Annotated in this window: 48 protein-coding genes (1 of these 48 only partly in view); 20 read left to right on the top strand and 28 right to left on the bottom strand. The window is 63.4% G+C overall.

The window, feature by feature from the left end:
* The first annotated feature begins 14 nt into the window (after positions 1–14).
* The 3 genes from IB266_RS03955 to IB266_RS03945 all read left to right on the top strand — a co-directional run bounded on the left by IB266_RS03955 (position 15) and on the right by IB266_RS03945 (position 3,118).
* Positions 15–722, top strand: coding sequence for an HPP family protein (locus IB266_RS03955; protein WP_192260240.1), 708 nt, complete (start codon positions 15–17; stop codon positions 720–722).
* Positions 723–856: 134 nt separating this feature from the next.
* A complete protein-coding gene (locus IB266_RS03950) occupies positions 857–1,963 on the top strand; it encodes an enoyl-CoA hydratase/isomerase family protein (protein ID WP_192260239.1) in 1,107 nt (368 codons plus the stop codon).
* A gap of 3 nt (positions 1,964–1,966) precedes the next feature.
* The gene (locus tag IB266_RS03945) at positions 1,967–3,118 is read left to right on the top strand and encodes an acyl-CoA dehydrogenase family protein (RefSeq protein ID WP_092326671.1); all 1,152 of its coding nucleotides are present in this window, start codon (positions 1,967–1,969) and stop codon (positions 3,116–3,118) included.
* A 392-nt stretch (positions 3,119–3,510) separates the two neighbouring features.
* Here IB266_RS03945 and IB266_RS03940 read toward each other — a convergent pair whose 3' ends face one another.
* The 11 genes from IB266_RS03940 to pssA all read right to left on the bottom strand — a co-directional run bounded on the left by IB266_RS03940 (position 3,511) and on the right by pssA (position 15,610).
* A complete protein-coding gene (locus IB266_RS03940) occupies positions 3,511–4,284 on the bottom strand; it encodes an enoyl-CoA hydratase (RefSeq protein WP_024617255.1) in 774 nt (257 codons plus the stop codon).
* Positions 4,285–4,297: 13 nt separating this feature from the next.
* Positions 4,298–5,425 carry an acyl-CoA dehydrogenase gene (locus IB266_RS03935; protein ID WP_192260238.1) on the bottom strand — a complete coding sequence of 376 codons (1,128 nt, stop codon included), beginning with the start codon at positions 5,423–5,425 and terminating at the stop codon, positions 4,298–4,300.
* Positions 5,426–5,434: 9 nt separating this feature from the next.
* Complete coding sequence (locus IB266_RS03930) at positions 5,435–6,622, bottom strand: acetyl-CoA C-acyltransferase (RefSeq protein ID WP_192260237.1); 1,188 nt, start codon at positions 6,620–6,622, stop codon at positions 5,435–5,437.
* A 16-nt stretch (positions 6,623–6,638) separates the two neighbouring features.
* The gene (locus IB266_RS03925; protein ID WP_192260236.1) at positions 6,639–7,400 is read right to left on the bottom strand and encodes an SDR family NAD(P)-dependent oxidoreductase; all 762 of its coding nucleotides are present in this window, start codon (positions 7,398–7,400) and stop codon (positions 6,639–6,641) included.
* A gap of 16 nt (positions 7,401–7,416) precedes the next feature.
* On the bottom strand, positions 7,417–9,081 hold the full coding sequence (locus IB266_RS03920; RefSeq protein WP_192260235.1) for an AMP-binding protein: 1,665 nt from the start codon (positions 9,079–9,081) through the stop codon (positions 7,417–7,419).
* Between the two features lie 345 nt (positions 9,082–9,426).
* Positions 9,427–10,884 carry an ArnT family glycosyltransferase gene (locus IB266_RS03915; RefSeq protein ID WP_192260515.1) on the bottom strand — a complete coding sequence of 486 codons (1,458 nt, stop codon included), beginning with the start codon at positions 10,882–10,884 and terminating at the stop codon, positions 9,427–9,429.
* A 67-nt stretch (positions 10,885–10,951) separates the two neighbouring features.
* Positions 10,952–11,245 carry a lipid-A-disaccharide synthase N-terminal domain-containing protein gene (locus tag IB266_RS03910; protein ID WP_092199589.1) on the bottom strand — a complete coding sequence of 98 codons (294 nt, stop codon included), beginning with the start codon at positions 11,243–11,245 and terminating at the stop codon, positions 10,952–10,954.
* A 1-nt stretch (position 11,246) separates the two neighbouring features.
* Positions 11,247–11,990: a glycosyltransferase family 2 protein gene (locus tag IB266_RS03905; RefSeq protein WP_092164465.1), complete on the bottom strand. Its 744-nt coding sequence runs from the start codon at positions 11,988–11,990 to the stop codon at positions 11,247–11,249.
* 26 nt (positions 11,991–12,016) lie between these two features.
* On the bottom strand, positions 12,017–12,988 hold the full coding sequence (locus IB266_RS03900) for an NAD-dependent epimerase (protein ID WP_192260234.1): 972 nt from the start codon (positions 12,986–12,988) through the stop codon (positions 12,017–12,019).
* Positions 12,989–13,238: 250 nt separating this feature from the next.
* A complete protein-coding gene (locus IB266_RS03895; RefSeq protein ID WP_192260514.1) occupies positions 13,239–14,255 on the bottom strand; it encodes an AraC family transcriptional regulator in 1,017 nt (338 codons plus the stop codon).
* 11 nt (positions 14,256–14,266) lie between these two features.
* Positions 14,267–15,610 (bottom strand): CDP-diacylglycerol--serine O-phosphatidyltransferase, encoded by a 1,344-nt coding sequence (pssA, locus tag IB266_RS03890; RefSeq protein ID WP_060742287.1) that lies wholly within the window; start codon positions 15,608–15,610, stop codon positions 14,267–14,269.
* 123 nt (positions 15,611–15,733) lie between these two features.
* Here pssA and IB266_RS03885 point away from each other — a divergent pair, with 123 nt between their 5' ends.
* The 3 genes from IB266_RS03885 to IB266_RS03875 all read left to right on the top strand — a co-directional run bounded on the left by IB266_RS03885 (position 15,734) and on the right by IB266_RS03875 (position 17,522).
* A complete protein-coding gene (locus IB266_RS03885; protein WP_192260233.1) occupies positions 15,734–16,297 on the top strand; it encodes a TetR/AcrR family transcriptional regulator in 564 nt (187 codons plus the stop codon).
* Between the two features lie 43 nt (positions 16,298–16,340).
* Positions 16,341–16,820, top strand: a complete 480-nt coding sequence (locus IB266_RS03880; RefSeq protein WP_060742285.1) for a DUF1348 family protein — start codon at positions 16,341–16,343, stop codon at positions 16,818–16,820.
* Positions 16,821–17,120: 300 nt separating this feature from the next.
* A complete protein-coding gene (locus IB266_RS03875; RefSeq protein WP_192260232.1) occupies positions 17,121–17,522 on the top strand; it encodes a hypothetical protein in 402 nt (133 codons plus the stop codon).
* Positions 17,523–17,557: 35 nt separating this feature from the next.
* On the opposite strand, the gene IB266_RS03870 is transcribed toward IB266_RS03875, so the two are convergent.
* From IB266_RS03870 to IB266_RS03855, 4 genes are all read right to left on the bottom strand, one after another.
* A complete protein-coding gene (locus tag IB266_RS03870) occupies positions 17,558–19,981 on the bottom strand; it encodes a TonB-dependent receptor (RefSeq protein WP_192260231.1) in 2,424 nt (807 codons plus the stop codon).
* 234 nt (positions 19,982–20,215) lie between these two features.
* Positions 20,216–21,160, bottom strand: a complete 945-nt coding sequence (locus IB266_RS03865) for a FecR domain-containing protein (protein ID WP_192260230.1) — start codon at positions 21,158–21,160, stop codon at positions 20,216–20,218.
* Positions 21,160–21,669 (bottom strand): sigma-70 family RNA polymerase sigma factor, encoded by a 510-nt coding sequence (locus tag IB266_RS03860; RefSeq protein ID WP_192260229.1) that lies wholly within the window; start codon positions 21,667–21,669, stop codon positions 21,160–21,162. The genes IB266_RS03865 and IB266_RS03860 overlap by 1 nt, the downstream gene beginning before the upstream one ends.
* A 241-nt stretch (positions 21,670–21,910) precedes the next feature.
* Positions 21,911–22,432 (bottom strand): SgcJ/EcaC family oxidoreductase, encoded by a 522-nt coding sequence (locus tag IB266_RS03855; RefSeq protein ID WP_060742280.1) that lies wholly within the window; start codon positions 22,430–22,432, stop codon positions 21,911–21,913.
* Positions 22,433–22,604: 172 nt separating this feature from the next.
* Between IB266_RS03855 and IB266_RS03850 the strand changes: the two genes are divergently transcribed.
* From IB266_RS03850 to IB266_RS03830, 5 genes are read left to right on the top strand one after another with little or no spacing between them, the layout of a single operon-like run.
* The gene (locus IB266_RS03850; RefSeq protein ID WP_192260228.1) at positions 22,605–23,789 is read left to right on the top strand and encodes a sensor histidine kinase; all 1,185 of its coding nucleotides are present in this window, start codon (positions 22,605–22,607) and stop codon (positions 23,787–23,789) included.
* Positions 23,786–24,454, top strand: a complete 669-nt coding sequence (locus tag IB266_RS03845) for a response regulator (RefSeq protein ID WP_192260227.1) — start codon at positions 23,786–23,788, stop codon at positions 24,452–24,454. Before IB266_RS03850 ends, IB266_RS03845 begins: the two co-directional genes overlap by 4 nt.
* Positions 24,451–26,763, top strand: a complete 2,313-nt coding sequence (locus tag IB266_RS03840; RefSeq protein WP_192260226.1) for an ATP-binding protein — start codon at positions 24,451–24,453, stop codon at positions 26,761–26,763. The genes IB266_RS03845 and IB266_RS03840 overlap by 4 nt, the downstream gene beginning before the upstream one ends.
* Positions 26,760–27,227: a response regulator gene (locus IB266_RS03835; protein ID WP_092164443.1), complete on the top strand. Its 468-nt coding sequence runs from the start codon at positions 26,760–26,762 to the stop codon at positions 27,225–27,227. Before IB266_RS03840 ends, IB266_RS03835 begins: the two co-directional genes overlap by 4 nt.
* Positions 27,228–27,259: 32 nt before the next feature.
* Positions 27,260–28,153, top strand: a complete 894-nt coding sequence (locus IB266_RS03830) for a helix-turn-helix domain-containing protein (RefSeq protein ID WP_192260225.1) — start codon at positions 27,260–27,262, stop codon at positions 28,151–28,153.
* Between the two features lie 151 nt (positions 28,154–28,304).
* Here the strand turns inward: IB266_RS03830 and IB266_RS03825 are convergent, their stop codons facing one another.
* The 5 genes from IB266_RS03825 to IB266_RS03805 all read right to left on the bottom strand — a co-directional run bounded on the left by IB266_RS03825 (position 28,305) and on the right by IB266_RS03805 (position 35,002).
* Complete coding sequence (locus tag IB266_RS03825) at positions 28,305–29,126, bottom strand: energy transducer TonB (protein WP_192260224.1); 822 nt, start codon at positions 29,124–29,126, stop codon at positions 28,305–28,307.
* On the bottom strand, positions 29,123–29,569 hold the full coding sequence (gene tolR / locus IB266_RS03820) for a protein TolR (protein WP_060742274.1): 447 nt from the start codon (positions 29,567–29,569) through the stop codon (positions 29,123–29,125). The genes IB266_RS03825 and tolR overlap by 4 nt, the downstream gene beginning before the upstream one ends.
* 13 nt (positions 29,570–29,582) lie before the next feature.
* Complete coding sequence (gene tolQ, locus IB266_RS03815) at positions 29,583–30,287, bottom strand: protein TolQ (RefSeq protein ID WP_192260223.1); 705 nt, start codon at positions 30,285–30,287, stop codon at positions 29,583–29,585.
* Positions 30,288–30,351: 64 nt separating this feature from the next.
* Positions 30,352–32,268 carry a phytase gene (locus IB266_RS03810; RefSeq protein WP_192260513.1) on the bottom strand — a complete coding sequence of 639 codons (1,917 nt, stop codon included), beginning with the start codon at positions 32,266–32,268 and terminating at the stop codon, positions 30,352–30,354.
* A 205-nt stretch (positions 32,269–32,473) separates the two neighbouring features.
* Positions 32,474–35,002 (bottom strand): TonB-dependent receptor, encoded by a 2,529-nt coding sequence (locus tag IB266_RS03805; protein WP_192260222.1) that lies wholly within the window; start codon positions 35,000–35,002, stop codon positions 32,474–32,476.
* A gap of 472 nt (positions 35,003–35,474) precedes the next feature.
* Here IB266_RS03805 and IB266_RS03800 point away from each other — a divergent pair, with 472 nt between their 5' ends.
* Both IB266_RS03800 and IB266_RS03795 read left to right on the top strand, forming a co-directional pair.
* Positions 35,475–36,389, top strand: coding sequence for a GGDEF domain-containing protein (locus IB266_RS03800; protein ID WP_192260221.1), 915 nt, complete (start codon positions 35,475–35,477; stop codon positions 36,387–36,389).
* Positions 36,386–37,423 (top strand): AraC family transcriptional regulator, encoded by a 1,038-nt coding sequence (locus tag IB266_RS03795; protein WP_192260220.1) that lies wholly within the window; start codon positions 36,386–36,388, stop codon positions 37,421–37,423. The genes IB266_RS03800 and IB266_RS03795 overlap by 4 nt, the downstream gene beginning before the upstream one ends.
* A 9-nt stretch (positions 37,424–37,432) precedes the next feature.
* Here IB266_RS03795 and IB266_RS03790 read toward each other — a convergent pair whose 3' ends face one another.
* The 4 genes from IB266_RS03790 to IB266_RS03775 form a co-directional block, all read right to left on the bottom strand.
* Positions 37,433–37,873 (bottom strand): CBS domain-containing protein, encoded by a 441-nt coding sequence (locus IB266_RS03790; protein ID WP_003202071.1) that lies wholly within the window; start codon positions 37,871–37,873, stop codon positions 37,433–37,435.
* A 119-nt stretch (positions 37,874–37,992) separates the two neighbouring features.
* Positions 37,993–38,379 carry a nitrite reductase small subunit NirD gene (gene nirD, locus IB266_RS03785; protein WP_060742269.1) on the bottom strand — a complete coding sequence of 129 codons (387 nt, stop codon included), beginning with the start codon at positions 38,377–38,379 and terminating at the stop codon, positions 37,993–37,995.
* Positions 38,379–40,940: a nitrite reductase large subunit NirB gene (gene nirB, locus IB266_RS03780; protein WP_192260219.1), complete on the bottom strand. Its 2,562-nt coding sequence runs from the start codon at positions 40,938–40,940 to the stop codon at positions 38,379–38,381. The genes nirD and nirB overlap by 1 nt, the downstream gene beginning before the upstream one ends.
* Positions 40,941–41,489: 549 nt before the next feature.
* Positions 41,490–42,113 carry a TetR/AcrR family transcriptional regulator gene (locus IB266_RS03775; RefSeq protein WP_192260218.1) on the bottom strand — a complete coding sequence of 208 codons (624 nt, stop codon included), beginning with the start codon at positions 42,111–42,113 and terminating at the stop codon, positions 41,490–41,492.
* 82 nt (positions 42,114–42,195) lie between these two features.
* Here IB266_RS03775 and IB266_RS03770 point away from each other — a divergent pair, with 82 nt between their 5' ends.
* Entirely contained in the window at positions 42,196–42,825 is a 630-nt protein-coding gene (locus IB266_RS03770) for an NAD(P)H-dependent oxidoreductase (RefSeq protein ID WP_192260217.1), read from the top strand.
* Positions 42,826–42,827: 2 nt separating this feature from the next.
* Here IB266_RS03770 and IB266_RS03765 read toward each other — a convergent pair whose 3' ends face one another.
* Complete coding sequence (locus IB266_RS03765) at positions 42,828–44,390, bottom strand: L,D-transpeptidase family protein (protein ID WP_192260216.1); 1,563 nt, start codon at positions 44,388–44,390, stop codon at positions 42,828–42,830.
* Between the two features lie 162 nt (positions 44,391–44,552).
* Between IB266_RS03765 and IB266_RS03760 the strand changes: the two genes are divergently transcribed.
* Both IB266_RS03760 and IB266_RS03755 read left to right on the top strand, forming a co-directional pair.
* On the top strand, positions 44,553–45,236 hold the full coding sequence (locus tag IB266_RS03760) for a murein L,D-transpeptidase catalytic domain family protein (RefSeq protein WP_060743207.1): 684 nt from the start codon (positions 44,553–44,555) through the stop codon (positions 45,234–45,236).
* Between the two features lie 86 nt (positions 45,237–45,322).
* Entirely contained in the window at positions 45,323–46,279 is a 957-nt protein-coding gene (locus IB266_RS03755; RefSeq protein ID WP_192260215.1) for a class I SAM-dependent methyltransferase, read from the top strand.
* On the opposite strand, the gene IB266_RS03750 is transcribed toward IB266_RS03755, so the two are convergent.
* Together IB266_RS03750 and IB266_RS03745 are read right to left on the bottom strand one after the other, a co-directional pair.
* Entirely contained in the window at positions 46,248–51,371 is a 5,124-nt protein-coding gene (locus IB266_RS03750) for a dermonecrotic toxin domain-containing protein (protein ID WP_192260214.1), read from the bottom strand. The genes IB266_RS03755 and IB266_RS03750 overlap by 32 nt on opposite strands.
* Before the next feature lie 128 nt (positions 51,372–51,499).
* Positions 51,500–52,444 carry a LysR family transcriptional regulator gene (locus IB266_RS03745; protein ID WP_060742262.1) on the bottom strand — a complete coding sequence of 315 codons (945 nt, stop codon included), beginning with the start codon at positions 52,442–52,444 and terminating at the stop codon, positions 51,500–51,502.
* Positions 52,445–52,570: 126 nt separating this feature from the next.
* Between IB266_RS03745 and IB266_RS03740 the strand changes: the two genes are divergently transcribed.
* The 4 genes from IB266_RS03740 to aldA are packed head-to-tail and all read left to right on the top strand — an operon-like array spanning position 52,571 to position 57,324.
* Positions 52,571–53,866: an MFS transporter gene (locus tag IB266_RS03740; RefSeq protein WP_060742261.1), complete on the top strand. Its 1,296-nt coding sequence runs from the start codon at positions 52,571–52,573 to the stop codon at positions 53,864–53,866.
* Between the two features lie 16 nt (positions 53,867–53,882).
* A complete protein-coding gene (gene rhmD, locus IB266_RS03735) occupies positions 53,883–55,067 on the top strand; it encodes an L-rhamnonate dehydratase (protein ID WP_060742260.1) in 1,185 nt (394 codons plus the stop codon).
* 11 nt (positions 55,068–55,078) lie between these two features.
* Entirely contained in the window at positions 55,079–55,879 is an 801-nt protein-coding gene (locus tag IB266_RS03730) for an aldolase/citrate lyase family protein (RefSeq protein ID WP_192260213.1), read from the top strand.
* Positions 55,880–55,890: 11 nt separating this feature from the next.
* The gene (gene aldA / locus IB266_RS03725; RefSeq protein WP_192260212.1) at positions 55,891–57,324 is read left to right on the top strand and encodes an aldehyde dehydrogenase; all 1,434 of its coding nucleotides are present in this window, start codon (positions 55,891–55,893) and stop codon (positions 57,322–57,324) included.
* 107 nt (positions 57,325–57,431) lie between these two features.
* Here the strand turns inward: aldA and IB266_RS03720 are convergent, their stop codons facing one another.
* Positions 57,432–57,671: the 3' end of a LysE family translocator gene (locus IB266_RS03720; RefSeq protein WP_192260211.1), read on the bottom strand. It continues 363 nt past the right edge of the window; the window shows 240 of its 603 coding nt (coding positions 364–603); the start codon falls outside the window, past its right edge; its stop codon occupies positions 57,432–57,434.

Raw genomic sequence — 57,671 nt, 5'->3', positions numbered from 1 at the left:
TGGATTCTCGCTAAATGCTTTCTCGCTGGTTTCCCGCCGCTATCAATACCCGCCCCACCGAATGGAGTCGCGCCGCCCTCGGCATGGCGCTGGGGACGATGTTCAGTGTCTGGCTATGTGGCCAGGTCTTTGGCCTTGAGGTGGCGCAACACCTGATCGGCCCCCTCGGCGCTTCGGCCGTGTTGTTGTTTGCCGTGTCCTCGGGCGCCCTCGCCCAGCCCTGGTCGATTGTCGGCGGTTACCTGTGTGCGTCGGTCGTGGCGCTGCTGGTGGCCCACGTATTGGGGCGGGCGCTGGGCAGCGCCTGCCTGGCGGCCGGCATGGCGCTGGTGTTGATGTGCTGGCTGCGTTGCCTGCACCCACCGGCAGGCGCCCTGGCGGCGACCTTGGTGCTGGCGGATCCGTCCATCGTTGCCCTGGACTGGCAGGCGGTCGGCGCGGCCATGTTGGCCGGCTCCGGGTTGCTCGCCTTTGCGCTGGCCTACAACAACCTGACGCGGGTGCGCTATCCCAAGCGCGCCAGCGAACCGGCGGCCGTCATACCGGCTGACCATCCTCCCGTCGACCGCCAGGCCATCACCGCCGAAGACCTGAAATTGGCCCTGGCGGAAATGGAGGCCTTCTTCGACGTCACCCCGCAAGATCTCGAACAATTGATCCAGGCCAGCGAGCGAAATGCCAAGCGCCGCAGCATCGCGGAGGTTCTTTCCGGTCGCGGTTGAGGCTGTGGCTGCTATAAATATGCAGACAGGACCTGCACGTATCCCGGTTGTGCAAGGCAAATTTGCACTGGTACGATCCTGAACGGGTACGCGCGACACCATTCGTAAAAAACAATAAAAGCAGGGAGTTAGCGATGACAGCTCAGGTTTCATCCCAAGCTGCGGAAACCATGGCAACCGTGGCCAATGAGGTGCTGGTCGACGTTCGCAATCACATTGGCCACTTGACCCTGAACCGCCCCGCCGGCCTCAATGCCCTCACCCTGGGCATGGTGCGCAGCTTGCAGCAACAACTCGATACTTGGGCACTCGACCCACACATTCGCGCCGTGGTGCTGCGTGGCGCGGGCGACAAAGCCTTCTGCGCCGGCGGTGATATCCGCTCGCTGTACGACAGCCACAAGCAGGGCGACACCCTGCATGAAGATTTCTTCGTCGAGGAATACGCCCTCGACCTGACGATCCACCATTACCGCAAACCGATCCTCGCCTTGATGGACGGCTTCGTGCTGGGCGGTGGCATGGGCCTGGTGCAAGGCGCCGACCTGCGGATCGTGACCGAACGCAGTCGCCTGGGCATGCCGGAAGTCGCCATCGGTTATTTCCCGGACGTGGGTGGCAGTTATTTCCTGCCGCGCATCCCTGGTGAGCTGGGGATCTACCTGGGGGTCAGCGGCGTACAGATCCGTGCCGCCGACGCGTTGTACTGTGGGTTGGCCGACTGGTATCTCGACAGCCGCAAACTCAAGCAGCTCGATGAGCGCCTCGATAGGCTGGAATGGCACGACACGCCGCTCAAAGACCTGCAAAGCCTGCTCGCCAAACTCGGCCAGCAACAACTCCCTGCGCCCCCCCTGGCCGATTTGCGGCCGGCCATTGACCATTTCTTTGCCCTGCCCGATGTGCCAAGCATGGTCGAGCAGTTGCGCCAGGTCACCGTCGTCAACAGCCACGAATGGGCGCTGAAGACCGCCGACGTGCTGGATAGCCGCTCGCCCCTGGCCATGGCCGTGACCCTGGAAATGCTGCGGCGCGGTCGGCATTTGAGCCTGGAAGACTGTTTTGCCCTGGAACTGCACCTGGACCGGCAATGGTTCGAACGCGGTGACCTGATCGAAGGCGTGCGCGCCTTGCTGATCGACAAAGACAAGAACCCGCGCTGGAACCCGCCGACCCTGGAGGCGCTGGACGCCGACCATGTGGCGAGTTTCTTCGACGGCTTCGACGACCACGGGAACTGAGCCATGCACGACCTCGAACTGACCGAAGAACAAGTGATGATCCGCGACATGGCCCGGGACTTCGCCCGTGGTGAAATCGCTCCCCATGCCCAGGCGTGGGAAAAGGCCGGCTGGATTGACGACGGCCTGGTGGCAAAGATGGGTGAACTGGGCCTGTTGGGGATGGTGGTACCGGAAGAATGGGGCGGCACCTACGTCGATTACGTGGCCTATGCCCTGGCGGTGGAGGAAATCTCCGCGGGTGACGGTGCCACCGGGGCGCTGATGAGCATCCACAACTCGGTGGGTTGCGGGCCGGTCCTGAATTTTGGCACCGATGAACAGAAACAGACCTGGCTGGCCGAGCTCGCCAGCGGCCAGGCCATTGGCTGTTTCTGCCTGACCGAGCCCCAGGCCGGTTCCGAAGCCCACAATCTGCGCACCCGGGCCGAACTGCGCGATGGCCAATGGGTCATCAACGGCGCCAAGCAGTTCGTCAGCAACGGCAAGCGGGCGAAACTGGCCATCGTGTTTGCAGTGACGGATCCGGAGCTGGGCAAAAAAGGCATTTCGGCGTTCCTGGTGCCCACGGATACGCCCGGGTTCATCGTCGATCGCACCGAACACAAGATGGGCATCCGCGCCTCGGACACCTGCGCGGTCACCTTGAGCAATTGCACCATCCCCGAGGCCAACCTGCTGGGCGCGCGTGGCAAAGGCTTGGCCATCGCTTTGTCCAACCTGGAAGGCGGTCGCATCGGCATCGCGGCGCAGGCCTTGGGTATTGCCCGCGCGGCGTTTGAAGCGGCGCTGGCCTACGCGCGCGATCGCGTCCAGTTCGACAAGCCAATCATCGAGCACCAGAGCATCGCCAACCTGCTGGCCGACATGCACACCCGCATCAACGCCACCCGCCTGCTCATCCTCCACGCCGCCCGCCTGCGCAGCGCCGGCAAGCCATGCCTGTCGGAAGCCTCCCAGGCCAAGCTGTTTGCCTCGGAAATGGCCGAGAAAGTCTGCTCCTCGGCCATACAGATCCACGGTGGGTACGGATACCTCGAGGATTACCCGGTAGAACGCTATTACCGCGATGCGCGGATCACCCAGATCTACGAAGGATCGAGCGAGATACAGCGGATGGTCATCGCCCGGGAACTCAAGCACTACCTGGTGTAACGACAGGCAAAGCATCGCGAGCAAGCCCGCTCCCACAGGGGCTGGTGGCGTATGCGAATGCTGCGTACACCTGAGATCCAGTGTGGGAGCGGGCTTGCTCGCGAAAGCGGTGGGTCAGTTACTTCTATGCTGGATGTGCCGACGCCTTCGCGGGCAAGCCCGCTCCCACAGGGGCTGGTGGCGTATGCAAATGCTGCGTACACCTGAGATCCAGTGTGGGAGCGGGCTTGCTCGCGAAAGCGGTGGGTCAGTTACTTCCATGCTGGATGTGCCGACGCCTTCGCGGGCAAGCCCGCTCCCACAGGGTTTGATGGCGGACACAGATGACGCGTACACCCCAAATCCACTGTGGGAGCGAGCTTGCTCGCGATGGCGTCAGTCGGAACGCTGCCTTACTTGTCCTGAAACTCCGCCGCGCGCTTGGCCACGAATGCCGCCATGCCTTCTTTCTGATCCTGCGTCGCGAATGCCGCGTGGAATACCCGGCGCTCGAAACGTACGCCTTCGGACAGGCTGACTTCAAACGCACGGTTGACGCTTTCCTTGACCATCATGCTGATGGGCACCGACTTGGAGGCGATCAACGCTGCGGTTTTCAGCGCATCGTCCAGCAGTTCATCGGCCGGCACGATCCGCGCAACGATGCCGCAGCGCTCGGCTTCTACCGCGTCGATGAAGCGCCCGGTCAGGCACATTTCCATGGCCTTGGCCTTGCCCACCGCCCGGGTCAGGCGCTGGGTGCCGCCCATGCCCGGCAGCACGCCGAGGTTGATTTCCGGCTGGCCGAACTTGGCATTGTCGCCGGCCAGGATGAAGTCGCACATCAACGCCAGCTCGCAGCCACCGCCCAAGGCAAAACCGTTCACCGCCGCGATGATCGGCTTGCGACGGTTGGCCACGCGGTCGCTGTCGCTGAACAGGTCGTCCAGGTAGATCTGCGGGTAGGTCAGCTCGGCCATTTCCTTGATGTCGGCACCGGCGGCAAAGGCTTTTTTCGAGCCTGTCAGCACGATGCAGCCGATCTTCGGATCCGCCTCCAGACTATCCAGCGCCTGGTTCAGCTCGCTGACGATCTGCGCATTCAAGGCGTTCAAGGCCTGGGGACGGTTGAGGGTGATCAGGCCGACGCGGTCCTTGATCTCCAATAAAATCGTTTCATAGCTCATGCAGGACTCCTGTTCAAAGATTGCGCGAAATGACCATGCGCTGAATGTCGCTGGTGCCTTCGTAGATCTGGCAGACCCGCACGTCGCGGTAGATGCGCTCCAGCGGGAAGTCGTTGAGGTAACCGTAACCGCCCAGGGTTTGCAACGCCATGGAGCAGACTTTTTCAGCCATTTCCGAAGCGAACAGCTTGGCCATGGACGCCTCCACCAGCGCCGGCTGGCCGCTGTCCCGCAGGGCGGCGGCGTAGTGCACCATTTGCCGGGCCACGGCGATCTGGGTCGCCATGTCGGCCAGGCGGAACGCCACGGCCTGGTGCTCGATGATCGGCTTGCCGAAACTGGAGCGCTCCCGGGCATAGTCCCGGGCCGCTTCGAACGCGGCCCGGGCCATGCCCACCGCTTGCGCCGCGATGCCCACCCGTCCGCCTTCCAGGTTCGCCAGGGCGATCTTGTAGCCCTCACCCTCCTCGCCCAGGCGATTGCCCACCGGCACCTTCACCTCTTCAAAAAGGATCTGGCAGGTGTCGGACGCATGCTGGCCGAGTTTGTCTTCGACCCGCGCCACACTGTAACCCGGCGAATCGGTCGGCACGATGAACGCACTGATGCCACGCTTGCCGGCGCTCGGATCGGTCACCGCAAACACAATGACCACCCCGGCGTTCTGCCCGGAGGTGATGAACTGCTTGCAACCGTTGAGTACGTAATGATCGCCCTCCAAACGCGCCCGCGTCTTCAGGCTGCTGGCGTCCGAACCGGCCTGGGGCTCGGTCAGGGCAAACGCACCGAGCATTGCGCCGCTGGCCAGGGGCGTGAGGAATTTCGCCTTCTGCTCATCGTTGCCGAACTTGAGGATCGGCACGCAGCCCACCGAGTTGTGCACACTCATGATGGTCGAGCAGGCGCCATCGCCAGCGGCGATTTCCTCCAGGGTCATCGCATAAGCCAGGTAACCGGTGTCACAGCCGCCCCACTGTTCCGGCACCAGCATGCCGAAAAAGCCCAGCTCGGCCATTTCAGCGATGGCTTCCCGGGGGAAACGGTGCTCGCGGTCCCATTCGGCGGCGAACGGTTTCAGGCGGTCCTGGGCGAACTGCCGGGCCATGTCGCGGATCTGGGTCTGTTCTTCAGTCGGGAGCATGGTGATTCCTTAATACAGGCATTCAACGGCCATGGCCGTGGCTTCGCCGCCGCCGATGCAAATAGCCGCGACGCCGCGCTTCAAGCCTTTCTGGCGCAGGGCCGACAGCAGGGTCACCAGGATCCGCGCGCCAGACGCGCCAATCGGGTGGCCCAGCGCACAGGCGCCGCCGTGAACGTTGACCTTGTCATGGGCGATTTCCAGCTTGTCCATGGTCACCAGCCCTACCACGGCAAAGGCTTCGTTGACTTCGAACAGGTCGACTTGGTCCAGCGACCAACCGGTCTTTTGCATCAGTTTCTTCACGGCACCAATCGGCGCGGTGGGAAACAGGCTCGGGGTATCGGCAAACGCGGCATGACCGTGGATCACCGCCAAAGGCTTGAGCCCGCGCTGCACCGCTTGGCTCTGGCGCATCAGCACCAGGGCAGCGGCGCCATCGGAAATGGAGCTGGAGTTGGCCGCCGTCACCGTGCCGCCCTCGCGGAACGCCGGCTTGAGCGAGGCGATCTTGTCGATCCGCGCTTTGGGTGGCTGCTCGTCGTGGCGAATGGTCACTTGTTCCTTGCCGACCATGACCTGCAACGGCACGATCTCGGCGTCGAAACTGCCGTCCTCGATCGCCTGCTGGGCGCGGGTGGTGGACGCAATGGCGAAGGCGTCCTGGGCCTCGCGACCCAGGCCATTGGCCTCGGCGCAATCTTCGGCGAAGGTGCCCATCAGCCGACCTTTGTCGTAGGCGTCTTCCAGGCCATCGAGAAACATGTGGTCAAGCACCCGGCCATGGCCCATGCGGTAACCGCCGCGGGCGCGGTCCAGCAGGTACGGGGCGTTGGACATGCTCTCCATGCCGCCGGCCACCACCACCTCGGCACTGCCGGCGATGAGCATGTCATGGGCCAGGATCGCCGCTTCCATGCCCGAACCGCACATCTTGTTGAGTGTGGTGCAGCGGGTCGACTTGTCGAGCCCGGCGCCCAGCGCGGCCTGACGTGCCGGTGCCTGGCCCAGGCCAGCGGCGAGCACGCAACCGAACAGCACCTCTTCAACCGCACCCGGCGCGATACCGGCACGCTCCACGGCGGCCTTGATAGCGGCGGCACCCAGTTGTGGCGCGGTGAGGCTTTTCAGTTCGCCCTGGAAACCGCCCATGGGGGTGCGGACAGCGCTGACGATGACAATAGGATCGTTGGACATCATGAATCCTCCTTGCTTATTTGGCTGCCATACGCAAGGCACCGTCGAGACGGATTACCTCACCGTTGAGCATGCTGTTCTCAATGATATGCCTGACCAGCGCCGCGTACTCGGAAGGTTTCCCAAGGCGCGGTGGAAACGGCACGCCGGCAGCCAGGGAATCACGCACCTCGGGCGTCATGCCGGCCATCATCGGGGTTTCGAAAATCCCCGGAGCAATGGTCATCACCCGGATACCGAAGCGCGCCAGCTCACGAGCGGCCGGCAACGTGAGGCTGGCGATGGCGCCTTTGGAGGCCGCGTAGGCGGCCTGGCCGATCTGGCCGTCGAAGGCCGCTACCGAAGCTGTATTGATGATCACGCCACGTTCGCCGTCGGCGTTGGCCTCGGTTTCGGCAATGGCCGCAGCCGCCAGGCGCAGCAAGTTGAAGCTGCCGATCAGGTTGACGTTGATCACCTGGCTGAAACTGTCCAGCGCGTGGGGGCCGTTCTTGCCGAGGATTTTTTCGCCGCGCACGATACCGGCGCAATTCACCAGGCCATTCAGGCCGCCGAACGCATCGACCGCGGCCTTGACCGCCGCTTCAGCCGCCGCTTCGTTGCTGATATCGGCCACCACGCTCTGGCAACCCAGCTTTTGCGCCTGGGCGGCCACGGCGTCGGCGTTGAGGTCCACCAGCATCACATTGGCGCCGGCCTTGACCAGCATGTCAGCAGTGGCCGCGCCGAGGCCGGAAGCACCGCCGCTGACGAGGAAAATCTTGTTGTCGATCTGCATCATGGTTTCCTTGGGGTCAAGCTGAAACGTTCTGCGCCGCGGCCTCTTGAGCTTTGGCGATTTCCTGGTTGCGCAAGATAAAGCGCTGCAACTTGCCACTTGGGGTTTTCGGCAAGTCGCTGACAAACTCGATTTCACGGGGATAGGCATGGGCCGCCAGGCGCTTGCGCACATGCAGGCGCAATTCCTCGGCCAGCTCCGGTGAGGCGCGATATTGGGTGGCGAGCACCACGAAGGCCTTCACCAACTCGGTGCGCTCCGGATCGGGCTTGCCGATCACCGCCGTTTCCACCACGGCCGGGTGTTCGATCAGCGCGCTTTCCACGTCGAACGGACCGACCCGGTAGCCGGAAGTGGTGATCACGTCGTCGCTGCGGCCAACGAAGCTGATGCTGCCATCCGGATTCAGCTCCACGGTGTCGCCGCTCAAGTAGTAGTCGCCAACGAAGGCCTTGGTCGGCGCGCCTTCGTAACCAGCGAACCAGCACATGGGCGACTGGCTGCGGTCCACCGCGAGAATGCCCGGCTGGCCCACGCCCAGCTCGCGCTGGTCTTCATCCAATACCACGATCCGGTGGCCCGGCGAGGCGAAACCGGCCGCGCCCAGGTGCACCGGGTGATCCAGCCCGTGGTGGTTGCACAGCACCATGCCCAGTTCGGTCTGGCCGTAATGGTCGTGGATCACCACGTTCAAGTTGTCGGCGAACCAACGGATCACCTCTGGGTTCAATGGCTCACCAGCGCTGCTGACGATGCGCAGCTTGCCCTTGATCGAGCGGGCAAACTGCTCGCCCCCGGCGATCAACAGGCGATAGGCCGTGGGCGAGCCGGTCAGGTTGGTGATGCCGTACTTGTTGATGATCCGGCAGGTGCTTTCCAGGGTGAACGGGCCATCGTAGAAGGTAATCGGATGCCCCATGGCCAGCGGCCCGGTCACGCCAAAATAAATGCCGTAGGCCCAACCGGGGTCGGCGACGTTCCAGAAGGCGTCTTCAGGGCGCAGGTCCACCGCGTCACGGGTGTAGCTCTGGAACGCCACGATGGCCTTGAGCGGCACCGACAGCGCCTTGGCGGGTCCCGTGGTGCCGGAGGTGAACATCAGTAAAAACGGATCTTCGCCAGTGAGCATCAGCGGTTCGCACTGGCTGGACTGGTTCGCCACTTCGGCCCAGAAACTGTAGTCGCTCCGCACGATGCCTTGGCCCTTTTCGCCACCGACCGTGACGATGGTGGGGCAACCGGCGACTTCATTGAGCTTGGGACGGTTGACGGCGTCGGTCACGACGATCCGCGCGCCCGAGCTGCCGAGGCGATGCTCGATGGCCTTGGGCCCGAACGCAGTGAACAGCGGTTGATACACCGCACCGATACGCCAGGTGGCGAGTACGACGATCAAGAGTTCCGCGGTGCGCGGCAGCAGGCCGGCCACTCTATCGCCCTTGCCGACGCCTTGGGCGCGCAGGAAGTTAGCGAACCGTGCGGCATTGTCCTGCAAGTCGCGGTAAGTCCAGGTGGCTTCGCTGCCGTCACGGCCCTCCCAGAACAAGGCGATGCGACCCGGCAACGCATGCCGGTCGCAACACTCGACACAGGCATTGAGCGCCTCGAGCGAGCCGTGCAGCGCGGCGTTGACGGTGTGCTGGTAATCGAACTGTGACGTGGCGGACGAATAATCGCGCATGACCAGAATCCCTCTGTACTTTTTATTGGCTGGGGGAACCGTGAAGAGCAGGCAAATACTCGCGCCGAAGGGCGGTGGCGGCAATGGTCAAAGCCATCAAGTTGCTTGACTGGTTTGGCCATGGTTCGAGGGATGTGTTGCCAGTCGAGCCCCTGTGGCGAGGGAGCTTGCTCCCGCTGGGCTTGTGTAGGAGCTGCCGAAGGCTGCGATCTTTTGATCTTTCGCTTGAGATTCAAGTGTCTGGGGAAAGATCGCAGCCTCGTTGCACTCGACAGCTCCTACACAGCTCCTACGGGGCGCAGCCCAGCGGGAGCAAGCTCCCTCGCCACGAGGAATTTTCAGCCACTACAAAGGATGCGCCCATGTGAATGAATAAACCTTCTCCGGCGCCGGGGACTGGCAGCGCTGGTTGTCCGCGTCAGGCCCCACCAGGAACCACTCGGCCCGCGAGGTATCGCCGACCCGGCGCGCCTTTTGCGGGTCGTAGCAGCGCGCCAGGTCCCGCGCGGGCACCAAGGCAAAGGCCTGGGGGTGGCCGCGTAGCCAGGTGACGGATCGCTCCAGGGACTGGCGGTCATGAAAGCCAAAATGCACGATAGGCTGCTGGGCGAACAGCCAATGCCCCTCGCGCCACCCGACGAGCACCAACTCGGCATTTGAAGTCAGCCCCGCGACATCACGCATCAAGGTCTGGTGGGGGTTGATGCCTTCCCTGTAGGGCTCGATGAAGCCGCGCACAAACCAGGCGCACAACCACACCACCGTCAACCCGGCGAATACCACCCTGCCCCTCGGACGCCGGCTGAACCAGCGGTGCAGCATCCATGACACAAGCGGTGCCACCAGCAGGATCAAGGCCGGCAACGCGGGAAAGATATACAGCTTGCGCTTGCCACTGCTCAGGCTGAAGAACAACAGCACCAGCACCACCCACCCCAGCAGCACCAGCACGCGACCATCCTGCTTGAGCAACTGCCTGCGCCAGGCCGGCACCAGCCATGGCAGCATGAAAAAGATCGGCAGCCAGTATTTCGGAATCACCTGGACGAAGAAATACCAGAAGGGTTCGCGGTGCTCCCAGGCATTGGCATAACGCCCCGCCGTCTGCTTGAGCAGGATTTCCTGGGCGTACGCCAGGCTGTCGGGGCTGCCCTGCCACACGATCAGCAGCAACGGCCCAAGCCACAGCGCGATGGCTGCCAGCGCCACGACCAGCCCCAGCCACCAGGCACCTGCCTTGCCCGGCATGGACACCAGGCCTTTCCACCCTCGACGCACCCCATAGGCGTAGGGAATCAGCATCAACACCGGCAGAAAACCCACGCCTTTGCTGATGACCCCCAGCCCCATCGCCGCACAGGCGACGTAATACCAGCGCCACGCCGGGCCGAGCATCAAATGCCGGCACAAGCCATAGATCCCCAGACTGGTCCAGAGTGCAAGAAAACCATCGATCTGCCCGGTGCGCAGGATGCTGTAGGTCTGGTAGGTGGCGAGAAACAGAAGCGCGGCGATCCCCCCCACGCGTCGCCCCCACAAGCGCCGGCCCAGGTCATACAGGCATGCGGTGGTGACGGCGCCGGCCAACAGCGCGGGCAGGTACAGGGCGACTTTCGGCAGGTGGGTCAATTGCACGAACGAGGCCACCGCCCACATGAACAACGGCGGCTTGTCGGCGTAGATTTCCCCAGCGCGATGGGGAATGAACCATGAGCCGTTCTGCAGCATCTCCAGGGCAACGCCGAGGAAGCGCTCTTCATCGACGTTCATCGGTTGGCGCCAACCCAGGCCGGCGCCCACCATGATCAAGGCTAATGCCACAAGCGCCAGAAGCTCCAGTCGCGAGGAAGACAATCGTATCCGCACCGTCTCAGCCCTTCTCGGCCAGTTCGCGGTTTTCCTGCTCGTGATGCTTGGCGATCAACTGCAAATTACGCAGGTAAACGATGAAGCCGAAGGACTGGCCGACAATGAACACCGGGTCTTCGCGGTAGATGGCATAGGCCAGCAACAGCGCGCTGCCGACGATGCTCAAGTACCAGAAACCCACGGGTATCACGCTGCGCTTCTTGTACTCGCTGTACAGCCATTGCAGGGCAAAACGCCCGGTGAAGGCCAACTGGCCGCCGAAGCCAACGGCCAGCCATATCGATTCTCTGCCCATGTCACACCTCGGTTTCTTGTGCGTTGATATCCAGGCGGGTGCGTCTTATCAACCACCACACCCCGAATAGATCGACAATGCCCACCAGCGCCCGGTCGAGGTTGCCGTAGTTGGACACCCCGGCCCCACGCTCACGGTGATTCACCGGATGAACCAGCATCCGGCCGTTGTGCCGACGGATCAGCGCCGGAATGAAGCGATGCATGTGATCGAAATACGGCAGGCGCAGAAACGCCTCGCGCTCGATCAACTTGATGCCGCAACCGGTATCGGGCGTCTGGTCCTTGAGCAGGCTGGCCCGCAGTTTGTTGGCGAACCGCGAGGCCCAACGCTTGCTCGCCGTGTCCCGGCGGTTGACGCGATGCCCCGCCACCAGCTTGACACCGGCGGGCGTCCCCTCCGAACCGCGCACCAGGTCGAGCATCTTTGGCAGGTCGGCCGGGTCGTTCTGCCCGTCGCCATCGAGGGTTGCCAACCAATGCCCGCGGGCCACTTCAGCCGCGTGGTAGATCGACGTACTCTGCCCGAGGGAACGGGCATGGCTGAGCACCCGCAACTGGCGATAGCCACTGCCTTGCAACGCCCGCAGTTGCGCGGCAGTGGCGTCAGTGCTGCCATCGTCGACCACGATGACTTCGAAGGCCTCGTCCACCAGCGCCGCCCGCACTTCTTCCAACAGTGGAATGAGGTTGCCGGCTTCATTCTTTGCCGGAATCAGGACCGACACATAAAGGGTTTCGTGCATGACGCTCCAGTAAAAAAGCTGAGGGGTTAAACGCGGTAATACGCGCGGTACCAATCGACAAACGACTGCACGCCGACGGGCACCGAGACCTGCGGGCGAAACCCGATGTGTTCCTCCAGCTCGCGCGTGTCCGCCCACGTGTCGACCACGTCACCCGGTTGCAACGGCAAGAAATGCTTGATCGCCGGAATGCCCAGGGCCTCCTCCAGGCACTCGACAAACTGCAAGAGCTTCACCGGAGCGCCGAAGCCGATGTTGTAGAGTTTGTGGCGCACGCCTGTTTCATTGGCCGGCGGCCGCGGCAACAACCGCACCAGGCCTTCGACGATGTCGTCGATGTAGGTGAAATCCCGCGACATCGCGCCGTCGTTGTAGAGATCAATGGCGCTACCGTTGAGGATGGCGTCGGTGAATTTGAACGGCGCCATGTCGGGCCGCCCCCACGGTCCATACACGGTGAAAAACCGCAGGCCGGTGGTGGGAATCCCGTAGAGATGCGAGTAAGCGTGGGCCATCAGCTCATTGGCGCGCTTGGTTGCCGCATAAAAAGACACGGGCTGATCCACCGGATCGGTCGTGGCATAGGGCAACTGGTCGTTCAAGCCATACACCGAGCTGCTCGAGGCGAACACCAGGTGCGCCGGCCGGTGGGCACGGCAGGCTTCCAACACGTTGAGGAACCCCACCAGGTTGCTTTGCGCATACAGGTCGGGATTATCGATGGAATAGCGCACGCCAGCCTGAGCTGCCAAGTGGACGACGTACTCGAATGGGGTTTTCGCAAATACATCCAGCAGCGCCTGCTTGTCGGCCACGTCCAGCCGCAAGAAGCGGAAGTTGCTGTATTCGGCCAACAACGCCAGCCGTGCCTGCTTCAGTTCGACGCTGTAGTAACTGTTGAGGTTGTCGATGCCGATGACCTGATGGCCCTCGCTGCACAACCGCCTGGCGGTATGAAACCCGATGAACCCAGCAGCACCGGTGACCAGTACGCTCATACGCAGCCCAAAACGGTCACTTGCATACATTACCCTGATGGATGGCCCGGCTTTTCCGGCGCCTGCACAGGCTTGTATCAAAGAAAAATGACGGTTTTATGAGCGTGCCAGCTTGCCAGGCGAAAGTCCCTGTGGGAGCGAGCTTGCTCGCGATGAGGGTATGGCAGTCAATGACGAGGCGACTGAACCACCGCTATCGCGAGCAAGCTCGCTCCCACAGGGGGATTGGGTAGGCACAAGACCCGGTGGATCAATCAGGGTCGTTGAGAATCAGGCTGCGATAATGCCCCGGGTTGGACCCGGACCATTTGCGAAACGCCTTGTAGAAGGAACTGGCATCGGCAAAACCCAGGCGCGAGGCGATTTCGACGAAACTGATGGACGGCTCGGCCAGCCAGGTGATCGCCAGATCCTTGCGCACGCTGTCCTTGAGGCCTTGGTAAGTCTGGCCCTCCTCCGCCAGGCGTCGGCGCAGGGTCGAGGCGGACACGCACAGCTGCTGGGCCAGGGCCTCGGTTTCCGGCCACCGTTCGGCGGGCAGTTGCCGCAGGTCGTGCCGGATACGGCTGGCCAGGCTTTGCGGGTCGCGGTATTTGACCAGGATGTTGGCCGGAGCCCGGGCCAGGAAGCGCTTGAGCTCGTCAGCGTTGCGCCGGATGGGCAGGTCGAGGCATTCGGCGGCGAAAATCATCCGGGTGCGCGGCCGGCCAAAGCGCAGGTTCTGGGAGAACATCACCCGGTAGTCGTCGCAGAAATCCGGCGCCGGGCAGCGCAGTTCGACAGACAGGATGGGAATGCGCCGTCCCGCCAGCCAGCAGGCGACGCCATGGACGATCATCCAGTAAGTGAAGTAGGTAAAGGCTCGGCGCGGCGCCTGGTCGTCTTCCAGCAGCACGATCTCCGCCAGGCTTTGCTGGCGCGCCCACTGGGCCGGCAGGTGTTCGAGCATCAGCGACAGAAACCCCAGCCCCGCCGTCAAGCCGCTCGCCAGCGTGGGCTGGGCCATGGCGCACTGACAGAGAAACGCCAGGCTGCCGGACTTGAGCTTGCGCGGGTCCATGCCGAAAAACTCGTCATCCAGGCGCTGGGCCAGCAAACGCCAGAGCCGCGCATAGGCATGGGCCGGGACCCGCGCCAGGGGATCGTCGAGCAGCGTCGGGTCTATGCCGACCTTGCTCAAGACCTCATCGGTAGCAGCCCCGGGCGCGCAGCTTTGCAGCAACGCCTCACGCACCAGCTGGATGGAGATGGTGTCTTTTTCCGACATGGCGCGGGTGTTCACAGGATCCGGTAAAGCAGCCGTTCTATCCGCACCCGGCTGACCCGTTTCAGGAACCTGGCCACGGCCTCGGGGTAATCCGGCAGGGTTTCCAGGTCCAGGTAACGCTCGATCCGACGGGTGTGGCGGTAGATCCGCTCAAGCTCGGCCTGGCGCGGCGCTAGCAGCTCGCCCTTGGGGTCGTCCAGCAACAGCGCGTTTTCCAGGTCCAGGCGAAAGGCCCGCGGATTGAGGTTGTTGCCGGTCAGCAAGGTGTAGCGCTCGTCGACCCACATGCCCTTGAGGTGATAGGTGTTGTCCCCGTCACGCCACAGGTGCAGGTTCAATTGGCCACTGTCGATCGCGTGCTGATGCCGTTTGGCGAAGCGTCGCAGGCTGATTTCGTAGAGGTATGGCAGTGCCGCGATGATCTTGAACGGTTCGCTTGGCGGAATGTAGAAGTCGTTGGCGGTCTTGTCGCCGACGATGATGTCGATCTTGACCCCGCGGGCCAGGGCGCGGTTGAGCTCCCGGGTCACGGCCAGGGGCAGGTTGAAATACGGGGTACAGATGGTCAGTTGCTGGCGGCTGCTGGCGATCAGTTCACCGATCACCCGGCTCAGGGGATTGTTCTTGCCCACGCCCAGCAACGGGCTCACCGACAGACCGCTCTTGTCGAGGCTGCCGACGCTGGTGTCATAGGTCGCGTATTTGAGACGGCTGCGCAAGTCACCGATGTCTTTGCGCAAACTGCGGGTGCTGGGCAGGTTCGGCAGGTCCAGGCGATGCACGGCCCTTGAGGTGATCAGGCCATGTTGCACCAGGTGATGCATCGAGTCGGCCAGTGCCGTGTTCTGCAGCAAGTGATAGCGGTCGTAGCGATATTTGTCGAACTTGTGCAGGTAGACGTTATTCAGGCTCGCGCCGCTGTAGAGCACACAGTCATCAATGACGAAACCTTTCAAATGCAACACACCGAACAGTTCGCGGGTCTGCACCGGCACGCCGTAGATCGGCACTTCGCTGGCATGGGTGCGGGTCTGTTCCTGGTACCACGCCGAGTTGCCCGGCTGCTTCTTGGCGCCAATCAGCCCACGCTGGGCCCGCAACCAGTCCACGACGACGACCACGTCCAGTTCCGGACGCGCCGCTTTGGCGGCATGCAGGGCATCGAGAATTTCCTGGCCGGCCTCGTCCTGTTGCAGGTACAGGGCGACGATGTAGATGCGCTGGGTGGCCTGGGCGATTTTCTCCAGCAGGCAACGGCGGAATTGGGCAGCACCATCGAGGATGGTCACCGCATCGGCGGTCAGTGCAAAGCTGCGCAGCTTGGGCAGCAGGGAGCGTTTGAAGAGCGACGGCATAGGGCTCGCAAAAAGGTCGATTCCGAAGAACGGATGAGCTTACACCATGGATGGGTTCGGGTCTTCCTGTCATCAAGAAAAAAACAACTTGACCAAGGAGAACGATCATTCTACTTTTACCCCATGAACGAAATCACTGGTAATGAAACACGAGACATCATCCTCGATGTCGCCGAAAAGTTGATCTATAGAAGTGGCATTGCCGCCACCGGCATGGATCTTTTGGTGAAAACCGCCGGCGTCTCCAGGAAAAGTGTCTATCGCTACTTCGCCAACAAGGACGACCTGATCGTGGCCGCCCTCAAGCGGCGGGACGAGCGTTGGATGCACTGGTTCAGCAGCGAAGTGGACAAGGCACCCACACCGACGGCGCGGCTGTTCAATTTGTTCACCGTGCTCAAGGGCTGGTTCGACAGCGAAGGTTTTCGCGGTTGTGCCTTCATCAACACCAGCGGCGAAACCGGCGATCCACAGGATCCGGTCCGCCAGGTGGCGAAGATGCACAAACAGAAGTTGCTCGATTACGTGACTCGGCTGTGCGTCGAACAAGGCGTCGAAAATCCGGACGCCCTGGCCCGCCAGCTACTGATTCTGATCGACGGCGCCATTACCGTGGCGCTGGTCATGGGCGACCACAGCGCAGCTGACCACGCCCAGGACATGCTGAAGATGTTGCTACACACCTGACCGTTGAACCCTGCATCATTCATCAACTCATTGGAGATTCGCCATGTCTGCCTCTTCTGAAGTTCGTCCGCCACTGCCGCCGTTCACCCGTGAATCGGCGATCGAGAAAGTTCGCCTGGCCGAAGACGGCTGGAACTCTCGCGACCCGCAAAAAGTATCCCTGGCCTACACGCTGGACACCCAATGGCGTAACCGCGCCGAATTCGCGCACAACCGCGAAGAAGCCAAGGCGTTCCTGACCCGCAAGTGGGCCAAGGAATTGGATTACCGACTGATCAAGGAACTCTGGGCCTTCACCGATAACCGCATCGCGGTGCGCTACGCCTACGAATGGCACGACGACTCGGGCAACTGGTTCCGTTCCTACGGCAACGAAAACTGGGAGTTCGACGAGCAAGGCCTGATGTACAACCGCTACGCTTGCATCAACGACATGCCGATCAAGGAAAGCGAGCGCAAGTTCCACTGGCCACTGGGCCGCCGGCCGGATGATCATCCTGGGTTGTCCGAGTTGGGGTTGTAACCCTCTCGACTGAACCACCGCAATCGCGAGCAAGCTCGCTCCCACAGGAGATCGAGGTCAGGCACAGCATTTGTGTGCGCTGAAATCCAAATGTGGGAGCGAGCTTGCTCGCGATGACGGCGGCAAATCCAACAGGTGTGCAAACTGACCCACCGCTATCGCGAGCGAGCTCGCTCCCACAGTACAGCCGCCAGACCAGCGGCCCCGCCAACAGGCTTGACCCACATGCCGCCAGGCATCACATTGCCTGGGCTGGCGATAAGCTCGCTGTTTCGTTGTGCAGCAGACTTTGTGGAGCCCATGACCGCGTCGATCCCGATCCGTCCCCCCTGCCCGCCCGGCGTCTGCGATTGCGGGCGTGATGCCTTGTTGCAAGCGCCTGGCAGCGACCTGCGCATCCTGTGCCTGAATCGCCAGGAAGAAAAACGCCTGCTCGAACGCCTGGAGAACATCCAGAGCCTCGACGAACTCCAGCGCCTGCAACAGCGCCTGTATGAAAACCTGGGGATCCGCCTGCGCGTCGAGCCCGGCTACAACGAAGTGCGGACCATGCGCGGCATCGCCATCGAATTCCAGGACCAGCCCGGCCTGTGCCGCAAGATTCGCCAGTCGATTCCCGCCGCCATCCGCCGCGGCCTGGAAAAACGCCCCGAGATCGCCTGGCGACTGCTGGATGCCCACGATCTATTTCGCGATACCTGAACCAGGCAGCTCCTTCCCTGGAGCGGCACATCGGCCTAGAAATCCACCGTTGCGGACAGCAGGTAGGTGCGCGGGGTGGACAACGTCAAGCCCGGTTCACTGTCATCCGACGCGCCGGCCGAACTCCAGTAGCGCTTGTCTGCCACGTTTTCGATGTTGGCCCGCAGGGTGATGTGTTTTTCGTCGACCTTGAACCCATAGCGAGCCCCCACGTCGAAACGTGTCCAGGCATCGATTTCCTTGGTGTTGGACTGGTCCAGGTACTGCGAGCTGGAATAGATGCCGCGACTGGTCAGGGTCAGGCCCTGTACCGTTGGCACGTCCCATTCGGCGCCGAGGTTGACGTTGTACTTCGGCGTGGCCGGTGCGCGGTTGCCATCGAAGGTGCTGTCGGTGGTGTCAGTCAGCTCACTGTCGATGAACATCACGCCGCCGAGCAGACGGGTTCCCTTCAGCGGTTCGCCGAACACACTCAACTCCACGCCGGTGTTTTCGCGCTTGCCGTTCGGCCCGAAGACACGTGTCGTGGCGTCGGTCGCATAGGCAGGCTGCTTGATTCGGAACACGGCGGCAGTGACGGCGAATGGGCCAGCGTCATACTTGGCGCCCACTTCGACCTGGCGGCTGATGAACGGCGGGAAAATCTCATCCTCGTTCACCGACGTCGATGGCGCGATCTTGCCCTGGCTCAGGCCTTCCATGTAGTTGGCATACAGCGACAGCTTGTCAGTCGCCTTGAACAGGATCCCGCCCGACGGCGAAACCTTTTCCTCATCGTAGGCGGTGTCACCCTTGACGTTATTCGCCCAGTCATCAACCTTCACCCGCTGCCAGCGAGCGCCGAGGGTCAGCAGCAAGCGATCCTCGAACAGCCCCAGGGTGTCGGACAAGGCCACGCCGCTGAAGCGGTTCTCGGTATAGACCTTGTCGTCCTGCCGGGTCGGGTTGCTCGGCGTCGGGGTCTGTACCGGGTCATACAGGTTGCTGCGACCGTTGGCGTAACGGGCGCCGCCATTTTCGAAGTCCATGTAGAAATAACTGGCCGCCAGGTTGACCTCATGACTCACCGGACCGGTATGGAACCAATTGCGCACTCCGGCCGTGGCCGTCCGGACATTTTCCTCCCGGGTAAAGTCACGGGGCTGGACGGTGAAGTCGCCCGCGTCGTTGGTGACCGAAACGTTGTGCCGAAGGAAGTCGTGGTCGCTTTTGCGCGCGCCGACACCGCCATACAACATCACTGAATCGCTGACATCGAACTCAGCGTTCACCGTGCCGAAGGTGTCCTGGGTGCGCGCCTTGCTCCACGATTGGGCGTAGTTGTCGCGCACGTCGCTGGCGTGGGGGATCTGGGCATTGGCACCGACCTGCACGCGTTCCTGGGGCGCGTCGGTGTTGCGTTCGGTGTGGCCGATGTCCGTCGAGAGCCGCAGGCGTTCACCGCGAAAATCCAGGCCCAGCACCGCCATCTCGCGGTCCACGCTCTGGTGATCCCATTCCGTGTCGCCCGCCTGCTTCACACCATTGAAACGAATACCGAACTTGTCTTCTTCACCAAAGCGCCGACCGACATCCACCGCCCCGCCAAGCTGGTTATTGGAGGCATAGCTGCCGGTGAACGAGGTGATGGGCTTGTCGGTGGCGCGTTTGGGCACCACATTGATCCCGCCCCCCACGCTGCCCCGCGGCGAGATACCGTTGATGAGCTGGCTCGGTCCCTTGAGGATGTCGACGCGTTCGGCCATCTCCATGTCGATCGTGTACGTCGGCAGGATGCCGTAGAGACCGTTGTAGGCGACATCGCTGTTGAACAGGCTGAAACCGCGGATGGTGAACTGCTCAAAGCGTCCGCCCGCCGGGTTGGTGGTGCGGACCGAGGGGTCGCTGGCGATCAGGTCGCCCAGGGTGCGCGCCTGCTGGTTCTTGACCGTCTGGCTGGTGTAGGTGGTCATGCTGAACGGCGTTTCCATGAAGTCCCGCGAGCCCAGCAGGCCTTGCGAACCACGCCGTGCCACCTGGCCGCCGGCGTACACCGGGCTGTCCGTCGACGCCGTGGCGCCGAGAATCGAGGTGGGCGCCAGTTGCAAGCTGCCGCCTTCTGGCGCCGGCATCAGGATGTAGGCCTGCTCCCCCACCGGCTGCAACTGCAGGCCCGAACCCCGCAACAGCCGGGCAAACCCCTCTTCCACCCCGAACTCCCCCGAAAGCCCGGCGCTGTCGCGCCCGCTCACCAAGGCCGGATCCACCGAAAGGTTGACCCCCGCCAACCCGGCAAACCGAGTCAACGCCGCGCTGAGGCTGCCGGCCGGCACCTGATAGCTGCGACGGGCGGCCTCTTCGGCCAGGCTTGATGACATGAAAAATGGGCTGGCACCCAGGCTCAGCATGAGGCTCAGGTTCAACAGCGGACGCCGGCCGGCGAAGGCCGGGCGCAAACGCAAAGGTACAACTGCGGACATTGGAAAGCGCTCTCGTTTTTGTTCAGTTGCCTTGAATGACAAGCGAGACAAAAAAAGGGGACAGGCCTCAGGCCTAATGCCAGTCAGTCAAGCCTCTAACCCGTGGGAGCAAAGCTTGCTCGCGATTGCGGTGAGCCAGTCGACAACGCCATTGACGGGGCTGCCGCCATCGCGAGCAAGCTTTGCTCCCACAGGTTTTGTGTCGTGTGATCCTTAACTGACTGGCATTAGGCCTCAGGCCAGATTTTTGCGAAGCGTCAACGTGACCCAGTAACGGGTGCGCATGTGCACCTCCAGCGGCAGGCTGGCCGCCAGCAGCGCGAGGATTCGATCGGTGTTGTCCAGGCGGAAGCTGCCGGTGATTCGCAGCGGTTCCAGGGTTTCGTCCCAACGCAGCACGCCGGGGCGATAGCGGCTCAGTTCCCGCAGGAAATGCCCCAGCGGCTGGTCCTGCGCCACCAGTACCCCGTCACGCCAGCCCAGCTGTGCCACGTCGAACGCCCGCACCGGCCCCGCGCCTGCGGCCTGGACGTTGACCTGCTGGCCCTCTTCCAGACTCAGCGATGGTCCGCGCAAGGGTTGCAGGTACGCCGAACCGCTGACCACCGACACCCGGCAGTCGCCCTCGCCCAAGTGCAGGCAGACTTCGCCACGATGGATCGTGACGAGCCCATAGGGTGACTGAATGGACAGCGGCGTGCTCCCGGCGAGTTTGAGGGCCATCTCACCGCGCAGCAGCACCAGGCGCCGGGCCTTGAGGTCCAGGTCGACGGCGCTGTCGGTGTTCAGTTGCAGCACACTGCCATCGACCAGCGACCAGCGCCGTTGCTCGCCCGTGGCGGTGTGCAAATCAGCGCGCCAGGCCTCCAGCGGCAGTTCCCGCCCCAGCAGCCAGGCGGTCGGGACCAACGCGGCGACGCCCAATGCACGCTTGAGCACCGCGCGCCGGGCCAGCGCCGGACGATCCAGGGTTGCCATGCCCAGGGCCGCGGGCACCCCGGCAAAACGCTGGCGCAATCGCTGGGCCTTCTGCCAGGCCGCCTCGTGGTGAGCGCTACTGTCGCGCCAGCGTTGCAGGGCCGCCGAGTCGAATGCATCCCCGTCGAACTCCATCAGGGTCAACCAACGGGCAGCCGCCCGTGCCGCTTCACGAGCCTCGGGTGATGGCGCCGAAGGCATCAGAAGTCCACCAACAGGCAATGCTCATAGGCCTGGGCCATGTAGCGCTTCACGGTGCGCTCGGACACTTGCAGGCGCTCGGCGATCTCGCGATAGCCCAGGCCTTCGAGCTGGCTCCATAAAAAAGCCCGCCGCACCAAGGGCGGCAGGCCATCCAGCAATTCGTCCAGGGCTTGCAGGGTTTCCAGCAGCAGCCAACGCTGTTCCGGAGACGGTGCGCAGGCTTCAGGCAAGTTCGCCAAAGCGTCTAGATACGCCTGTTCCAGATTGCGGCGGGTATAGAAATTGCTCAGCAGGCGTTTGCCGACGGTCAGCAGATAGGCCCGGGGCTCTTGCAGGTCCGTCAAGGTCTGGGAACTGGCAAGCACCCGCAGGAAGGTATCCTGGCGCAGGTCCGCCGCATCCCAGGCATTGCCCATGCGCCGTCGCAACCAACCTTCCAGCCAACTCCCGTGGTCACGGTACAACGCATGGAGGGATTGCTCCGTCGGCGTAACTGCATCACACATGTCCAGAAGCCTGCGCAAAGTCTTAAATGAGACTGATTCTAATTAATGTTCGCGCAGGAATCCAAGTTGTTTATGCAAAGTGAGTCTAGAAACAGGATGCAAGCCCCCTCCCCTGTGGGAGCGAGCTTGCTCGCGATGCAGGCGACTCGGGGTGCAAGTTGCTACCGAGGCGCGGCTATCGCGGGCAAGCCTTGCTCCCACAAAGCTCGCTCCCACAGTCAGGTCTTTGCACGCAGTGCGATCAGTGACTGGCGTGCAAGGTCTTCGGCACTTCCGGCATGGCCGAAGAGTGGTGGTTGATGATCTTCCACTGGCCATCGAGGCGCTCATAGAGGAAGGTGTAGCGCGCCTGGACCTCACGCTTGGAACCATCGGCCTGGGTGAGTGTGAAGGTATAGACACCACTGTCCATCGCCGCGTCGGGCCCCAGGTGACGGATTTCCCGGTAGTTGATTTGTCCGACTGGTTTGGCGGCCAGGAAATGCTCGAAGTAGTCCTGGATCTGCGCCGGCGTGTTGCGCACCTTGTTGGAGACGGTCGGTTGCAAAATCGCATCCGGGGCATAGAGGCCGGTCACGGCGGTGGCGCTACCGGTTTGCAGCGCGGCGTTCCAACGATCGAACAGGGCAGCGATTTCCCGGTCATTCACGTTCTTGGGCTGCTCGGCCACTGTGCGATACACGTAGGGTGTGACCTCGACAGCCTGGACAAGCGGCGCACTCAGCAGGAAAAAAGCAGCGATGGCACAGGTTTTCATTTTCATCGGAAAGCTCCTTTGGGTTTCAATGAGCCCACTTTGCCGACCTTCCCGGCTCTCGCCATCGGCCAACCGGTGCCAATTGCCTATGCCATTCGGCAGATAGGCCCGGTGCCGGTGACACGGTCTAATGGCGTCACCGCGAACCGTCCAATCTTTTTCCATGCTGGAGCTCCCCATGCAAAGCCCGCCCCATGATCCCGGCAGCGCCCTGGCCATCCGCAGTCAGTATCGCCAGTCGCAAAGCCGTGCCGCGCGCCTGGGCCTGCTGCTGGGCACCGGCCACGAGCTGACGCAGTTGCCACTGCCGGCCATGCGTCAGCGTGCGCTGCAACGGGCGTGCGCCTTCATGGCGATGGACCACGGCCTGCTGCTGGAATGGGCGCCGGACCACACGCTGCGCACCCTCGCCAGCCACGGGAGCGCGGAACGGGTCGACTTCCTCGCCAACCTGGCCCAGCCGCAAACGCCCGGCCCGAATTGGCTGGAATCCCCCGGCAGCGCCCTGCCCCAGGTCTTGCGCATTCCACTGCGCACCTCCGATGGCGTGACGTTCGGGGCGTTGTTGCTGGGCAACAGCGTCGCCCTCGGCGCGCCGGACAACGAAGACATCGAGTCGCTGCAATTGCTGGCGACGCTGTTGGCGGCGCACCTGGAGAACAGCCGCCTGGTCGAAGCACTACAGGCCCGCGAGCGGACCATGTCCGAGCTGGTCCACCGTTTGTTCAGCGCCCAGGAAGACGAACGCAAGCGCGTGGCCTACGACCTGCACGACGGCCTGGCGCAGAACCTGGCCGGTTTGCACCAGCGCTTGCAGGGCTTCGCCGGTCGTTGCCCGTCGCTGGCACCGGCGCTGGCGAGCGAGTTGCAGTCCATCCTCGACCTGGCCCAAGGCTGCGTCGGCGAGGGCCGGCAACTGATCGGTGGCCTGCGCCCCCACGTGCTGGATGATTTCGGCCTGTACAAAGCCGTCGACAAGGAGGCCGACCGCCTGCGTGACGCGGGCCTGACCGTGAGCTGGGCCGAACACAGCAGCGCGCGCCTGCCGGGCAACACCGAGATCGCCCTGTTTCGCATTGCCCAGGAAGGCATCAACAACATTCTCAAGCACGCCCAGGCCCGTCATGTGGGCCTGGGGCTGGCGGTGGAAGATGGCCACGCCAGCCTGCGGGTAGAAGACGATGGCCGTGGCTTTGCCCTGGAGCAACCCATCGAGACCAACGGCAGTTGCCACCTGGGGCTGGCCGCCATGCAGGAACGCGCCAACCTGCTGGGCGGCCACCTGGCCTGTCGCAGCCAACCCGGCGGCGGCACCCGCCTGCTGGCCAGCGTGCCGCTACCCACCGCTGGAGTACAGCCATGAACCGTCCTTTGCGCCTGCTGCTGGCCGATGACCACGAAGTCACCCGCACCGGGTTTATCAGCATGCTCGCCGACAGCCCGGGGTTCGAGGTCGTCGGCCAGGCCCGCGACGGCCAGGAGGCCCTCGACCTGTGCGAGCGGCTACAACCGGACATCGCGATTCTCGACATCCGCATGCCCGTCCTCAACGGCCTGGGCGCGGCGCGGATCCTGCAGCAGCGCCAGCCCGGGATCAAAGTGGTGATCTTCACCATGGATGACAGCCCCGACCACCTCGAAGCCGCCATCGGTGCGGGCGCGGTCGGCTACCTGCTCAAGGATGCCAGCCGCGATGAGGTGCTCGACGCCCTCAAACGGGTCGCCCAGGGCGACGAGGCGCTGAACAGTTCAGTCAGCGCGCGCCTGCTGCGCCGCATGACCGAGCGCGGTGCCAGTGGCGCTCCCCAGGTCCAGGCCCTGACCGCCCGTGAGCGCCAGGTATTGGGGCTGGTGGCCGGCGGCTTCAGCAATCGTGAAATCGGTGAAAAGCTGGGTATCGCACCCGGCACGGCCAAGGCCCACGTCGAGCGCGTCATCGGCAAACTGGGTGCCGCCGACCGGACCCAGGCCGCTGTGCGCGGCGTGGCCCTGGGGCTGGTGGCGCAACCCGCCGGGCAATGGCCATGAGGTTTCTCGCCGCCCGCCGCTGGGCCGACCTGCCGTTGCGGGGCAAGGCCCTGGTGGTGATTTCCCTGCCCCTGGTGGTCCTGCTGCTGTCGCTGGTGCTGATCTATATCACCGAACGGCAGACCGCACGGGCCGAGGAGGATGTGCGCCGGGTACTGCTCGTCCAGGGTGACATCCAGACGGTCCATACCTTGCTGGCCGAAGCGGCGGCCAGCGTGCGCGGTTACCTGCTGACCCGGCGCGAAGATTTCCTGCCCAGCTACGAACAAGCCACGCCGCTGATCCATGCGGCGTTGCAGCGCCTGGACCACAACATTCGCGATGCCAGAATGCGCGAGCACCTCAAGACCATCACCCCGCTGATCGCCGACAAACTCGACGGTTTGCTCGCCTTGCGCAACGGCAAGCGTGACGACCCCGAGGCCATCACCGCGATCCTGATCGAAAACAAGCAGGTGCTGGACGTGCTGCGCGAGCAGATCAGCGCGATGCGCATACGCGAGGATGGCCTGCTCGCCGAGCGCAGCGCCGCCGCCTCGGCCACGCGCATGCGCCTGTTGTTCGCCACGTTGCTGGCGGCGGTGTGCGGTTTGCTGGGGGCCATTGTCGCGGTGCTGTTTCTATCCAAAGGCATCGTCGCCCGGGTCCAGCAGGTGCAAGGCAACGCCCAGCGCCTGGCCCTGGGCCAACCGTTGTTGCCGCAACCGCCAGAGCAGGACGAAATCGGCCAGCTCGGCACGCGGCTGGTGGAGGCCGGGCAGTTACTCGCCGAACGCGAGCGGGCCCTGCGCGATAACGAGGAACGCTTGCGGCTGATCATCGACGGGGTGAAGGACTACGGGATCTTCGCGCTGGATGCCCAGGGCTACGTCACCACCTGGAATGCCGGCGCGCAGCGGATCAAGGGCTACACCGAGCAGGAAATCCTAGGCCAGCACTTCTCCCTGTTCTACTTGCCCGAAGAATGCCCGGCGCACCCGGACATGGCCCTGCGCGAAGCCACCCGCGACGGCCATTACATGGAGGAAGGCTGGCGTTGCCGCAAGGACGGCAGCCGTTTCTGGGCCAGCGTGGTCATCACCGCCCAGTACGATGGCACGGGTGCCTTGCGCGGCTTCTCCAAGATCACCCGCGACATCACCGACCGGCGCGCCGCCGAAATCGCCCTGCGCACCGCCCGAGAAGAAGCGGAAAGCGCCAGCCGGGCCAAGAGCGAATTCCTTTCGCGCATGAGCCACGAACTGCGCACGCCACTGAACGCCATCCTGGGTTTCGCTCAACTGCTGGACATGGACTCCACCGCCGGCCAGCGCCCCCAGGTCAGCCACATCCTGCGGGCCGGCCAGCACTTGCTGGCGTTGATCAACGAGGTGTTGGACATCGCCCGGATCGAGGCCGGACGCCTGCCCCTGAACATCGAGCCGATCCCCCTGGCGACGGTGCTGCACGAAGCCTTGACGCTGGTTTCACCCATGGCCGCCGACGCCGGTATCCACTTGATCGACCTGCCTGCATTGCCAGACGACAGCGGTGTGCTTGCCGACCGCCAACGCCTGGTGCAGGTACTGCTCAACCTGTTGTCCAACGCCATCAAGTACAACCGGCCCGGCGGCGAGGTGCGCATCGAAGTGAGCGTCCAGGCCCACCAGGTGAGCATCGCCGTCCACGATACCGGCCATGGCATCGCCCCTGAACAACTGGGCCAGTTATTCAAGCCCTTCGAACGCCTGGGCGCCGACCCGCAGGTCGAAGGCACCGGCCTTGGCTTGTCGTTGAGCAAGAACCTGCTGGAGATGATGCAGGGCAACCTGCAGGTCCACAGTGAACCCGGGCACGGCTGCTGTTTTACCCTGCAACTGCCCGCCATCCAGGTGATCGGCACGCACTTGCCGCCCATCGCCGCCCTGGCCGTGACGCGCGCCCCCGTGGATTACCACGGCAAAATCCTCTGCATTGAAGACAACCTGTCGAGCCTGGCGTTGATCGAGACCCTGATGCAGCGCCGTCCCGGCATCCAGCTGTTATCGAGCATGCAAGGCCAGATGGGCCTGGACCTCGCCCGCCAGCACTCGCCACAACTGATCCTGCTGGACGTCACCCTGCCGGACCTGGAAGGCCTGGAGGTCTTGCGGCGCCTGCGCCAATCCCCGGCCACCGCGGCCACGCCGGTACTGATGATCACTGCCGATGCCAGCGACCTGACCCATCGTGCCCTGCGCGACGCCGGGGCCACGGCGATCCTGACCAAACCTATCCATATCCAGGCCTTTCTCGGCCACCTCGAGCACTATCTACCGGAGCCCGCATGAATCGCGACTTGCGCATTCTGATCGTCGACGATCAGCGCCCCAACCTGGACCTGATGGAGCAACTGCTGGCCCGCGAAGGGCTGCACAATGTACTGAGCAGCACCGAACCCTTGCGTACGCTCGACCTGTTCAACAGCTTCGAGCCGGACCTGGTCATCCTCGACCTGCACATGCCGGCATTCGACGGTTTTGCCGTGCTGGAACAACTGAACCGGCGCATCCCGGCCAACGACTACTTGCCGATCCTGGTCCTGACCGCCGACGCGACCCGCGACACCCGCCTGCGGGCCCTGGCCCTCGGCGCCCGGGACTTCATCAGCAAACCCCTGGATGCCTTGGAAACCATGCTGCGCATCTGGAACCTGCTGGAAACCCGGGCGCTCTATAAAGCATTGCGCGAGTTGATCCCGTCCCAGCAGATCGAACTGTTGCGCCAGCACCGTCCCGCCGCCGACCCGGTCTAGTCTGGCGGCCGTTTCATCGAGGCCATCGAAGCATGGAAGTCACCGAACGAACATCGGCAAACGGCCTGCAAGGGCACATCCGCGGCGAACGCCTGGCCACCTCCGACGGTGTATCGAGCAAGGAGATCCTGGTGGAGATCTTTGTCCGTGAGCGTTGCGAAGCCCACATCGTCGTGCCAGCGGTGGCCGAGCCGTTGCTGGTCTGGGTGTTGTCCGGGCAAGCCATTGTCGAGGAGCGCACCGCCCACGAGCCGTGGGAAGGGAATACGGTGGGCCGCGGGGATTTTTTCCTGACCACCTCCCCTGTACCTTATGAAATGCGCTGGCAAGTGACCAGCCCTGAGCCGTTCGTAGTCATGCATGTGTATTTGGGCCTGGCGTTGCTGGAGCACGCCATCGCCGAAGCGGGCGGCGGCGCGATCCAACTGCGGGAAGTCTCAGGCGGGCGGGATGAAGTGCTCTCGGCCTTGCTGGAGCAGATCCGGATGGAACTGACCCGACGCGGTGAAACCAGTGCCTTGCTGGTCCAGGGCGTGGCGCAATGCGTGGCGGTGCACCTGGCGCGGCATTATGTGGATGCCGGGGCCGAGGACATGTCCGGCCGCAACGCCCTGCCCGCCTTCAAACTCAAGCGGGTGATCCAGTTAATGGAACAACACCTGGCCGCCCCCTTCAACCTCGGTGACCTGGCCCGGGCCATCGGCCTGAGCGAATACCACTTCAGCCGCCTGTTCAAGCGCGCCACCGGGCGTTCGCCCTCGCAGTACTTCATCCAGCTGAGAATGGCCCGGGCCCGGCAACTGCTGATCGAAACCGAGCGCAGCGTCATCGATATCGGCCTGGAGGTCGGCTATGGCAGCGCCAGTCATTTCTCCCAGGTATTCCGTCGCGAAGTGGGCGTGGCGCCGAGTCATTACCGCAAGTAAAAGCCGATGGCGCCACAATGTGGCCGCACACAACCCCCTGTGGGAGCGAGCTTGCTCGCGATGGCGTCAGACCAGTCAACACTGATGGCAACGGCTCCACCGCTATCGCGAGCCAGCTCGCTCCCACAGGTATTTTCTGCCAGGCCTGTATTCATTTGATCCGGTAATGAAAGGTATTGCGCACCGCCGGCACCGTCACCGCCTTGCCATCGATGATTCGCGGCTGATAACGGAACGTCTGGGCGGCGGCCAGGGACGGGCGGATGAACAGCGGGTGGCAGCCGTCGAGCACCTTGGGACTGTCGATCCGCCCGTCCGGCATCACGCTGTATTCCACGGTGCAATCGCCCTCCAAGCCCTTGTCCAGGGCCCGTTGCGGATAGTCCGGGGCTTGCTTGCTCAGGGGCTGATAGCTGCGGCTGTCGGCGGCGGCCTGGCGCGCCTGCTCGGCCTGGCGTTGCTCGGCGAGTGCTTGGGCCTGTCGGGCCTGGCGCTGTTGTTCGGCTGCTTGCTGCTCGGCGTCTTGCCTGCGTCGCTCACTTTCCAGGCGTTCGCGCTGCTGCTGTTGGGCCTGTAGCTCGCGTTTTTGCTCCTCGACCCGTTTGCGGGCCAGCGCCGCCTGTTCCAGCTTCTGCGCCGCGGCCCGCGGGTCGACAAGCGGCTTGGAGGGGACAGGAAGTGACGCTTGCGCGGGTGGCGGGACGGGTTCGGCCACGGGTGGTGCAACAGGGATGACAGCCGCCGGGGCAGGCGCCTCGGGCACCGGTGCGGCCGGCAGCATCACCAGTTGCGTACGCAACACCCGCGGCGTTTCGGCGGCGGGCTTCTCCACGCTCCACCCCAACACCAACAACGCGGCTATCGCGGCGTGCAGAGCCACGGCCAGTCCCGCCGCCAGGCTGTTTCTCCAAAAACCGTGATGGCTCGACGCGGGTACGCTCAAGGCGGGACTGTGCATGATCATCGCCGTCATTGCGGCGCCTCGGTCACCAGCCCCAGGTTGCTCACGCCGCCCTGCTGCAGGGCGGCCATGGCCGCGACGACCCGGCCGTAATCGGCATGATCATCGGCACGGATGTACACCTGGGTATCGCTGCGCTCGGCCACGACCTGCGCCACCTTGGCGCGCATCTGCTCCAGGTCCACGGCGCTGTCGGTCTGGTGACGGGTGTCCAGCTCACCGCCCAGGTTCCAGTAGTAACCGCCTTCGGCCTTTACCGACAGAGTAAGGATTTGCTGGCGACTGTCGGTGGCCAGCGCTTCGCTCGCGACCTTGGGCAATTCGATCTTCACACCCTGGGTCAGCATCGGCGCGGTGACCATGAAAATCACCAGCAGCACCAACATCACGTCGATGTATGGCACCACGTTCATTTCGGCCTTGGGACCGTGCTTGCGTTGGGGCTTGACGAGCATCTGTCCTCTCCTTTCAAGCGGCCGAGGCCAGGTTCACCGGGGCGCCGTGCAGCTTGCGGTGCAGACGCGCCTGCAGTTCGTTGCCAAACCCGTAGTAACGGGTCAGCAGGGTCTGGCCGCGGGCGGCAAAACGGTTATAGGCAATCACCGCCGGGATCGCCGCGAACAAGCCGATGGCCGTGGCGATCAGCGCCTCCGCAATGCCTGGCGCCACGGTGGAAAGGCTGGCCTGTTGCACCTGGGACAGGCCGAGGAAAGCATTCATGATCCCCCAGACCGTGCCGAACAAGCCGATGTAAGGGCTGACCGAACCGACGGTCGCGAGAAACTGCAAACCTTTCTCCAAGTGCACTTCCTGTTCGCTGATCGCTACCTGCAGCGAACGCTCGACGCCTTCGAGCACCACCTCGGGCGTACAGGAGGGCTGGTTAAGCTGAGTGAAGGCCAGCAAGCCTGCCTGGAAAATCGGCGTGACGCCCTCGTCTTCACGTATCTGTGCGTGTTCCCGGTACAGGGGCAACAGGTCCTGGGTGCTGCGAAAACGTTGCATGAAACCGTTGAGCTGGCGCTCGTTGCGTTGCAGCACGGCACTGCGCTGGATGATCAGGTACCAGCTCAATAGCGAGGCCAGCAGCAAGGTGAGCATGACCGCCTTGACCAGCAGACTTGCGTCACTGATCAGGCCCCAGATCGTCATGTGTTCCAAAGTGGCTTGCATGGGTAGAACTCCTGTCTGGCTGCTATTCGATGAAATGTTCGTGACCGGTTGATGACAGTGCCGTTCAAGGCAGACGCAGGGCTTTCGCCACGTCGGCCCAGGGCACGAACTTGAAGTTCTGGGTCTGTTCGGGCATGCGCTTGCGGCCGTCCTGGACCACCAGCATGCCCTGGCTCCAGGGCCCGCCGAGGTTCACCGAGGTCACCTCCAGGCCATCGGTCTCCGACGCGCCATCAATGCCCGCAGCCGCATTCAGACCGACCCGGAACGCCCCCCGCACGGCGAACGGAGGCTCGGCATCGAGCACCAGGTAGCTGTCGTTGCCTTGGCTGGAGATCACCAGGTAGTCGCGCCCCTTGGCCTGGTACAAGGCCATGCCCTCGACGTCAGCGTGCAACGACGGGCCAACCTTGATCACACTGCTCAAGGTCGCCGGCTGGTCGGCCCGGGCATCCATCGCCCAGACCCCCACATCCTCCTCACCGAGAAACAAGCGCTGGCGCTGCTCATCGGCCACGCAGCCTTCGGGCTGGCTGTCGACGCTGAACTGGCGCACCAACTGGCCTTGCACCACGCCGTCCGGCGCACTCAGGCGGTACTGCGCAAAGCGCCCGTCCTTGCCGTTGGCGAAGGCGTACAGCTCACCTTCGGCGGGCTGGAACAGGCAGATGCCGTAGATGTCCTTCAATGACGTCGCAATCTCCCCCGCTTCGCGCAACTCGCCACTGGCGCGGTCGATGCTGAACAGGCTCAAGCTGTTGCGATCACGGTTGCTGGCCACCGCCAGATCGACGGTTTGCGTGCCCAGCTTGAAGTTCGCCCGCACATCGACGTTGTTCAGGCGCCCGACCGGCAACTCCTGCAGCAACTTTCCTTGCAGGTCGTAGGCCAGCAAGCCTTGCTTTTTGTTGGTGCCCAACACCCGGCTCAAGCCCGGCGTGGTCGGATGCACCCAGATCGCCGGGTCATCCGCGGCATCGCCCTGGCGGGCCACCGGCTCGCTCTGGGCGATGGCAGCCACCGTGGGCAGTACCGGCGGCAAGGGCACTGGCGTGGGTTGCCAGTTGAGTTCTCCCTGGTACAGGCGCCCGTCGTCATCGTCGCGCAGCAGCACCTCGATACCGGTTTTCGTCCGGCGTGCCGCCAGGCTTTCCGGTTCCTTCAGGCCCGGCAGCGACAGCGTGGCGCGGGGTGTCCAGCCTTTGCCGTCCTGTTGATACAGGTGCAATTGCACAGCCTCTGGATCGAGGCCCAATACGTCACCGGGCAATACCGCCAAGGCGCCGGCCGCCTGCTGGATGTCGCCGAACGGTGCACGCATCGCCACGGGCACCCGCACGGTCTCAGCCTCGGAGGATGCCGGGTAGGCCCACCAGCCGATCCGCTCTTCGTTGACGAACAACTGCTGGCTGGCGTCCTGCACTTGGCAGGTCTTGGCGTCCGGCGGCAGTGGCAAGCCACGCACCCGTTGGGCGGTCGCGCCCAGCTCTTCGCCGGCGCCCACCAGCCATTGCTCGCCCTTGCCCTCTTCCCCCACCAGGAACACAAACAGGTTGCTCGCCTCGTCGCGGTACAGGCACAGGCCGTTTACCGGGAAGTCTCGCGTGGGCAGGTACAGCGGCGTGCCCCACTGATGGTTTTGTGGGTCGAGGCTGACGACCATGGCTTGCTGGCGCTCGCTGTCGAGGCTGGCGACCAGCACGTTGGCGCCCAGGAGCCGACTGTCGAGGCCCTCGAAGGCACCTTTCAGGCGCGTCAGCTCGCGCCCTTGGCCATCGAGCAAGAACAGGCCCTCGCGGGCACTGGCCAGTCGTTCGGTGGTTGCAGCGCCAGGCAGGAATGCCAAGGCGTTGAGAGACAGCGCCTGGGCTTGAGGCCAGGGTTGCAGTTTTAGCTTGGGCGCTGAAGCAGCTGCCAGGGCGGCGGCTGATGCCAGGCTGAGCGCCATCGCCAGTAGGCAGCGCTTGGGTAAGGAAAACATCTTGTTCAACGGAAAAATCCTTGTCGTTCAGTCAGACTCAAACGGGCTTGTTGCTCACTTCTATTGCCAGGGAATTCATCTGTGGGAGCAAAGCTTGCTCGCGACGAAGACAACGCGGGTCTCCCGGGAACCGGGGCGCCTGCATCGCGAGCAAGCTTTGCTCCCACAGCCAAATCCTCTTGCCACAAGTGATCAGGTTCGCGAATCAGAAATGGGTAAAGGTCAGCCCCAGCTTGTACGTCGGGCCGTACTCTTCGTACTGGCCGTTATAGGAACGGTGGCCGGTGTAGACGAAATACGACTCGTCGGTGAGGTTCTGGGCCTCGAGGCTGACTTGCAGGTTCTTGGTCAACGAGTAACGCGCGCTGAAATCGACGAAGGTCTGGGCGTCTACGTGCAGGTCATGGTCGCGGTCGCCGATGGACGCCAGTTCGAACAGGTACGCTGACTTGTAGTTGGCCGACAGCCGCAGGCTCAGCTTGTCGTTTTCCCAACCCAGCATCAGGTTGCCGACCGTGTCCGACTGGTTCGGCAGGTCGATGCTGCGCTTGCGCTGGGTACCGCTGGCCTGGTCGAAACCCTCGATTTCGGCGTCCGAACGGCTGAAGGTGGTGTTGGCCCCCAACAGCAGCCCGTTCCAGGGAGCCGGCAGCCAGTCGAATTTTTGCGAGTAGGCCAACTCCAGGCCGTACAGCTTGGCGCTGTCGCCGTTGGCGTAGCTGTGGGCTTCTGAAAAATCGGTCCAGGCGCCCGTACCGGCCAGGTCGGTGTTGTAGACGAAATGCTTGATGTCCTTATAGAACACGAAGGCCGAGACCGTGCCGGCGTGGCCCATGAAATGCTCGATACCCAGGTCCAGGTTGCTCGATTCCAGCGGCTTGAGCTCCGGGTTGCCGAAAGTGGCCTCGTCATCGTCGATGACAAAACCTGGCGCCAATTGCCCGAAGGTTGGACGCACCACGGACTTGGTCCAGGCCGCACGCACCTGGGTGTTCTTGTCCAATTGGTAGCGCGCGTGCAGGCCCGGCAACCAGTGGTGATACTTGCGACGGGTCTCGGTATCGGTGAAGACGCCGTCAGTGGCGCCGCTGCCCTTGGCTTCGAATTCGGTACCTTCGTAGCGCATGCCAGCGATGAAGCGCCAATCATCGATGTCGACGGTGTTCATCAGGTACGCGGCATTGATGTCCTCGCTCATCTTGAAGTCGTTGACTCGCGACTCTTGTTCGTCGAAAAACTCGTCGCGGTTCAGGCCGCCCAGCAACTGCTTGATGGCATCGGCGCTGATGCCCGGGCCAAAGCGACCGAGACGGTAGTCCACGGTGCCTTTCTGGAACTGCCCGAGGTTCAGCTGCTCGTCGGTGAAACCCAGGTCGTCGAAATCCTCGTAGACCCAGGCGTCCAGGTCGTTGTCCTTGTCCCGCCGGCTGACTTTGCCACCGAATTTGACTTGGGACGCATAGCCGCTGAAGTCATAGTCCCGAGCCAGGTCCAGGCGCAGGTTCTTCTCGGTGTCGGTGGTCTTCTGCGCTTCCCAGTCCACCTTGTCGAGGCTGAAGTTGGCCGGATCGTAGAACCCCGAGCCGATGATCGGCCGCGGCTTGTCGTTGTCGTAGAAACCACCGTTGAAACCGTCGATGCCTTCGAAGGTAGCCCCGGCAATATGGCCGGGACTGTCTTCGCTGGATTGGCTGTAGCCGCCCTGGCCACTCAGGGTCCAGAGACCGAACAGGCGCTCGCCACCGAGTACGTAGGATTGGATTTCCTGGGTTTCTTCACGTTGCTTGAGCTTGCGCTCGCCCTCGGCGTCCCCCAGTTGCCCGGCGGCTTGCGGGTTTTCAAAGGCGATGCTGGCGGCGTTGCGGGTTTCGCTGTCCTTGTAGCGGCTGTACAGCGTGCGCAGGTAATAGCTGCTGAAGTCATCGGGCTTGTAGTCGAAGTTCAAGCCGCCACCGGCCCGCTCGCGGCGGATGTCGTAGTCGCGCTGTTCGAACTCTTCGAGGCGTGAACCCTGCGCGAAATCCCAGGCACCGCCGGTTTCGACGTTGTCCGAACCGAAGTCGCGCTTCTGCCAGCTCAGCGCCGCGGCCACGCCAAAGTTGTCGATACCATCGCCAAGGCTGAAACGGTCGCTGATGGCACCGGAGAATTTCGGGCTGGTCTGGCTGGTGTTCTTGTCATAGCTGGCTTCGCTGCTGCCGGTGTAGAACAGCCCCTTGTGGTCGAAGGCCGAGAGGCTTTTCACATCCACCGTGCCGCCCAGGGAGTTGGCGTCCATGTCCGGCGTCAGGGTCTTGATCACCGACAACGATTGCACCAGTTCCGAGGGCAACACATCCAGGGCAACGGCGCGACGCTCGCTTTCCGGAGCCGGCACCAGGGTGCCGTTGATGGTCACGCTGTTGAGGTCCGGCCCCAGGCCTCGCACGCTGACAAACCGGCCTTCGCCCTGGTCGCGCTCGACGCTGACACCGGGCAGGCGCTGCACCGCTTCGGCGACGTTTTCATCCGGCAACTGCGCCACGCCGTCGGCATGCACCACGCTCTTGATGCTGTCGGCGCTGCGCTGCTCCTTGAGGGCCTGGTCGATACTCGCCGCCTGGCCGACCACTTCAACGTGTTCAGTGGCGCCGGCCGCTTGCTCGGCGGCACTCAGTCGTTCGCTGGCAATGGCCATCGCCAACGCGGTGAAGGTGAAACCGACGAGCCCGGCGGTGCTTGTGCGGTGGTACATGGTGATCCTCCCCAGGAATCCGGAAATCCGCCAGGCAGTGGCCCGGCAACTGGGAGGGCACGCTAGGGGTGGGGAATGACGGTTCTGTGACAGGGGTTGGCTGGAGGGGCTGCAATCGGCTGATTTAGCGGGGTTGGCGAGCCGGAATGAGCTGAAATGACCTGCTTTACAGGCTCAGGGAATCTGAAGGGCGAAGGAATTTGGCGAAACGTCGCACCGCTGTGGGAGCAAAGCTTGCTCGCGATGCAAGCGCCTCGATTCCTTGATAAACCGCGTCGTCTTCGTCGCGAGCAAGCTTTGCTCCCACAAAATTCTCTCTCCACAATGAGATAGGTGGCGATGTCATGAATCAAAAGTTCAGACAATGGATGAGCTGATTCGACCTCCCCCACCCCGTTACCCGCCGTCACCGCACTGTCACATCCATCTGCTGTGCTGGGCCGCATTCCGCTTCTGGCAAAGGACTTCGGCCATGTTCTCCGTGCTTCGCCCGCACCGCTTCAAACTCGCCCTGCTTCTGCTGGCGGCCAACCTCGGGCTGATCCTGCATTTGGCCAGCGGCGAACTCAAACCCATCGCCGAATGGGTCTGGCTGGATATTCTCGGCGAAGGTGGCTCGGCGCTGCTGGCGCTGGTCTGGCTGGGGCTGGTATTGAAAAGCCGCCCGGCCGGACGGGTGACCAACTACCTGGTCCTGGGCCTGGGCTGCATCTTCTTTTCCTGGTGGATCGACAGCCTCGACGAATTCATCCGCTTGCCCGACAGCATCACTTGGGATCACTGGCTCGAATCCGGGCCCATGCCGGTGGGCATGATCCTGCTGACCCTCGGCATCTATCACTGGCACCGCGAACAGCTGGCGATCAACGGGCAAATGGAGAAGCGCGAGCGACTGTTCCGTGAGCACCGCCTGTTCGACAAGCTCACACCGTTGGGGGGCGCCGACTTTCTCAAGCACGAACTGTCCGCCAGCCTGGAAGACACTCGGCGCCGCCAGCAACCACTGTCGTTGCTGGCCCTGGATCTGGACAATTTCACCGCCATCAACCAACGCTTCGGCCACGGCGAAGGCGATGCGGTATTGCAAGCGATCAGTCAGCTGCTGGTCTTGAACCTGCGTCGCCAGGACCTGCTGTGCCGCCTGGCCGGCGATCGCTTCGTGATGCTGCTGCCGGACACCGGCGAGAGCCAGGCCCGGCGCCTGGCCCTGGAGCTGGAAATCGCGGTGCGCAGCCTGGCCCACAAGACCCGGCAACACAGCGAGCGTTTGCAACTGGCCGCCAGCACAGCGGTGGTGATGGCGTTCGACGAAGCCCCCGACGCTTTGCTCAAACGCCTGAACCTGGCACTGGCCCAGTCCCGGACCACGTTGGCGAAAAGCGCATGACGCTCAAGACCTGCTGGTACGAAACCGACAGCCGCTTCATTCCGGGGCACTATCAGCCTGCCGCGCTGATCGACCTGGCGTTGTCGCGGGACATCGACAGCCATCGCCTCCTGCGCGGCACCGGACTGTTCCATGACGATATCCTCGCCGGACAGAGCCGCATCAGCCCGCAGCAATTCCTCGGCCTGATCGACAACAGCCGGCGCCTGCTGGATGCCAGCGACAGCAGCTTCCTGTTTGGCCAGCGGCTGTTGCCCGGCCACTACGGACCCGCGAGCCACGCCTTGCGCCACGCACAGAATCTGCATCAGGCCCTGCAAAGCCTGATCGACCAGCAGGCGCTGCTCAGCCCGTTGGCAGCCCCGCGCCTGTTGCTGGACGAGCACTACGCCTATGTCCATTGGCTGGACAGCTGCGGTGCCGGGGAACAATGGCGCTTCGTGCTGGAGGCGAGCATGACCTCGATGGTGGCGATGAGCGCCTGGCTCAGCGGTGAACGCCTGCCCTGGCAGTGCAGTTTTCGCCACAGCGAGCCGCGCTACGTCGAGCAGTATTGGGTACACCTGGGCGAGCACACGCAATTCGACCGTCCCCTGGACCTGATGCGCCTGCCCCGCCACTGCCTCGCCCAGCCCTGGCCCAACGTGTCGGCCACCGCCGGCCAGGTGGCACGGATCGAAGCCCAGGACCAGCTCGACCAACTGGGCTTCGCGTCAAGCTTCCTGGATTGCCTCTACGACTACCTGCACGCCCATGTGCAGCAGACACCAAGCCTGGAACAAACCGCCCAGGCCTTCGCCATGAGCCCGGCGACCCTCAAGCGCAAGTTGCACAAGCACCACACCGGGTTCCAGCAACAGGTCGACCGGGTGCACACCCACGTGGCTTTGTATCTGTATCAGGTCAAGGGGTTCAGCAACGAGGAAGTGGCGCAGTACTTGCGCTTCAACGATACGGCGAACTTCCGTCGCTCGTTCAAGCGCTGGACCGGCAGCACGCCGAATTTGATCCGGCAGTTGCTGATGCTGGGCTGAACTGTGGGCTCAGTGCCCGCGAATGTAGTGTTCCAACTGCCGGATCAGGTCCGCCTGCTCGACAATCGCCTCTTTCACCAGGTCGCCAATGGACAGCAGGCCGATCAACTGCCCGTTATCCAGCACCGGCAAGTGCCGCAAGTGGCTGTCGGTCATGACTTCCATGCAGCGGTCGATGCTCTGCTGGCTGTCGGCGGTGACCACCGGGGCACTCATGATGGTACGCACCGTCGTACCCACCGACGACCGCCCCTTGAGCACCATCTTGCGCGCGTAGTCCCGCTCGCTGAACACACCCACCACCTGGCCGTCCTCGATCACCGGCAGCGCGCCGACATTTTTTTCGGCCATGATCTGCAGCGCTTCGAGCACCGTCTGCTCCGGCGCGATGCTGTGGACCTGCTGGTTCTGCACACTCTTGAGTCTCACCAGTTGGGCAGCGGTTTTCATTGTTCATCCCCACATTCAGCCAAAGGCATGTTCGAACATCATGCTGTCAGTTAAAACATCCCCTGTGGGAGCGAGCTTGCTCGCTCCCACAGGTTTTCATTCAGCTTTCAACTCACGGATCAGTCTTCGCCAATCTCCACCACATCGCCATTCAAGCGCACCGGCCACACCCGCAGGCTTTGCTCCGGGTACTCCAGGCAATGGCCGTCCTCCAGACGGAAATGCTGCTTGTACATCGGCGAGGCAATCACCAGGTCACCCTTGATGCTGCCCAGCAAACCGCGGCCGATGACGTTCGCACCGGACTTGGGGTCGCGGTTGTCGATGGCGTACAGCGGCTTGTCCTCATGTTCCGGCAGATAGAGCAACGCCACTTGGCTGCCGTCGTGCCAGGCGACCACGCCGGAGTTGGGCACCAGGTCGGCGCGGCTGCACAGGGCACGCCACTGCAAGGGCTCCTGGGCGACATCGCGGGCGGGAATACGAACGACGTTTGACTGGCTCATCAGAGCACCTCCTCGGTAACGGGAATCAGGTGGAGTTCATGGGCGTGAACCGGCCGACGCTGGCCGCGCTCGCGGACGAAGTGAACGTCCGGATCGCCGCGCTTGTCGTTGACGAAGGTGCGGAAACGCTTGAGTTTGTCCGGGTCCTTCAAGGCGTTGGCCCATTCGCATTCGTAGCGGTCGACCACCAGTTGCATCTGGGCTTCAAGCTCGGCGCCCAGGCCCAGGCTGTCGTGGATGATCACGTCCTTGAGGTAGTCCAGGCCACCTTCCAGGCTTTCGCGCCAGACCGAGGTCCGTTGCAGTTTGTCGGCGGTGCGGATGTAGAACATCAGGAAACGGTCGATGTAGCGGATCAGCGTGGCGTCATCCAGGTCCGTGGCGAACAGCTCGGCGTGACGGGGACGCATACCGCCGTTACCAGCCACGTAGAGGTTCCAGCCCTTCTCGGTGGCGATCACGCCGACGTCCTTGCTCTGGGCCTCGGCGCACTCGCGGGTGCAACCGGACACGGCGAACTTGAGCTTGTGCGGCGAGCGCAGGCCTTTGTAGCGATCTTCGATGGTCAGAGCCATCTGCACACTGTCCTGCACGCCGTAGCGGCACCAGGTACTGCCCACGCAGGATTTCACCGTACGGGTGGATTTGCCGTAGGCATGGCCGGTTTCGAAACCGGCTTCGATCAGCTCGGCCCAGATGTCCGGCAACTGGTGCAATTGGGCGCCGAACAGGTCGATGCGCTGGCCGCCGGTGATCTTGGTGTAGAGGTCGTATTTCTTGGCGACCACGCCGATGGCGATGAGTTTGTCGGCGGTGATTTCCCCGCCGGCGATGCGCGGCACCACCGAGTAGGTGCCGTTTTTCTGCATGTTCGCCATGAAGGTGTCGTTGGTGTCCTGCAGCGCCACCAGGGACGGGTCCATGATCGGCTGGTTCCAGCACGACGCCAGGATCGAGCCCACCGCCGGCTTGCACAGGTCGCAGCCGGTGTGACCACGACCGTGCTTGGCCAGCAGTTCTTCGAAACTGATGATGCCTTCCACCCGCACCAGTGCATACAACTCCTGGCGGGTGTAGGCGAAGTGTTCGCACAGGCTCTTGTCGACGCTGACGCCGCGGGCAATCAATTCGTGCTCGAACACTTGCTTGACCAGGGCCGCGCAACCACCGCAACCGGTACCGGCCTTGGTGTCGCACTTGAGCTGGCCGAGTTCGGTGCAGCCGCCGTCGATGGCCGAGCAGATCGAGCCCTTGGTGACGTTGTGGCACGAGCAAATCGTCGCGGTTTCGGGCAACGCCGCCGGGCCCAGGGTCGGGGCGCCTTCGGACGATGGCAGGATCAGGCTGGCGGCATCCTTGGGCAAGACGATGCCGTTCTGCATGTATTGCAGCAAGGTGTCGTAGTAGCTGTTGTCCCCCACCAGCACCGCGCCGATCACGCGCTTGCCGGCGGCGTCCACCACCAGCCGCCGGTAGCTGGCGCTGGTTTCGTCGATGAACTGGAAGCTGCGCGAACCTGGCGTGTTGCCATGGGCATCGCCGATGGAGCCGACGTCCACGCCCAGCAACTTGAGCTTGGTGGACATGTCGGCGCCGGTGAAGGCTTCAGCGCTTTCGCCGCACAGCCGGGCCGCGACGTTGCGGGCCATCTGGTAGCCCGGGGCGACCAGGCCGAAAATGCTGCCGTTCCAGGCTGCGCATTCGCCGATGGCGTAGATGTCCGGATCGCTGCTCTGGCAATGATCGTCGATCACCACACCACCACGCGGGCCAATCTGCAGGTCGCTCTGGCGAGCCAGGGCATCCTGGGCGCGGATACCGGCGGAAAACACGATGAGGTCGGTTTCCAGAAAATCGTCGTCGCCGAAATTCATCCGATAACGGTACTGCTCACCGGCGCTGATGGACTGGGTGCCCTTGGACAGGTGCACGCCGACGCCCAGGTTTTCAATGCGCGCCTTGAGGGCCAAGCCGCCCTGGGTATCCAACTGCACCGGCATCAGCCGTGGCGCGAATTCCACCACATGGGCTTCCAGGCCCAGGGTCTTGAGGGCGTTGGCCGCTTCCAGGCCCAGCAGGCCGCCACCGACCACCACGCCGCGGCGGGCGTTACTGGCAGCGGCGCGGATCGCATCCAGGTCTTCGAGGGTGCGGTAGACCAGGCAAGAGTCACCCTCGGCGCCCTGGATCGGAGGCACGAACGGGTAGGAACCGGTGGCGAGCACCAGCTTGTCGTAGCTGAGGCGCTCCCGGGCAGTGACGACCTGGCGCGCCTGGCGGTCGATTTCCAGCACGGGTACGCCCAAGTGCAACGTGACGCCGGGTGTCTGGTACAACGACGCTTCGCCCAGGGCCAGGGACTCGGCATCACGCCCGGAGAAGTACTCGGACAGGTGCACGCGGTCGTAGGCACGCATCGGCTCTTCGCTGAACACATGCACGTGGTAATGATTGAGGGCACCGCGTTCGATCAGTTGCTCGACGCAGTGATGGCCGACCATGCCATTGCCGATCACGATCAGCGTTTGCAGCTTGTTCAGAGAAGCAACGTTGGAATTCATAAAAAGCACCCGACAAAAGCCCATCACGATTTTGAAAGCAAAAAAAAGACGCCTGAAACCTTGCGGTTCCAGGCGTCTTTGCCTGTTCTGTGCGGTGTCGGCCCGGCGACTGCGCCTTGACCTACCGTTGTCCCCCGGCCTGCTGGCGCTCGATCTTCGTTGACCGACGGGGCTGCCCACTCGACTGTGTTCACGGTGGGCCTGAATAGCCTCTTGCAGCGAGCGTGCCAAACCTCATCCGCTACTGTATTAAAAGCCTCGCATTCGCCGACGATCCCCTGTGGGAGCGGGCCTGGCCGCGAAACCGCCGGCTCAGTCACCGCAAGCTGACCAGCCTCCTGCGCCGTTTCGCAGGCACCGCCAACTGCCTTGCGATGGTGCGATCACCCCGCCTGCGGCTTCATAAAAGTGCAGTCGTTCGAACCCACCGTTCACCGTAAGACCGTCATCGCGAGCAAGCTCGCTCCCACAGGGGAGTTGCGGTGAATTCCGAACATGAGTCCATCCAATAACCAATGTGGGAGCGAGCTTGCTCGCGATAGCGGTGGGTCAGCTTGAAGGGTTATCGGCGGTCCTGGTCACCATCGCCACGATACTGGCCAACAACTCTTCCTTCGCCTCGTCAGCGCTGATTTCCCCAGTAGCGGCGGCATTGGACAATGCTTCCGCCGCTCCCAGCATCGCCCGCAAACCGGCCTGGGTGATGCCCTTCGTGCCGGCGAACGGCTCCAGCACCGCGCGGCACTTGTCGAGGAAAATGCCCTCGTATTCGCGCTTGATACGTTCCAGCTCCGGCGAGCTGGTCAACGCTGCAATCACCCCGGGAATCTCTCGCCCTTGCAACAACACGCATTCGACGTAGGAAGAAGCGATCACCGCCGCCCGGCTTTGCAAGGTGGCGTCACTGGCATCCAGGGCCGCCTCCATCAGCGCGGTCTGGCGGGCATCGAAATCCTGGTAAAGCGCCGCCAGCAGCCCAGACCGGGTAATGAAGTGGTTGTAGACGATGGGTTTGGTCACCCCCGCCTGGTCCGCCAGCCGGGCCAGGGTCAGGGCGTCGCTGCCCTCCTCGCGCACCAATCGCCAGGCGGCATCCAGCAATTGGCGCTGCCGGTCGTGCCGGGATAAACGACGCCGAGGTGAAGCCTGCGGATGTTCGTCAGTGCTTGACATGCTAACTTTACCAACCGTAACTTACTAAGCGTAACTTAAGCATACCTGTCATCAAGACCTCGTGACCAGAAGGAGTTTCGCCATGCATGCACTCATCGTTGTGGCCCACCACGATCCGCGCTCCCTCACCCACAGCCTGGCCGGGAAAATCGCCGAGGGCATCACCCGCGCCAACCCTGCCGATACGTTCGAGATCGCCGACCTGGCTGCCGAAGGCTTCGATCCGCGCTTCAGCTTTGCCGACCACGCCGTGCACCACCGCGAGGCCTTGCCGCCCGCGGATGTGCTGGCCGAGCAAGCCAGAATCGACCGTGCCGACGCGTTGGTGTTGGTCTATCCGATTTATTGGTGGTCCATGCCGGCACTGCTCAAAGGCTGGATCGACCGGGTGTTTTCCAACGGCTGGGCGTTCGATTTCAGCCTCGACAAGCCGTTTATCCAGAAGCTGCAGCACCTGCAGGTCCATTTGGTGGAAGTCGGTGGCGCCGATGCCGACAGCTTCCAACGCCATGGCTACGGTGAGGCGATGACCACGCAGATCGACCATGGCATTTTCGGTTATTGCGGTGCCCGGGTAGTGAGTTCCCAGCGTTTGCTCGACTCGGAAACCGCCGATCCGCAACAGCATTTGCAGGCCGCCGGCGTTATCGGCCAGCGGTTATTCGCAACGCTCGACGAAACCACCCACGCGCCCGCGACCGCATGCGCCTGAGGTCAGAGCGCACGACCACGGGCGGCAGACAGTGTCGCGTCACGCCCGTAGATATCCGGGACATACACCGCCTGGCCCTGGCTGTCCGCTTGTGCTGTCCAGTAGCCCAGCAGGATCGGCACGGGCCGGGCCAGCCTGAACTCGTGGGTCGACTCACTGGCCAGCAACGTGTCGGTGCGCGCGCGTTCGGCGGGGCTTACCAGCAGGTCGCGCAAGTGCATCACTTGCTCGATCCGCACGCAGCCTGAACTGAAGGCCCGCGGGCCTTTGCTGAACAACGCCTGGCTCGGTGTGTCATGCAGGTACACCGAAAACGGATTGGGAAAACGGATCGCCATTTTGCCCAACGGGTTCTTCGGACCTGGATCCTGGCGCAGCATGAGATTGCCCGGGTGCTCCCAGTCGATATTTTCCGCCAGCAACGGCAGGCCATCGCCATCGAGGATCCGCAGGTTGTGGCGGCTGAGAAACTCCGGATCGCGACGGATCTCGGGCAGTTTGTCTTCGCGCATGATGGTCGGCGGAATGGTCCAGGTCGGGTTGAGTGTCAGTCGGGTGACATGGGATTTGAGCAACGGCGTCTGCCGTTGCGCACGGCCCACCTGGGTGCGGGTTTGCCAGACCGGCGCGCCGCCCTGGTAGACCGTCAACTGCGCCGCCGCCACGTTGACCAGGACGCTATCGGTCTCCACGTCCTGGGCCAGCCAGCGCATGCGCTCCAGGTTGATGCGCAACTGCTCGCGGCGCATGGCCGGGCTGATGTTCAGCTCGGTGACGGTCCACGGCCCCACCACGCCATCGGCCTGCAACGAATGCTGGGCCTGGAAGCTCTTCATCGCCTCCACCAGCATGGGGCTGTAGTGCTCGTCGCTCACCTGCGGCGGCGTACTCAGGTAACCCTCGTTGAACAGTCGTTGGGCCAGGGCGGGTACGCGGGCGTCCTGTTTGTCCGGTTGCAGCAACGGCCCGCCCGGCACCGCTTGCCATTCGGCCAAAGGCTGTTGCCGCAGCCGGGCATAGAGGCCGCGCAGGTTGCGGTAGAGGTCCAGGTTCGGCCGCGCCTGTTCAAAAGCGTCGGCCAGGCTCTGCAGACCCAGCCCGGCGATGGCCAGTACCACGGCCGGGTGGTCCTGTGGCGGTGGGTTGGCCTTCCACACCGGTTCCAGCCGGTCTTGAGGCAGGTAGCCGAAACGCAGGTCATGCAAGGCTTGCAGGTAGCGCCGGCTGATGGCGATGTCGGCACAATGAGGGACTTGGGTTACCCCCTCGACCGGCAAGCCATAGCGCGCGGGATCCAGACCGTCATCGGCCAGTTGTTGCAACTGGACCTGCAACGCCCCCCGTCGTTCGTCGTCCGACCAGACTTCCTGGCCTGCGTTTTGCTGATAGAACGCCTGCAAGTCGAGCAGTGTCGGAAAGTCGGCACCCACCGCGACGTCCGGGCACGCGGCCGCCAATTGCGCCAGGGTGGTCTGCACCAGTGCCGGATCGCTGTCTTCGGCTGTGGCGACCAATGGCGCAGTGAGCAATAAAAGGCTCAGGTAACATGCGGACTTTTTGAACAACTGCTTTACTCCAATCCATGGCCGTCTCGTTGACGGTGAATTTTGCGACAGGTACGACCCGCCATCATGCAAACAAACGAAATCGGACGGGATGCCGCGAACGAACACCACGTTGGAACCCCTTCGCCTGTATCGGGCTTTTTGCGCCGATTCTGCCTGCTCATGCTGGGCCTGGGCATCATTTGCAGCCCGGCGCTGGCCGAAAAAAAGGCAAAGTCGCAAACGCTTTACCACAGCCTCGCCCAGGCAGCGCCGGAACTCAATCCCCTGGCGCTCAAAAGTGCCTTGAGCGCCATGCAATGCGCGGTCGCCAATGGCGCCGGCCAGGCCCGTCACCTGGCGGTGATCGACTACTCGCAACCGTCCACGGCCCGGCGCTTGTGGATCTTCGACTTGCGCCAGAAAAAGCTGGTGCTGCGCGACCTGGTGGCCCACGGGCAGAAATCCGGGGAAAATTTCGCCACGCAATTCTCCAATCGCCTGGGCAGCTATCAGTCGAGCCTGGGCCTGTTCCGCACCCAGGAAAGCTACCAGGGCACCCACGGCTATTCACTGCGCATGGACGGCCTGGAGCCGGGCTTCAATGACCAGGCCCGTGACCGGGCCATCGTGATCCATGCCGCCGACTACGTGAATCCGCTGTGGAGCGTGCGCCAGGGGCGTATCGGCCGCAGCCAGGGCTGTCCGGCCGTGCGCCCGCAAGTGGCGCGGCAGGTGATCGACAAGCTCAAGGGCGGCCAATTCATGTTTTCCTGGTACCCGGACCCGGGCTGGCTCAAGCGTTCGGCCTATCTCAACTGCCAGCCGCAACAGGTGGCGAGCATTCTGGCTACCAGCGGTGGCTGAACAGGCCGTCGCTGCGTAACTGAGCGGGAGCAAGCTGTCTCGCCACAGGTTAAAATGCCGGCCTTTCGAATCGCTGGCCTTGCCTGATGACCCCTCAAGTTCTACATGACCTGCAGACCCATTTGCTGACAGCCCTGGCGTCCCCGCCGGAAGAAACCCGCCGTTTGTTCCATGGTCGCGGCCGCTGCTGGCCGGGGTTGGAGCAGATCACCGTCGACTGGCTGCAAGGGATTGTGCTGGTGTCGTTGTTCAAGGAACCGGAACCGACGCAGTTGGATGACTTGATATCCATGCTGCTCGCCCTTGCCGCCGCGCCCGCCTGGAAAAACAGCGGCGCCCGTACCCTCGCCGTGCAACACCGCTACCTGCCCCAGAGCCTCACCCAATGGCTGGTGGGCGACCCCATCGACGAATGGACCCTGACCGAAGGTGGCCTGCGCTATCGGATCGACTTGGGCAAGAAACAGAACAACGGCCTGTTCCTCGACATGCGCTACGGCCGTGACTGGGTCCGAGCCAATGCCGCCGGCAAGCGCGTGCTGAACCTGTTCGCCTACACTTGCGGCTTCTCGGTGGCGGCCATCGCCGGCGGTGCGCGGCATGTGGTCAACCTGGACATGTCGCGGGCGGCCCTGAGTCGAGGCCGTGACAACCATCGCCTGAACGGCCATGACCTTGGCCAGGTGAGTTTCCTCGGCCATGACCTGTTCAAATCCTGGGGCAAAGTGATCAACGGCGGACCCTATGACCTGGTGATCATCGATCCGCCGACCTTCCAGAAAGGCAGCTTCCTGCTGACCAAGGACTACCAGCGGGTCCTGCGCCGCCTGCCGGAACTGCTGACGACCGACGGCACGGTCATGGCCTGCAGCAATGACCCGGCCACCGGCCCGGACTTCCTCATCGACGGCGTCACCCGCGAAGCCCCCGGCCTGACGTTCGTGCAGCGCCTGGCCAACCCACCGGAGTTTCCCGATGCCGACGTGCAATGTGGCCTGAAGGCGCTGGTCTTCACAGCGGCAGCACCGGCCACCAGGCGGTAACCAGGCTCCTGGTCACCCGGCGCACCAAGGCCTCGACCTCCCGGCTCTTGACCGAACGGTAGATGGCCATGGTGCGGCGTAGCTGATCCTCATTGAGTGTCACCGGCTGGCCACCCCTCCAATCCACATCGGCGACGGCTTCGAGCCCCGCGCGACGCCAGACGATCCGCTCGCCTTCGGTGACCGGCTCCAAGGGGCTGGGTAATCCGGGGTCCGGCGAAACCAGATTGTCCAGCATGACCTGGGGCCAGCGGGACGGATCGATGGGCTCGCTGAAGGCATTCACCAAATCGTCATCGACCGTTTCCCAGATCGCCAGTCCTTCGGGCCAGTCGCGGGACATCAACCCCAGGTAAGGTCGCCAGGTCATCTCGCCGGTACGTGGGGTTTGATCGTTGCTATTGAACGTATCCTGGGCGTCGCTGAGCCAATCGATGAACGCCTCCCGGCTCATTTGCGCCTGGCGTTGCACCGGATCGATAAAGCGGTCCATCAGCGCGAAGTCCCAATGGGAAAGGTGTTCCGCCAGGAAACTCGCAAACGGCGCCCCGTCCCGGGCCAGTCGTGCACGCATCACCGACTCGAACATCGTGAAGTGCACCTCCAGCTCGCCGATGTCCGGTTGTTGCCTGTCCTGGCTGCGGATTTGCAAGCGCGTGCGCAGTTGGCGAAGTTGCACATCGAAATCGCCAATCAAGGTAGGCAGGCGGCCATAGACGTTTCCATAACCGATGAAGCGCTGCAGAACCGCCCCGGCCCTCTGGCGAACGCCAAACGCCAGTCCGGCGGGGGAATCCTCGTCGGCTTCGCGGACGCGACCAGAAAACCAATCAATGAAACTCCGCATCCCGGGGTCGTCACGGGCGACCTCCAGTGCCCTTTGGAGCGAGGCAGAAATATAGAGCCACTCGTCGACGGTGTAGCGAAACGCCTCGGGAAACACATTGCGCAGGGCATTGATCTGGGCGCTGGGCAAGGGGTTGTCGTCAAGCCAGACTCCAAGTGTGTCAAGGCTCGGCAAACGGTTGAGCGCAGGGAGCAGGTCATCCTGGATAGAGGTGATACGGTTGCCGCTGAGATCGACGACGAACGTATCGGAGATGAACACATCGGAATGCCTGGCCAGCACCGCCAAGGCCAACGCGGGCACCCGATCCAGGCCGGTCCTGCCCAGTTCCAGCGTCATCAGGTTTGCAAGCTCGGGGAGCTCCGGCAGGTCCCGGCAGTTGTTTCCACTCAAGCGCAGTTCCTGCAAAGCGGTGGCGCTGCGCAGGAAGGCACTGCCCTCCTCGTCCAGCCGCAGGCCACAGCGTGCCAGGTTCAGCGCCCGCAGGTCGGGCAATGTGGCAGTCAGGGCCTGCAACTGCTCGGGCGTGAAATCCAGATTGTCGGTCCATATGACTTCACGCAGGGACGGTAGCGAAGCCAGGCTGCCAATGGCGGAAAGCACCTCGGCGTTGGTTCCCGATGCCGCGCCGCTGCTGATCCCGGACAGGTCCAGGGTCCATAACGGGATCGTGGGATCGTCGCCCAGCAGCGGGGCAAACACCTCCGCGTTCAGGTGCAACGGGTTGCGGGCCAATGACAGATCCACCAGCGCCCGCAACTCACTTACCGCAACGGGGACGGCAGTGAGGTGATTGCCCCGCAGATTCATCGATTCGATGCCGGGGAACATCCGCAGGAAGTCTGAAGGATCCTCGACCAGCTCCAGGTTAGCCAGCACCACCGATTCGATATGCTCGAAACGAACAGGAATGGGCGGCAGCCTTCCGATGTTGATGTTCTCTATCCGCAGCACCAGCTCTGCGCCCTCCCGGCCCGGGTCAGGCGCGCGTTGCCAGGCCCGGCGGATTTCCCTCGCGATGACCTGGCGCTGCGCGACCAGTGCCTCACGGTCGAGAACCTGTTCGGCGGGATGATGAAAGCCTTCCTGGTCGACCCATTGACGCAGCCCCTCGTCCAAAGTGGTCCATTCGTGCTCCAGGCGGGTGATCACGTCGTTGAGGCTGATGCCCTCGAGCCCGGCCTGTTCGGTCAGGCCAAGCTGCAGCCGTTCCAGTGCATTGCCCGCGTGGGCGGGATAGAGCCGTTCCAGGCGCTGACGCAGGCTGCCTTGCCACTCCTGCAACGGCAGCCGGCCACGGCCGCTGAGCGGGTAAACCAGGTGTCCGTTCAGCCATTGCGGACGAGACCCGAGGCTACCCAGGCGACGCATCGCCAGGTACGGACGCAGGGCTTGCCGGTCTTCCAGGGCCTGTGCCAGCAGTTGGCTACGCAGCCGGTCCGCCTCCCAGATGTTCAGGCCCAGGGCGCTGCGAGCCTCGTCCGGCATGGCGCTTAGCAGCGCAGCCTCCAGGGCCACGGCGTTCGCCAGTTCTTCGCCGGTTTCGTCGAAGGGGCGATACCGTTCACCTTCCTGGCGGATGACTTTCAGCGGCCCGGCGTCCCCCAACTCGACCGGATCAGTCAACTCGCGCAACCACAGGCGCAGGTGCAGGCGACCGCGCAGCCTGAGCATATCCGCCAGCAGCCCCATGACGATGCGATCCCGATCGACGCTGCTTTCGCCACGTTCCAAGGCGCGCAACGCACGGCTCAAGCGCAGCTCACGCAACGCTTCGGCCGCCCGCCTGCCGAGGTCGCCAGCCACCCGCCCCTTGAGCAAGCGCAGCCGGTCATCGCCTGTCACGTCGCGAACGAGCTCGTTGGCGATGGATTCAGGCAGGCTCGGGAATGCCTGGACCAAGGGCGCTGCCAGTGGATCGAGCCGGGTGGACCTGCCCATGGCCATCGTCACCCGCTCGGCGTCGCGCTCCAGACGTGCGGCCCAACGGCTGGCCAACAGGCGACTTTGCTCCAGGGGTTGCAAACCGATACTGCTTTGCCCCAACAGTACGGTTTGCTCATCGCTGCTCAGGCCTTCCAGGATGCGAGCGGCCCAGGCGTCGTGGGCCAGGTCGGTTTTGGTCAGGAGGATGGAGCGGGTGTCGGCCGTATCGCCTACCGGGTAGAGATTGACGCCATCGTGGTAGCGCAAGGTCATGTCTTCCGGCCAACCCGGCAGCTCCACTAGGGTCTGGACGATGCGAAAATGCATCCCTTGCGGCGCTTCGCCACGACGCAGGCGTTCAATGGTGTGCCGCACCCATTGCCAGTTCCGGGCCTCGTCCAGGGCATCGGCCAATATGGCCGGCATTGGCCGCGCCTCCACTTGCAGGTAGCGCAGATGCGCTTCGCTGATACCGACCTGGCGTTGCAAGGCCAGGATCGTAGGGTCGTCGAGTTCGGCGGGCGTCTCGGCGAAGGTTCGCAACAGCTCCAGGCCACTTCGCTGCAAGGGGTTGCGATGCGCCCACTGCCAGCCTCGCGTGCGGTTCCATTCCAGCGGCGGTGCAACGCCTCTATGCCCGGGAGGCAGGCGTAGATTCACCTTGTCCCGCGTGCCTTGGACCTCGAAGTAACGATCCTCGATCCGCACCCAGGCCTCGTCAACGGTGCGCCAGACGCCCCAGGCGTCCTGCTCGGCCTCCACCGGAGGCAAGCGCTGTGCTTCGAAGGCGCGCACGTCGCCATTCCACAGGCGGGTGGTGCCGTCAGCCACGGGCATGGGCTCGATGGCTGCGCCAATGAAGCCCAGGTAAGCGCCCTGGGCAACCCCGAACAAGGCGTTGAAGATATGCTCGATACCTTCTTGCGCGTGACCTTCATTGAACGCCTGGATCCCTTCGAAGATTTCATACACCAGGCGCACCCCGCCCACCGCGGCGGCAACCATGCCCACCGGCGCGCAGAACGGGAAAAAGGTCGCGGCGACCATTAGCGAACGCTCGACCAGGCTTTCCCAGTATTCAAGGCGGGCCAGCAGCGCCCGCCAGTCCTGGTCCCGGGTCGGGACCATCAACGCCGAGGCGTTGGCCAAGGTATGACCGCGCCATTCATGGTAGGTGGAGTGCCAGGGATCCTCGCGCAGGTCATCCAGGCCCCAGGCCACCTTGGGCGTGGGGATCCGAATGCGTCGAGGGTTGCCGTCCTCGCCTCGCTCACCCTCGCGCCAACCGGTGATGCGGGCATGGATTTCCTGGAAGAGGTTGAGGTTGTCCGTGACCTTCCACTCCACCTGATCGTGCAGGGCCGATCCTAGGCTGGCCTGTAGACGCAGCGGAAGATAACGCAACAGGGTCTGGCGGTAACTGCGTTTGCGGACCCGCTCGGTCAGCTCGGCCGACAGTGCCTGCAAGCTGGGAAACTGCTTGAGCGGTGCCACTGCATCATGGGGCATGTGCAGCACGATCGGGCGAACACCATTGGCATCTCCTTCCAGTCCCCAGTACACCCGAACGCCGAACAACGGCGCCGATAGCAACGCCAGCGCCTTGACCTCGCAGGCCAGCGGCGCCACGGGCCGATCTTCCAACTGCACGCCGACGTGGGCCAGCAAGCGCTCACCGGTGTTGTCCAGGCGTCCATCCAGCTTCGCCTCGTAGGCATCATAGGCGAGCTGGCTGCGGGCATAGGCCATGTAGGCCGTGGCGACGATGGGCACCTGATGGCCGATACGCGGCAGCCGCCATTCGAGCGAGCGCCGGTAGGCCCCGCCCACATCCACGCTGCGGCACAGGCGAGCGAAGCTGGCCGGGGTCATGGGCAGCGGCGCGGTATCCGCTGGGGCGCCCCAACGATAGAACTCCCCGGGCTTGCCCTTGATGAAAAGTTCGCCTTTTCGATCGAACGCGCTGCCGGTGACTGCATCGTCGGGAGGATAGTTGCGCATGGCCGCCTCGACGACCGATAGCGCGGGGTCCGTGACGAACGAACTGCGCCGGACCCTTGCCCGACGTAGCGCATCCGCGACATCGCCGCGACCATTGACCTGGCTCCAGCCTTGCACCTGCGGCTGCTCCTTGAGCAGGTCGAGGGTAAAGGCATAGGGCGTGGGCAGGTCCTTGAGCAATGCGTTGAGTACATCGCTGTCGTGTTGCAGTTGCCGGGTGAGCACCCTGAAGCGCTCCTGCTGGGGCCGTGGGGCTCGTTTCAGCCAGGCGGGCAGCCTGGCCTGGATAAACTCGACATGGGTATCGAGGGTAGACATGGTGGACCTCCATCCTTGGGGGCGATTGAGTGCGTTGACGTGGCCGATGCTCTCCAAACCGATCGGTTTTTGAAACCGCGCAACCGTTGCAAGGGGTTGCGGGCGTCAGCGCAGCAAGCGCTCAGGCGCTACCTTCCCGCCGCGGCCTGCGTGCGCAGCAGATCAATGAACAACCCCAGCTCCCGGCTCACCGGCTCCCCCTTGCGCCGCAACAAGCCAAACGGCGCCAATTGCACGTCCAGCGCCACCGGGAGCGCCACCACCAGGCCCATCTTCAGGTAATCGCGCAAGGCGGTTTCCGAGAGCACCATGATCGCGTCGGTCAGTTGAATCAGCTGTTGCATGGAATACACCGAGCTACATTCGATGATGTCTGCGGGCGTCGGCAGCGCAAGACGTTGCAACGCTTGATCGAGGCCGATGCGCGCCGGGCTGGTTTCCGGCTGCAGGATCCACGGCCAGTCGCTGACCAGTTCGGCCAGGTCCAGTTTTTTGCGCCGGGCCAGGGGATGGCCGGCGTGGACCACCACCAGCAGTCGTTCATTGCCCAGTTGCTCGAAGTCATAGTGCTCGCTGTCGGTGGAGGCGTTGCGCCGGGCGATGGCCAGGTCGATGCGGCCCTGCTCCAGCAACTGGATCACCTGGTCGCTGGTGTCCCCCATGATGCGGATCCGCAGCTGCGGATTGAGCGCCTTGATCCGGGCGATGGAGTCCATGACCAGGTCCGGCGCCGCCCCCATGATGGTGCCGATGGACAGGTAGCCATAACCGCCCTGCTGACGGGCCAGCAGGTCTTCGGCGCAGCGGTCCAGACCGCTGAGGGCCAATTCGGCGAAGCGAATCAGCTCCTGGCCCAGGGCGGTCGGGCGCATGCCCCGGGGCATGCGCTCGAACAGGTCGCAACCGAACATGTCCTCGATCTCGTGCAGCATCCGGGTCGCTGCCGGTTGCGACATGTTCAGGCTCTGGGAAGCCCGGTGCAGGTTCTGACTGGCGCTCAAGGCCACCAGCATGTGCAAATGTTTGTAGCGCAGACGGTTGAACAGGCTGCGTGACAGCACGGGATGGGTCATGGATTGGCCTCTGATTACCGATACCTTGAGGGTATCGATTGTTAGCGAGATTCGATTTGTAACGCATCAATCGCCCGCCGTACAGTCCAGCCCATAAGAACAAATACCTGCTAAAGGACTCCCGCGATGAAGACTCTTCCTGTGTCTGTGCTGGCCAAGATTTCCTGGCGCCTGCTGCCCTTCCTGTTGCTGATGTACATCATGGCTTTTCTCGACCGGGCCAACGTTGGCTTCGCCAAACAGGCCTTCCAGGCCGACACCGGTATCGGCGACGCCGCATTCGCGTTTGGTGCGGGCGTGTTCTTCGCCGGTTACGCACTGCTGGAAGTGCCCAGCAACCTGATCCTGCACCGCGTCGGCGCGCGGTTGTGGATGTGCCGGATCATGGTCACCTGGGGCCTGGTGTCGGCGGCCATGGTCTTCGCCCACAACGAAACCAGTTTCTACGTGCTGCGCTTCCTGCTGGGCGTGGCCGAAGCCGGATTCTTCCCCGGCGTGATCCTCTACCTCACCTATTGGTTCCCCTCGGCGGCCCGGGGCAAGGCCATGGGCTTCTTCTATTTCGGTGCGCCGCTGGCGTTCATTTTCGGCAGCCCGCTGTCTGGACTGTTGTTGGAGCTGGACGGTTTCGTCGGTGTTCACGGCTGGCAATGGCTGTTCGCCGTGGAAGGCCTGATGGCGTCGGCGGTGGGCGTGTGGGCCTACTGGTACCTGGACAACCGCCCCGCCGATGCAAAATGGCTGACGCTCGAAGAGCGCCGCCAGGTCCAGGAACTGCTTGATGCCGAGGACCAACACAAACAATCCCATGGCCGCAGCCTGCTCAGCGTGTTGTGCCAGCCTTCGGTGCTCTACCTGTGCCTGATCTACCTGCTGATCCAGGCCAGCGTCTACGGCGTAGTGTTTTACCTGCCGAGCCAAGTGGCCGGGTTGCTGGGCAGCAAGGTTGGCTTGTTGGTGGGTCTGGTCACGGCTATTCCGTGGGTTTGTGCGCTGTGCGCGGCCTACCTGATTCCCGGTTACAGCGACCGCACTGGCCAGCGTCGCCGCACGGCTACGTTGACCCTATTGATGGCCGCCGCCGGGATCGCCTGCTCGGTCAGTGTGTCCAGCCCACTTCTGGGCATCATCGCCCTGTGCTTCGCCGCTTCCGGCTTCATCGCCGTGCAGCCGGTATTCTGGACCTTCCCCTCCAGTTACCTGGCTGGCAGTGCCGCTGCGGCAGGCATTGCGCTGATCAACTCCTTCGGTGCCCTCGGCGGCTTCATTGCCCCGGTGCTGAAGAATTGGGCCGAAGGCGCCTTCCACTCTCCTGCGGCCGGCCTTTACCTGCTCGCCGCCACCACCGTTATCGCCGCGTTGCTGGTACTGGGCATCCACTCCCCCGGCCAACGCGCTTCGAACACACCGGCCACGGTTTAACTCAAGGAGCTGCACAATGGGTATCCCCACTATCAAACACGTCCGCGCCTTCGTCCTGCGAGGCGGCGGCGCGGATTATCACGACCAGGCGGACGGCCACTGGATCGACGATCACATCGCCACACCGATGAGCAAATACCCGGACTACCGCCAGAGTCGCCGCAGCTTCGGCATCAACGTACTCGGCACCCTGGTGGTAGAGATCGAGGCCAACGATGGCACGGTCGGGTTTGCCGTGACCACCGGCGGCGAGCCGGCGGCCTACATCGTTGAGAAGCACCTAGCGCGATTCGTCGAGGGAGCCCGGGTCACCGACATCGAAAAGATCTGGGACCAGATGTACCAATCGACGCTCTATTACGGCCGAAAGGGCCTGGTGATCAACACGATTTCCGGCGTGGACCTGGCGCTCTGGGACTTGCTCGGCAAGATCCGCCAGGAACCGGTGCATCAACTGCTCGGCGGCGCGGTGCGCGATGAGTTGCAGTTCTACGCCACCGGTGCACGGCCTGACCTGGCGCAGAAAATGGGCTTCATCGGCGGCAAGATGCCTTTGCATCACGGCCCGGCCGAAGGCGAAGAAGGCCTGCGCAAGAATCTCGAGGCACTGGCGACGATGCGCGAACGGGTCGGTCCGGACTTTTGGCTGATGCTCGATTGCTGGATGAGCCTGGACCTCAACTACGCCACCAAACTCGCGGTCGGCGCCCATGAGCACGGCTTGAAATGGATCGAAGAGGCCCTGCCGCCCGACGACTACTGGGGCTACGCGGCGCTGCGCAAAAACGTCCCCAAGGGCATGCTGGTGACCACCGGCGAGCACGAGGCCACCCGCTGGGGCTTCCGCATGCTCCTGGAAATGGGCTGCTGCGACATTATCCAGCCCGACGTCGGCTGGTGTGGCGGGCTCACCGAACTGGTGAAAATCTCGGCTTTGGCCGACGCCCACAACGCGCTGGTGATCCCCCACGGCTCTTCGGTCTATAGCTACCACTTCGTCGCCACCCGGCATAACAGCCCGTTCGCCGAGTTCCTGATGATGGCGCCCAAGGCGGACGAAGTGGTGCCGATGTTCCACCCGCAATTGCTGGGCGAGCCGGTACCGGTGCAAGGCCGCATGCGGCTGTCGGTCCTCGATCAGCCCGGCTTCGGCGTGACGCTGAACCCTGAGTGCCAACTGCATAGGCCTTATAACCGCTAGAGGAGTCCACCATGACCATGCCCCACAACGCCTTCAAGGCCGCGCTGACCTCCAAGCATACGCAGTACGGCATCTGGGCCGGTTTCGCCAGCGGTTACGCCGCCGAAATCGTCGCTGGCACCGGTTACGACTGGATGCTGATCGACGGCGAACACGCCCCCAACACCGTGCCCAGCGTGCTCAGCCAGCTCCAGGCCGTAGCGCCCTATGCCACCGCGCCAGTGGTGCGAGCGGTGACCGGCGATGCCAACCTCATCAAGCAGCTGTTGGACGTCGGCGCCCAGACCCTGATGATTCCCATGGTCGAGACCGCTGAACAAGCCCAGGCCCTGGTGCGCGCCATGCGTTATCCGCCCCACGGCATGCGTGGTGTCGGCGGAGGCCTGACCCGCGCCACCCGCTGGGATGGCGTCGCCAACTACCTCACCACGGCCCATGAAGAGCTGTGCCTGATCGTCCAGGTGGAGTCGCGCACCGGTGTGGAGAACGTCGAGGCCATCGCCGCCGTCGAAGGGGTGGACGCGGTGTTCATCGGCCCCGCCGACCTGTCTATCGGACTTGGCCATGCGGGCAATCCTGGTCACCCCGAAGTCCAGGAACGTATCCAGTTCGCGGTCAATGCCACCCTCGCGGCCGGCAAGGCTTGCGGCATCCTCGCACCCAACGCAGAAGACGCCCGCCGTTATCAGGGCTGGGGTTGCCAGTTCATCGCCGTCGCCATCGACATCAGCCTGCTGCGTCAGAGTGCCATTGCCACCCTCTCCCACTACCGCGAACCCGCCACTGTTCAAGCGTCATCGCGCACTTATTGAAGGACACTGCCATGTCATCCGTTCCTGTGTTCCAGAACTTCATCAACGGCCAGTTCACCCACAGCGAGGCGCACCTGGATGTGTTCAACCCGGCTACCGGGGCGCTGCTGTCCCGGGTCCCGGCTTCCAACGCCGTCGACGTCGATCAGGCCCTGGCTGCCGCCCGTGCCGCGCAGAAAGACTGGTCGGCCAAACCGGCCATCGAACGCGCCGGACACCTGCGCCGCATCGCCGCCAAACTGCGGGAAAACGTCGCCCACCTGGCGCGCACCATCACCCTGGAGCAAGGCAAGATCAGTGCCCTGGCCGAGGTGGAGGTGAATTTCACCGCCGACTATCTCGACTATATGGCCGAATGGGCCCGGCGCATCGAAGGCGAGATCATCACCAGCGACCGCCCCGGTGAAAACATCTTCCTGTTCCGCAAGCCCCTGGGCGTGGTGGCCGGGATCCTGCCGTGGAATTTTCCGTTTTTCCTGATCGCTCGCAAGATGGCCCCGGCGCTGTTGACCGGCAACACCATCGTCATCAAGCCCAGCGAAGAAACCCCGAACAACTGCTTCGAATTCGCCCGGTTGGTCGCCGCGACCGACCTGCCACCCGGCGTGTTCAATGTCGTATGCGGCGACGGCCAGGTGGGCGCTGCCCTGAGCGGTCACAAAGGCGTGGACATGATCAGCTTCACCGGCAGCGTCGCCACCGGCTCACGGATCATGACGGCGGCGGCGCCGAACATTACCAAGCTCAACCTGGAACTGGGCGGCAAGGCCCCGGCCATTGTGCTGGCGGATGCCGATCTGGCGCTGGCGGTGAAAGCCATTCGCGATTCACGGATCATCAACACCGGGCAAGTCTGCAACTGTGCCGAACGCGTCTACGTGGAACGCAAGGTCGCCGATCAATTCATCGAGCGGATCAGCGCGGCGATGTCTGCCACCCGCTACGGCGACCCGATCGCCGAAGCCGATGTGGAGATGGGTCCGCTGATCAACCGCCAGGGCCTGGACAGCGTTGAACACAAGGTTCGAACCGCCCTCAGCCAAGGCGCCAGCCTGGTGAGCGGCGGCAGCGTGGCGGATCGCTCCAGCGGCTTTCACTTCCAACCCACGGTACTGGCCGGTTGCAACGCATCAATGGACATCATGCGTCAGGAAATCTTCGGTCCGGTGCTGCCGATCCAGATCATTGACGACCTGGACGAGGCCATCGCCCTGGCCAACGACTGCGACTACGGCCTGACTTCTTCGATCTACACCCGGGACCTGAGCCGGGCCATGCACGCCATTCGTGGCCTCGACTTTGGCGAGACCTACGTCAACCGCGAAAACTTCGAAGCCATGCAGGGGTTCCATGCCGGCGTGCGTAAATCCGGGATTGGTGGGGCCGATGGCAAGCATGGTTTGTATGAGTACACCCATACCCATGCGGTGTACTTGCAAAGCTGACTTGCGATAGACCGAGGCTTGGCGAAGCGCTGCCTGTCTGGGGGCGCTTCGCACCCAGCGGGAGCAAGCCCCCTCGCCACAATGACTCTTCCCAGTCCTCCTATCTCTCAGACCACCAAGGTCAACCACGCCGATGCCAATAACAACACCGCCATGGTCCGATTGAACCGGCCCATCGCCACAGCGGAACGGCAGAACCGGGCAGCGCCGAGGCCCAGATAGGCCCAGACGGTCATGCAGGGAATGGAAATCGCGAAAAAGGCCAGGGACAGCCAAAGGACCCGGACCGTACGGTCGGCCTCGGCGCCAGCAAACACGCTGACCACCGCCAGCGCCATCATCCAGGT

It is taken from the genome of Pseudomonas sp. Pdm06, assembly GCF_014851795.1.
GTDB classification, from domain to species: domain Bacteria; phylum Pseudomonadota; class Gammaproteobacteria; order Pseudomonadales; family Pseudomonadaceae; genus Aquipseudomonas; species Aquipseudomonas fluorescens_AA.
The sequence above is the reverse complement of the archived record's forward strand: the minus strand, read 5'-3'. Positions and strand labels throughout refer to the sequence as shown.

Coding starts and splice junctions, on each gene's coding strand:
- IB266_RS03955 (WP_192260240.1), top strand. CDS start 15: ATGCTTTCTCGCTGGTTTCCCGCCGCTATCAATACCCGCCCCACCGAA.
- IB266_RS03950 (WP_192260239.1), top strand. CDS start 857: ATGACAGCTCAGGTTTCATCCCAAGCTGCGGAAACCATGGCAACCGTG.
- IB266_RS03945 (WP_092326671.1), top strand. CDS start 1,967: ATGCACGACCTCGAACTGACCGAAGAACAAGTGATGATCCGCGACATG.
- IB266_RS03940 (WP_024617255.1), bottom strand. CDS start 4,284: ATGAGCTATGAAACGATTTTATTGGAGATCAAGGACCGCGTCGGCCTG.
- IB266_RS03935 (WP_192260238.1), bottom strand. CDS start 5,425: ATGCTCCCGACTGAAGAACAGACCCAGATCCGCGACATGGCCCGGCAG.
- IB266_RS03930 (WP_192260237.1), bottom strand. CDS start 6,622: ATGTCCAACGATCCTATTGTCATCGTCAGCGCTGTCCGCACCCCCATG.
- IB266_RS03925 (WP_192260236.1), bottom strand. CDS start 7,400: ATGCAGATCGACAACAAGATTTTCCTCGTCAGCGGCGGTGCTTCCGGC.
- IB266_RS03920 (WP_192260235.1), bottom strand. CDS start 9,081: ATGCGCGATTATTCGTCCGCCACGTCACAGTTCGATTACCAGCACACC.
- IB266_RS03915 (WP_192260515.1), bottom strand. CDS start 10,884: ATGGTGGGCGCCGGCCTGGGTTGGCGCCAACCGATGAACGTCGATGAA.
- IB266_RS03910 (WP_092199589.1), bottom strand. CDS start 11,245: ATGGGCAGAGAATCGATATGGCTGGCCGTTGGCTTCGGCGGCCAGTTG.
- IB266_RS03905 (WP_092164465.1), bottom strand. CDS start 11,990: ATGCACGAAACCCTTTATGTGTCGGTCCTGATTCCGGCAAAGAATGAA.
- IB266_RS03900 (WP_192260234.1), bottom strand. CDS start 12,988: ATGAGCGTACTGGTCACCGGTGCTGCTGGGTTCATCGGGTTTCATACC.
- IB266_RS03895 (WP_192260514.1), bottom strand. CDS start 14,255: ATGTCGGAAAAAGACACCATCTCCATCCAGCTGGTGCGTGAGGCGTTG.
- pssA (WP_060742287.1), bottom strand. CDS start 15,610: ATGCCGTCGCTCTTCAAACGCTCCCTGCTGCCCAAGCTGCGCAGCTTT.
- IB266_RS03885 (WP_192260233.1), top strand. CDS start 15,734: ATGAACGAAATCACTGGTAATGAAACACGAGACATCATCCTCGATGTC.
- IB266_RS03880 (WP_060742285.1), top strand. CDS start 16,341: ATGTCTGCCTCTTCTGAAGTTCGTCCGCCACTGCCGCCGTTCACCCGT.
- IB266_RS03875 (WP_192260232.1), top strand. CDS start 17,121: ATGACCGCGTCGATCCCGATCCGTCCCCCCTGCCCGCCCGGCGTCTGC.
- IB266_RS03870 (WP_192260231.1), bottom strand. CDS start 19,981: ATGTCCGCAGTTGTACCTTTGCGTTTGCGCCCGGCCTTCGCCGGCCGG.
- IB266_RS03865 (WP_192260230.1), bottom strand. CDS start 21,160: ATGCCTTCGGCGCCATCACCCGAGGCTCGTGAAGCGGCACGGGCGGCT.
- IB266_RS03860 (WP_192260229.1), bottom strand. CDS start 21,669: ATGTGTGATGCAGTTACGCCGACGGAGCAATCCCTCCATGCGTTGTAC.
- IB266_RS03855 (WP_060742280.1), bottom strand. CDS start 22,432: ATGAAAATGAAAACCTGTGCCATCGCTGCTTTTTTCCTGCTGAGTGCG.
- IB266_RS03850 (WP_192260228.1), top strand. CDS start 22,605: ATGCAAAGCCCGCCCCATGATCCCGGCAGCGCCCTGGCCATCCGCAGT.
- IB266_RS03845 (WP_192260227.1), top strand. CDS start 23,786: ATGAACCGTCCTTTGCGCCTGCTGCTGGCCGATGACCACGAAGTCACC.
- IB266_RS03840 (WP_192260226.1), top strand. CDS start 24,451: ATGAGGTTTCTCGCCGCCCGCCGCTGGGCCGACCTGCCGTTGCGGGGC.
- IB266_RS03835 (WP_092164443.1), top strand. CDS start 26,760: ATGAATCGCGACTTGCGCATTCTGATCGTCGACGATCAGCGCCCCAAC.
- IB266_RS03830 (WP_192260225.1), top strand. CDS start 27,260: ATGGAAGTCACCGAACGAACATCGGCAAACGGCCTGCAAGGGCACATC.
- IB266_RS03825 (WP_192260224.1), bottom strand. CDS start 29,126: ATGACGGCGATGATCATGCACAGTCCCGCCTTGAGCGTACCCGCGTCG.
- tolR (WP_060742274.1), bottom strand. CDS start 29,569: ATGCTCGTCAAGCCCCAACGCAAGCACGGTCCCAAGGCCGAAATGAAC.
- tolQ (WP_192260223.1), bottom strand. CDS start 30,287: ATGCAAGCCACTTTGGAACACATGACGATCTGGGGCCTGATCAGTGAC.
- IB266_RS03810 (WP_192260513.1), bottom strand. CDS start 32,268: ATGTTTTCCTTACCCAAGCGCTGCCTACTGGCGATGGCGCTCAGCCTG.
- IB266_RS03805 (WP_192260222.1), bottom strand. CDS start 35,002: ATGTACCACCGCACAAGCACCGCCGGGCTCGTCGGTTTCACCTTCACC.
- IB266_RS03800 (WP_192260221.1), top strand. CDS start 35,475: ATGTTCTCCGTGCTTCGCCCGCACCGCTTCAAACTCGCCCTGCTTCTG.
- IB266_RS03795 (WP_192260220.1), top strand. CDS start 36,386: ATGACGCTCAAGACCTGCTGGTACGAAACCGACAGCCGCTTCATTCCG.
- IB266_RS03790 (WP_003202071.1), bottom strand. CDS start 37,873: ATGAAAACCGCTGCCCAACTGGTGAGACTCAAGAGTGTGCAGAACCAG.
- nirD (WP_060742269.1), bottom strand. CDS start 38,379: ATGAGCCAGTCAAACGTCGTTCGTATTCCCGCCCGCGATGTCGCCCAG.
- nirB (WP_192260219.1), bottom strand. CDS start 40,940: ATGAATTCCAACGTTGCTTCTCTGAACAAGCTGCAAACGCTGATCGTG.
- IB266_RS03775 (WP_192260218.1), bottom strand. CDS start 42,113: ATGTCAAGCACTGACGAACATCCGCAGGCTTCACCTCGGCGTCGTTTA.
- IB266_RS03770 (WP_192260217.1), top strand. CDS start 42,196: ATGCATGCACTCATCGTTGTGGCCCACCACGATCCGCGCTCCCTCACC.
- IB266_RS03760 (WP_060743207.1), top strand. CDS start 44,553: ATGCTGGGCCTGGGCATCATTTGCAGCCCGGCGCTGGCCGAAAAAAAG.
- IB266_RS03755 (WP_192260215.1), top strand. CDS start 45,323: ATGACCCCTCAAGTTCTACATGACCTGCAGACCCATTTGCTGACAGCC.
- IB266_RS03750 (WP_192260214.1), bottom strand. CDS start 51,371: ATGTCTACCCTCGATACCCATGTCGAGTTTATCCAGGCCAGGCTGCCC.
- IB266_RS03745 (WP_060742262.1), bottom strand. CDS start 52,444: ATGACCCATCCCGTGCTGTCACGCAGCCTGTTCAACCGTCTGCGCTAC.
- IB266_RS03740 (WP_060742261.1), top strand. CDS start 52,571: ATGAAGACTCTTCCTGTGTCTGTGCTGGCCAAGATTTCCTGGCGCCTG.
- rhmD (WP_060742260.1), top strand. CDS start 53,883: ATGGGTATCCCCACTATCAAACACGTCCGCGCCTTCGTCCTGCGAGGC.
- IB266_RS03730 (WP_192260213.1), top strand. CDS start 55,079: ATGACCATGCCCCACAACGCCTTCAAGGCCGCGCTGACCTCCAAGCAT.
- aldA (WP_192260212.1), top strand. CDS start 55,891: ATGTCATCCGTTCCTGTGTTCCAGAACTTCATCAACGGCCAGTTCACC.